Here is a 50,131-nt window from a genome sequence, read left to right on the forward strand (position 1 = left end):
GCTGATTGACTGACAAAAGTTTAATGAGCCCAAACTACAGTAGTAGCTTGAAACTCAATTCGGTAAGTTCTTTGCTGATGTTGTAGACGAGAAGCCTGGACTGGTTCGGGGTCAATATTAGTAGAAAAAGAGATAACAGAAATTAAATTCCCGCCCTTGTTCAGAGCTTGTTTGACCCAACTCCAGCCAATTTTCAAGTAGCTAGCACCCCGATACCAATGTGGATCTACACAGCGACGCTGACCTAAAATGACAACTTCAACACCTTGAGCAGTCAAGAACAAAGTAGTCATCGCTAACACCAAGCACAGTCGAGAAAGAGCTGGAGCGGAACGGAGTTTAGAGTCTGCGAGATTGAATCCAGAGGATTTATCATCCAGAAAATTTTCCTCAATGGTAAAGCGGAAGCCATATTCCCGAAAAGTTTGGAGATTAGTAGGCTCACTACTAATAATGTACCAGTGTTCGCCAGAAGTAGATTCCCATGCAATTGCTAGATGGACATCTGTGAGCGAGTTACATTTGTGAATTTGAACGTTGTGGATCAGTTTTGCCTCGCCGATGGCTACCGGAAATTGACTCACTCGCTGCCACCCCTGCCGTGGATGACGCAGCCAAAAATTGCCTTTAATCCGGATTCGACAGTGCCAGCCTAATTTTCTGACATAACGGACTAATTCGGCATTGGCAAACCCCCTGTCAGCCAAGAGAATGACTTTGACATCGACTGGTAGGAGCCTTGAGACACGCTTGAGAAGGTCCTGATAAGTATCGATTTTGACACTACTACTTTTGTGTTTGAGTACTCGCCAGCCCACCGGAATCGCTCGGCCCAAATGTACTACACAGATGCGAATGATGCAATATTTATCCCATAACATACTGGTATCAAAACTCAGATAAATTTCTGAGTCTTTCCAGTTGGCAAATACGGCCTTCACCACTGGACTATACAATTTTGCTGGGTTGATACGGGGATTATTTACCCATCGAGACAATCTTCGTTGTGTGCTTTGGGCTATTTGTGCTTTGGTGCAGACATGGTCGATCCATTTGGTTAGATTTACCTTGCCTTCTACAATCAAACCAACCATCATCCAACACATCACTCCTAGATGTCTTAAATCTGACCACTGACTATATTGACCTGCGAATTTGATTAGTTTATGATGAAGATGAGAGGGGCGATCGATCATTTCGATTCATACTGGTTTTTTGGTTAAAAACAGTTTATCCCTCTTTTTCTCTTTAATCCAGTCTGGGTCAGCTTTTATCCCGATCTTGACTGACTTTTGTCAGTCAACCAGCCGCAGATGAGGGCAGATAAACACAGATTAACGCAGATGAATTATATCAATTCCGGTTGCACGATCCGTGATTGTTGACTGTTGACTGGATTTTACGCCCGACGATGCTACCGGATTTGATATCAGTCTCGATCGCCTATTGCCTAGGCCTAAATAGGTAGGTACACCTCAATATCGCATGGGGAGGGTGGGTGAGTTGCCAAGTTTACTTGCTTAATATCATAGATCCGCTTACAGACCCCTAATGGCGCACAGGGTGTCAGAAACCGGGTTTTTAGGGGTTTGGTGCGTAAGTCACGGACTAGATATGTATGGATATTCCGGATTGGGCAATGGAGACTGCGTAAATTCATAATTCACCGTTCGCGGTAGTCCAGTTAGCTAAATTGGCATAGCCAGCAGCCTGATATGGAGGCAAAAACCTTTTAAAAATCGTGGTTTGCGGGTTTCTCAGTGTCCTGTGCCAGTACCAGACTCGGAAAGTGGACTGCCGATCGCCCCAAAGATATTCGACTCCTGGCAAATTAGTAAATGTAAAGCAAGTGAGTCACAACCCAATCAACAAAATCAACCCAAAAATTCAACCCAAAAATAAAACATCTTCACAGCAGCAGTAATGCGGAATCAGCCAATCTCTAATGTAGCTAACAACATCTACCCTTGAGGTAAATCCCACCAACTGCTCAACCACTAAATCCTTAATTCAATACCTCGGAATTACTGGATTTAGACTCCCCGCAACCGCTTCGCAAATCCCCTCAACATTTCAAAAATTCTTTGCCTTTTATCCTGATAAAACCACGGAAGGCAAGAACAATGAAATATCAAGGCAATCAATCTTAACCGAGGAAATGCAGCCTCTCAAATAGCATAAACAGACAATTACACATCCATATATTTTAACACCACAGGAGTAAATATCATGTTCAACGTAGTAAAAGCTTTCGGATCGATTTTCTCTACCCAAGGATACAGCACAGCTAACAATATGCTTATCAAAAATTACGTCAACACCAATTTTAACTACTTCAACGAAGAAGCTGTTGTCGATGAATCGATTTACCCGAATCAAACAGGTCGCGTCCGCTTCCAAGGTAGCTGGTGGCCCGCACGGTGCGATCGCCAAATTACCCTCACACCGGGAGACACCGTTTATGTCATCGGCGTTGACAACATCACTCTGTTAGTTTCCCTCGCTCCCGCAGACTAAATCAGAGCATGAACGACCTGGTAATCAATTTCAACCAGGAAATGCTACTTTTCAAATAGCTTGAAATAGGCGATTAAACTTCGATATATATTAACACAAAAGGAGTCAGGAAAATGTTTAACGTAGTAAAAGCTTTCGGTTCAATTTTTTCTCCTCACACCTACAGCACAGGAAACAATCTATTAATGGATAACTACATCAACACCAATTTTAACTACTTCAACGAAGAAGCAGTCGTTGATGAATCGATTTACCCGAATCAAACAGGTCGCGTCCGCTTCCAAGGTAGCTGGTGGCCCGCACGGTGCGATCGCCAAATCACTCTCACACCGGGAGACACGGTTTATGTCATCGGGGTTGACAACATCACTCTGTTAGTTTCCCTGGCTCCTGCAGACTAAACTAGAAAGTAATCTCAACTTTTTCACTGTCAGAACCCCGACTTATTCAAGAAGTCGGGGTTCTGACTATTCTGTTTTTTAGTGGCATTTTGGCGATCGCTTCCACTCAACACCTGACGCAAGACAGCAATATCTGCCTCAGTTTATTTGCCAGTAGAAATATGGCAGATCGCGCTACAATAAAATGGCATTTTTGAGAGCTTGTTTGTTGAGGCGATCGCGGAGTTGAGATTCGCTACTTTCTCGGGTGACTGCTGCTTTTTCTGATGCCTTAGCGATCGGCGGTAGTGGTTCGAGCAGTTTGGCTTGAGCTTGCTGAATTGAAGGGTAATTTTCAGCCCAGGATGAAATCGCTTCTGAAAGGACATCGATCTCATCGGATAAGGGTTCAATTAGCTGGGCTAGTTCGGTTAATTGTTCCGCCCCGAAGAGCGATCGCTGCTGAGTTAATAGTTCGATAAACGAGTCGATATTTTGTTCCGGGAGTGACATCGATTCCCGTTGGAGTTTGTTAATTGTTTGGCGAACAAATTCGAGAGACAAATCTAATAATTGCGCGATCGTCTCTAAATTCATTCCAAACGCTATCATCCGACGAATGGCTTCTAACTTCGCCTGCCGCTCACCTTCCTGCTTACCTTGTTCGAGTCCTTCTTCTAAGCCTTCTTGCTTGACTTCCTGGTAAAATCGAGTTTGTCTGAGTTCGCTTAAATTCAACATGGCGGCAATTTCCTCGCGGCTTTTCTGGGGGAGTTTGTAGACGATAATTGTTTCGATCAGGTTAATTAAATCGCGTAGAACGGTTGGATCGGACAACTGTTGTCGGGCCATTGCGATCGACTGCCGTGCTTGTTCTGCTGCTGTCTCTGCTGGCTCGATTACCAGTTTAACAACTTTCACTCCCAGCGATCGATCTGCGGCTTCTGGCAATTCATCGAGGTAAATCCGTTGGACGCGCTGACTGGTTAAGAGTTCCTGAAATTGCAGCATCTGTTCGTGTTCGATGCGACGATTGGGATAGATGACAACCACGCGCCAAGGATTGAGTGGTTTGTATTGTCGCAGATAGAGAAAGAGTTCGCCAAAGATGCGGTAGTACAAGTCGGCATCGGGTTGAAACTGAACTTCAGCTAAGTAAAATGGTTTTTCTGGTTCTTCGGTTTTGGGGAGAAATAACCCGTCGATGCGGAATGCCAGTTGTTTGATTTCGCGGGAGGTGAATTCATAGGCGGTGGCTTCGTCTGGGGAACGATCGATCAGTTCAAAGAAGAAGCTGGGAAATTCCTGAAACAGGCTGTAGAAAATGGTGTCTGTTTTCATGAGTTGTCGGTGCGAATCGAAGATGGGTACTATACCATGCCAAGAGAGGAACAACCATGACACAAGAACCGATTTTTGAAGAAAGCAGTGGCAACGTATTCGCTGACCTCGGTCTGAAGGATGCAGATGAACTTTTTATGCGAGGCAAAATAGGGATTCAAGTAATCCGTATCCTGAAACAACGCAATTTGAAACAGCGCGAAATTAGTCAACTTCTTGGCATTCCACAGCCTGAAGTATCTCATTTAATGGACGGAGATTTTCAACGGTTCAGCGAGGGCAAACTACTGCTTTTCCTCAAGCGACTCGATACGGAAATTAGTTTACATCTTCGCCCTCGTCATGGGGGAAATCAATCTGCTGAAATTGCGATATCGCTATAGGGGTTGATGAAAGCGGATGGTAATGTCGTTCGTGATTGTATCCGCACCTTCGTAAATGCGATCGCGCAAGCGTGCGCGGCTAGGGCGATCGCGTTCATCAATCGCAGACTTCAACCGCAACAACGCCCGAATCTTCGCCAGCAGATATTTCCGTTTAATCGGCTTGCAAATAAAATCATCTGCGCCACAATCTAGCCTATAAACTAAGCTGGGACTATCGCAATCTGTCATCAGCACAATAGGCATAAAAGATAACTTCTGATTCTGACGCACTTGTGCCGTCACCTCATATCCATCTAGATATGGCATGATTGCATCCAGGAACACTAAATCGAAGCGTTTTTTCTTAATTTGTGCTATGCTGCATTTGAATTGTTAGGCTGTGTGGTATTCAAGCAGACAATCTGCTGAATCAACCTCATAATTTAAACAGGATTATTTACTCTCTAGAGGCCCCAGTATGGAACTTAAGAAGCAGTTTACTTTCTCAGGGTTATTTAAGAAGTTTCACGAAGAAGATACTCAGCCGATAGAAATTAATGACGCTGATATATATTGCTATGTAAATGGGAATATTTTGATTGAAATTAACTCCCAAGTAAATCAACACATTGCTCAGAAAAAAATGATTGAATTTGCTGGCATTTTTCAGTTAAAAGGTGAGACAATAAAGCAAGCAGATATTATGCAATTCAGGAAACTCGATCGACTTGAAACAGAGATAGAGATGGTTCAACAACCATATGATGGTGATTACGAGATTGAAGGCAAAACAGTTGAGGGATGGAAAATAAAGGCGATTATTGCTGATGCCAACTTTCAAGTCACGCTTGGGGTTGACAACTCGGAAAATATTGAGCAAGAGGGTAAATCTCAAGTTAGACTTAGGGACTTGGAGATTGATTACAATTTAGATTCCTTAGAAGAGGGAGGAACCCAAGAAATTGTGTATGGTCTTGCAAATATAGAAGTAATAGACAATTTCTCAGCTCAAATTGGAAACCTTGAAGCTGAAATGTGTATTGAGTCAGTTTCAACTAGAGACAGCAGAAATAAAAGTGGTATCTTAAGCGCAGAGATGACACTCAGAAATATTCCTGAAAATGAACAAGATTCCTATGAGAATTATTGTGCTTGGCTCATATCTCTTCTTTCACTTGCATCGGGGCATTGGGTTGATAAAATATATACAATCAAGGGTGTGAGGTATGAGCATTTTCAGAGAAAAAGTGAATACTGGTCAGGGGGAAAAATACCTAGTGAAGCCAGTGGAATAGCTGTTATAGAATCACCTAACTTAAAGCTATTCATTCAGCAGTGTGCTAAAAATTTGACAGGGGAAACCTTCAGCGATAAAGGTGTAGGTTTAGCCTTAACCTGGTACATTGATACATTTGTTTGCCCTATGGCTGAAGTTAATTTCTTACTTTTATGTACGGTTTTAGAATCATTAAAGGAAGCATATTTTAGCAAGGATAGTAAGAAGAAGCTTCTTTCTAAGAGTCTTTCCGAAAAAATCCGAGAAAAGATTTTCGATGTTTTATCTGACTTCCAGAAAGAAATTGATAACCCAAAGGTTATTGAAAACTATAATATTTATTCGACTCAAGTTAAAGAGTCTTTTGAGAACGGTTCATACAATAAGATAAAAAAAGATTTACGAAGCATCCAGGAAATGTTTAAGACTTATAGTGTGCCATATGAAGACTTATTTCCAGGATTAGAGTTCATAAAAATAAGAAACGACATTGTTCACAAAGGATTTAAGAAAGTGGATGTACCTCTTGAACTTTACAAGTTGTCAAACCTAGTTGTGCGGGTATTTCTTGCAATTCTGGGGTATCAGGGTAATTATAAGGAGTATATAAAAATTGAGATAGATGATCCATTGGGACGAAGTAAACACGGATTGATTGGCAGGTCTTTTCCTTTTATTGCCTCTGAGGATAACACAGAGTCGAACTCGATCGATACTTGCTCCTAGAACATTGGGTGCGGTTAGCCAAAGCTCATGCTTACAAACACTTACAGACAGCAGCATGAGTTATGTATCAGCCTCTCTGCGTCGCGTCGTGACTCAACGCGCCGGAGAACCATATTAAGGAGTGAAATGATTCTCTAAATTTTTGTTCCTCATCAAGCTGTGGCAAATTGTATCAAATTATGCTAAAATATAACTATGAATCAAGCTTTCAGAACTAATGTCTAGACGCGATAATTTACATTTATCCCTGCGCCATACTCTCGAAAAAGATGGGTGGACAATTACGGATGACCCGTTAATCTTAGTGTTAGAACAAACGATATTGAAACCTGATTTAGGAGCAGAAAAGTTTTTCGCAGCAGAAAAAGAAGAACGGAAAATAGCTGTGGAAATCAAAGACTTCGACTCTCCTTCAGTAATTAATGAACTGGAAAAAACGATGGGACAGCTTCAGCTTTACCAATGGGCCTTGGAGGAGCAAGATCCCAAACGGGAGTTATTTCTAGCGATCGGCCAAACCATCTATATTCGACATTTTCAAAAACCCATTTTTCAGCTAGCCGTTCAACGGAATAGAATTAACTTATTAGTTTACGAACCAGAGCAGGAGGCTATTGTTCAATGGATCGCTCACTAAATTATGCAGATATCCTGAAACAAACGCTACAAGAAGCAACCCGATCGCAACCTCGTTTACAAGCGATTCAGCTTTATCCTGTCTGCGACACGGATTCAGGTCATTTCCTGATTATCGCTACAGGCTGGGATAAGCAACGCTGGATCGACACGATTCTGTTTCACGCTCGCTTGGTCGATCGCCATGTCATCATTGAAGAAGATAACTTTGAGGAAGGGTTAACCGCTGCACTGATTGTCGCAGGTATCCAACCAGAGCATATTATGACTGGCCTTGATTATCAAAGTAGTGCTAGCCCAGTCGTGTTTCAGGCGGTGTAGCGATCGCCATTACAGAGAGAGCGATCGCAATAACTCGATCGATACAAGATACCTGAAAAAAAAACTTAAATATCTACCGATACTTTCGGCATCTCTTGTCTAATTTCGGCAGGGTTTATTTCAATCAACCCTGCCTTGAGTATGCTTAAATAAGTTTAGACACTCGCTAAGCATATTTAAACCAGTGAACTTTCAATCAGTCATTGCCACCTTAAACAAATTCTGGAGCGATCGAGGATGCCTGATCGCCCAATCCTACGACACAGAAAAAGGTGCAGGAACCATGAATCCCCACACCTTTCTCAGAGCAATCGGCCCCGAACCTTGGTCAGTCGCCTACATCGAACCCTGTCGCCGCCCCACCGACGGACGCTACGGCGAAAATCCCAACCGCTTCCAACATTACTATCAATATCAAGTTTTAATTAAACCCTCTCCTCCCAACATCCAAGACATCTATTTAGACTCCCTCAGAGCATTAGGAATTCGCCCAGAAGACCACGACATTCGTTTCGTAGAAGACAACTGGGAATCGCCCACCCTCGGAGCTTGGGGCGTCGGCTGGGAAGTCTGGCTCGATGGCATGGAAATCACCCAATTTACCTACTTTCAACAGTGCGGTAGCATTGACTGTCGTCCGGTATCTATTGAAATTACCTACGGACTAGAACGCCTAGCAATGTATCTCCAAGAAGTCGATGCCATGACGAAAATTCAGTGGAAAGATGGCATCACTTACGGCGACGTTCACCTGCAAGGAGAAATAGAACAGTGTACTTATAACTTTGAAGCTTCCAATCCCGAATTGCTGTTTACTCTATTTGGTTTGTACGAGCAAGAAGCCGAACAATTGACAAAAAAAGGATTGGTTTTACCTAGTCTCGATTACGTGTTAAAATGTTCTCACACTTTCAATTTACTCGACGCAAGAGGCGTGATTTCGGTAACGGAAAGAACCCGCTACATCACCAAAATTCGCAATTTGGCGCGGCGAGTTGCTCAGCTTTATTTGGAACAGCGCGAAAAGCTGGGTTTTCCTTTAGAAAAAGCTGTAAAAGTTTGAGTTTGAGTTGGATTGTGGGGCGGGCATCTTGCCTGCCTTAATAACGGGCAAGATGCCCGTTCCACAAAGAGTGAGTTGGATTGTGGGGCGGGCATCTTGCCTGCCTCAAGAACAGGCAAGATGCCCGTTCCACGAAAGCCATATTTTTAATTAATTAAATGCCTAATTATTCGGAAAATAATACAGAAACAAATCCTCAACTGCGAATTGACGGTGTAAGCTTGAAAACACCGATCGCCTCAAGTTATTTGTTGGAAAATATCTCGTTTAAGGTAGACAAGGGATCTCGCGTGGCAATTGTTGGCCCTTCAGGTGCCGGCAAAACAACGCTGTTGCGACTCCTAAACCGGCTCAGCAGTCCCACCAGCGGCTCGATTTATCTGGAAAATACAGAATATCGCCAAATACCTGCGATCGAACTCCGCAAACAAATCACTCTCATCCTGCAAGAATCCAAGCTTTTGGGAATGTCGGTGCGAGAAGCATTGGCTTATCCTTTGAAGCTGCGGGGCGTGACTGCATCAAACATTGCTGAGAGAATTAGCGGCGCGATCGAACAACTGCACATACCCCAAGAATGGCTCGATCGCAGCGAATTCCAGCTTTCCACAGGCCAAAAACAGCTCGTGGCGATCGCCCGCGGCATCATCCTGCAACCAAAAATCTTGCTTTTAGACGAGCCAACATCCGCCCTAGACGCAGGAAAAGCCGCCCACCTTTTGCAAGTAATGACACAGCTAACAAACGGCCAAACCACAATTGTAATGGTCAACCACCAATTAGAATTAGCCGAGCAATTTAGCACGCGAATTCTGCATTTACAGCGCGGAAAGCTCATCGAAGATTTGCCCTCCCATCAAATAAATTGGGTGCAACTGCGGCAAAATTTAATCCAAGCAGAAGCAGAAGCCCAACAAGAATGGTGAATAAGCTAAAAAACATTTAGTTTGCATTTTTAAAACTCTTAAAATTCTTGTGGGGTGGGCATCCTGCCCGCCCCAAAGATGCAGCGCACTCCGCGCCCTACAGAATCAATGAGCTCCCCCAGCACCCGCACCCGCTTTCGCCTTTTTAAAACCCAAAATAGCAATCCCGCTTAACAGCAAAGCAATTCCCACAAAATAAAAACAATCATTAAAAGCCATTACATAAGCTTCGCGGCGGACAATATTATCAATTGCCTTAATTGCCTGGTCTTTGGCCACGCTTAAATCTGCACCGCGACTCACAAAATACTGAGTCATTTGATTAATTCGCTCCTGCGTTGCGGGATTGTACAAAGAAACAGATTCCCCCAATCGATTCGAGTGAAATTGCTCGCGTTGCGTCACCAAAGTTCCTAACGCCGCAATCCCCATCGAACCTCCCATATTTCGCATCATATTAAACAAACCCGAAGCCGAACCAGCCTCGTGTTTCTCCATACCAGCAGTCGCAATAGTTGACAGCGGCACCATAATTAAAGGCTGCCCCATTGCCCTAACTAATTGCGACCAACGCAACTGATCGATACCCGTATCGTGAGTCATGCTGGCATTCATAAAACAACTCACCGCAAACAAACTCACACCGATACCAATCATCAGTCGCATATCGATTCGCTGCATCAATTTCGGCACCATCGGCACGATGAATAACTGCGGCACCCCACCCCACATAATCACCTCGCCAATTTGCATGGCATTGTACTGCTGAATCTGACCTAAATACAGCGGCAAAATGTACACCGAACCGTACAATCCCACCCCCAAGGAAATATTCACAATACTTGCTAAGCCGAAATTGCGACGAGTCAGCAATCGCAAGTTAATAAACGGTTGTTTTCGAGTTAATTCAATCCAGAAAAAAACGCTGAGAAATATTGCTGCAATTATGCTTAAACGCACAATAAAATCCGAACTCAACCAGTCTTTGCGGCTGCCTTCTTCTAACACAACTTGCAGGGAACCCAAGCCGATCGCCATCGAGACAATTCCCCACCAGTCGCCCCCTTTTAGCAGTGACAATTGCATCGGCTTAGGGTCAACTGCGTACCACACAGCAGCTAGCAGCAGCAGCCCTGGAACCAAATTGAGATAAAACACATATTGCCAGCCGTAATTCTCAGTCAGCCACCCTCCCAATGTCGGCCCGATTGAAGGTGCAAAAGTAGCTGTCAGTGCAAACAGTGCCATGCCGACAGGCAGTTTTTTGGGCGGTAAATTTGTCATCAAAAATGTAAAAGACATCGGAATTAAAATGCCGCCCGTCAATCCCTGCAAAGCCCGAAACACAATCATTGAATTCAAATCCCACGCCCAAGCGCAGGACATGGAAAAGAAGACAAAGAAAGCGGCATTTACCAATATGTAGCGACGGACTGAAAACACCTGCGACAGCCAACCAGTCAGCGGAATTACTACAATTTCTGCGACTAGATAAGCGGTGGAAATCCAAGAACCTTCTTCTAAAGTTGCGCCTAAAGCCGCTTGAATATCTTTGAGAGAAGCATTGGTGATTTGGATGTCCAAAACTGCCATGAAAGCGCCGAGAATTGTTCCCATGACGCCGATCCAGGTTTTTAAGGGAACTCGATCGCTCTGCTGTGGTATTGCACTGGTATTTGCCATGGGTTTAACCTCTGGTTGCGTAATTAATTTGGATTTTTTAACCGCAGAGGGCGCAGAGGGCGCAGAGAAAGAGATAAAGAGAGAAGTTTACAAGTTGTTGAGGATTGCTAGAGATACAGTCAGATATTAGCTTGGGGAATCTTGTTTAATTTTGGCATTTGTGATTTGACGCTAAATCCCTAGTGCGAAATTAAACCCATTTTTTGATACAGTGGTCGGACTAAGTTTTTTAAAGCTGGCAACTGTTTGGTAAAAACTACCGAGCCTAAAACACAAATTATACCTCCAATGATGACTGTATTGGGAGCGCCGATATAATTTGCCAATCCCCCGGCAACTAAATTCCCAAACGGTGTGACTCCAAAAAATGCCATCGTGTATATGCTCATCACTCTTCCGCGTTTGTCGTCTTCAACGATTGTTTGCAAAAATGTGTTTCCTCCTGCAAATTGCAAAATGAAACCAAACCCAACGAACAACATCATGATTAATGACAGCCACAAAAAGTGGGACAAACCAAAACCTATCAGTCCAAATCCCATAATTGCCGGTGAAATCGCAATCCATTTCCCGAGGCCAACTACAGTTGTGCGCGAAATCAAATAAATCGCTCCCGTAAAGGCTCCGACTCCCGAAGCAGCCATCAAAAAGCCCAGAGTTTGTGCGTCGCCGCGCAGGATTTTGGTGGCAAAAATCGGGACTAAAACTGTGTACGACACTCCGGCAAAACTGACTAATGATAATAGCAGTAAAATTGCTCTAATCGGGGGAAACCCGAAGGCATAAACGAATCCTTCTTTTAATCTTTGTAAGGGTTTGGTATTAGTTGCTGCAATTGTACGGGGTTTGATCTGCATCGCTAATAAGCCTGCAATTACAGCGATGTAGCTGAGTCCGTCAATGAGAAAACAATAACTTGGGCCGACTGTCGCTATCAGCAAACCTGCCATTGCTGGGCCGATTAGTCTGGCTGCGTTGAACATCGAAGCATTAATGGCGATCGCATTTGCTAAATCTTCTTTCTTTTCCACGAGTTCGGGTACAAAAGCTTGCCGTGCGGGCGCGTCAAACGCATTAATTGCGCCTTGAAAGAAACTCAGTACCACGATCTGCCAAATGTTAACGACTCCTGTTAGCGCTAAAAATGCTAGCGCTAAGGATTGAACCATTGCTAATATTTGAGTGGCAATTATGACTCGGTGGCGGTTCCAGCGATCGATTAAAACTCCTGCAAAAGGCAGTAAAAATAATGTGGGGATTTGACTTGTAAATCCCACCACGCCGAGCATCCAAGGTGAATCGCTCAAATTGTAGACAAGCCAAACAGTAGCGACTTGTGTCATCCAATTGCCAATCAGTGAGATGCCTTGTCCTGCAAAAAACAGGCGATAATTTCTCGAGCGCAGCGCTGGAGGAATTTGTATTGTTTTGATTTTTTCTAGTAGATTCATGCGAGAGTACGGCGAGAGCAATCCTATTGGATTTGTCAAGATTTTTCAGGGGGTAGTTTCCCCGCGCCCTTGGTGTCAAATTAAGACTAAAACCCTCTGTTTCTCTTGTTTGTATCTAACTGCGAGATACCTCTAGCCCCTCTTAACAAGGGGGAATAAGATTGCGATATTTCGTCCTCCTTCTTAAGGGGGATTTAGGGGGATATAGACTCGACTACAAGCGACATTTATTATGGGTTTTTATCGGAATTTGACACAAATGGCACGGCGGGATTCTCCCTAAACTCATTTTACCGATCGTTTAAGATTGCTATATGAGCCGGAGGTTCTATTTTTCGGTTCTCCAAAACCAGGAAACGAGCATTTTATTCTCGCAACCTGATGGCGCTGCTTCTAATCAATGCTCAACAGCCAAGTACCGAGGTAACGCAGCAAGGGAACGTCTCCGGGGGTGCGGATGCGGACGTTGAAATGGTACATTCCGCCCGGAGATGGGTTTTTGACGTTGGAGAGTACAACCTCAACATTGTTGCCGGCAGGAATTGGATCTTTGGGATAAATTTCTATGAATCGATTTTCTTTGTCCCAGATTACTTCTTGCAATTCTATTGTTTTGTCTTTGACGCGCACTTTAATATCTTTTTGGTCGAATTCGCCTTTGTAGTAGTCTGGATAGGATATGTTTAGTTGGGCGATCGCCAAACTTACTTTTTTGGAAGGAATTCGCAGCCGATATCTATCGCCGCTCATACCCGCTTTGCCGTAATCTAAGCGATAGTTTAATTGGTTGGCGCGCTCGGGGCCGCCGAAAATCGTGAATCCGGGCATGGACTGGGCTAAACTGATGGCGGGCAACCCAGTCAGCAAGCAACCTGTAACCGCTAGTGCTGAAAATAATCGTCGCATAACAACTCCTCTAATTAAACTCTTGGTGAACCTTAAATATCGATCGCCCGAAATTTGCGATCGTGCCTACAATATATCGAATGTCTCAGCAATTTGATGAGGGCGAGCCGATTTTAGATTTTAGATTTTAGATTTTAGATTTTAGATTTACTTCCGTCTGCTTTGAGAATGAATCTGGGGGGTGGTTAGAACCCGAGGCTTTTCTGTGCCTCCATCCTAAGTCTGCGAAACGCTGAATCTGGGAACCTCGGAACAAATTGCTCGATCGTCAATTATTTTTTGCGTAATACTGATAACTGACATTCAAACTACAGAACTAGCCGACAGAATATTATATCATAATCGGTTGCAAACTTAACAATTTAGCGAATTTGAATGTATAAGATAAGTTAAAGATACGGCTCGAATTTGGGCGATCGGCTTTACTATCAACGAGAGAAGTTTAGGGCAACGGCGGCTCAAATGTAAAGCAAGGCATCTGGCGGTGAAAAATCGCAATTCAAGAAACCTGCGGAGGCAGGTTTTGTCTGTGTAGGAGCGGTTTCAACCGCCCTGGGAAGGCTTAAATAAGGAGAGTTCATGAAATTAGCGATCGCAAAAGAAATAGAAGCAGGCGAACGCCGGGTGGCTTTAGTACCCGACGCTGTGGCCCGATTGGTAAAACAAGGCGTCGAAGTTTGGCTGGAAGCCGGCGCGGGGGCAAAATCCTTTTTCTCGGATCTTGCTTACGAAGAAGCGGGAGCTCAGGTTGTCGCCGATACCGCTAAGCTGTGGGGCGAAGCCGATGTCGTCGTGAAAATCGGGGCGCTGCAAGAATCAGAAGTTCATCAACTCCGGGAAGGAGGCGTTTTCATCGGATTTTTGAATCCTCTGGGAGATCCAGCTTTAGTGCAGCGTTTAGCCGATCGCAAAGTAACGGCATTCAGCATGGAAATGATCCCGCGCACCAGCCGAGCTCAAAGCATGGATGCGCTGTCATCTCAGGCTAACGTCGCCGGTTACAAAGCGGTACTGATCGCAGCCGCAGCTTTGCCGAAATATTTTCCGATGCTGACAACGGCGGCGGGTACGATTCGCCCCGCGAAAGTCTTGGTAATGGGTGTGGGCGTTGCGGGCTTGCAGGCGATCGCCACGGCGCGCCGTTTAGGCGCTGTAGTCGAAGCCTTCGACATCCGCCCGGAAACAAAAGAACAAGTGCAAAGTTTGGGCGCTAAATTCCTTGATGTCGAACTCAAGGAAGAAACCGTCGCCGCCGGAGGTTATGCTAAAGAGCTATCAGAAGCAGCCAAAGAATACACCCGCCAAGTGCTCACCCAACACGTCAGCGCTTCCGATGCAGTGATTACAACCGCTCAAGTTCCCGGCAGAAAAGCACCTATTTTAGTTACTAGAGAAATGGTTTCTCAAATGAAGCCCGGATCGGTAATTGTTGACCTCGCGGCAGAACAAGGCGGCAATTGCGAATGTTCTGAAGCGGGGAAAGATGTTGAATGGAACGGCGTTAATGTCATCGGCCCGATTAATGTACCCTCGTCGATGCCGGTACACGCTAGCGAAACTTACTCGAAAAATATCTCCTCTTTACTTCAGTTGATGGTGAAAGATAAAGAACTCAATTTGAATTTTGAAGACGATATCATTGCTGGTGCTTGCGTTGCCCGCGACGGTGAGATTAGCAACGATCGGGTTCGCGATGCTTTGACGGCTGAGGCTTCAGCAGTCAATAGTTAGGAGTCATTATAGGGAACCTAAATCATAATGTCTATCGTTACAATGCTCTGCATTGTAATGTACTCCAGGAGGCTCTGCCTCGAGTCTATACCGGAGGCAGAGCCTCCCATGAATGCTTTCCCAGCCAGGAGGCTGGGAACGAGTCAATGACAAATTACCAATTACCAATTACCAATTACCAATTGTTATGGCAGAAGGATTGATTGCAGGTTTAGTGGTGTTTACTCTAGCGTCGTTTGTGGGATTTGAAGTAATCAATAAAGTCCCGCCGACGCTGCACACACCTTTGATGTCGGGATCGAATGCGATTTCGGGAATTGCGGTTTTAGGTGCAATTCTGATTTCTGGCCAAGGCAATGTGACTGTTACTTCGATTTTGGGGACGATCGCGATCGCCCTGGCCACAATTAACGTTGTCGGCGGTTTCTTAGTAACCGATCGAATGCTGCAAATGTTCAAGAAAAAAGAGGTTAAAGCGTGAGCGATTTTCTGCCCAGCGGCATTCAACTAGGTTATTTAGTTGCCGCATCTTTGTTTATTGTCGGTTTGAAACAGTTGGGATCGCCCGCAACGGCGCGTCAAGGGAATCTGTTAGCTGCGATCGGGATGTTAATTGCGATCGTCGGTACGTTGCTGGAAAAGCAAGTAGTCAGCTACGAATTGATTGCTGTCGGAATTATCGTCGGTTCCATTTTGGGAACGATTATGGCGAATACCGTGGCGATGACGGATATGCCGCAGATGGTGGGTTTGCTTAACGGTTTCGGGGGCGCGGCTTCTGCACTCGTTGCTGTGGGCGAATTCTGGCGCTATCTCAGCATCCCGGAATCGCCAACTCCAGACGCGACAATCACGATCCTTTTGGGTGTGCTGATCGGCGGAATTACTTTCACTGGTAGCCTTGTGGCGTTTGCGAAACTGCAAGAATTGCTGCCTGGTGCGCCCATGACGTTTCCGCTGCAACAGCCGTTTAATGCCATGCTGGCGATCGCGCTTTTAGCCGGCAGCGGTTATATGCTGACGAATCCCGAAAATGTGCCGGTATTCCTGGCTTTGGTGGCGATTTCCAATATTCTGGGAATCATGTTTGTGCTGCCGATTGGCGGTGGCGATATGCCCGTGGTGGTGTCGCTGCTTAACTCTTATTCGGGGATTGCGGCGAGTGTGGCTGGGTTCATTTTGATGAACAATATGCTGATTATCGCTGGTGCATTGGTGGGCGCGTCGGGGATTATTTTGACGCAAATCATGTGCAAGGCGATGAATCGATCCTTGGGTAGTGTGCTGTTTAGCGCCTTTGGTAGCGGTGGTGCTAGTGCTGGGGCTGCTGGGGCTACTGGTGTTACTGACAAAACTGTTCACAGCATCGATATCGAAGAAAGTGCGATGATGTTGGGTTATGCGCGATCGGTTGTAATTATTCCCGGTTACGGGATGGCTGTAGCGCAAGCACAGCACGCTGTGCGCGAGTTAGCCGACGGTTTGGAAAAAATGGGCGTAGACGTGAAATACGCGATTCACCCGGTGGCTGGGCGGATGCCGGGGCACATGAATGTGCTGTTGGCGGAAGCAAACGTGCCTTATCCGCAGTTGTACGATATGGACGATATCAATCCGCAGTTTGACGAAACTGATGTGGCGTTGGTAATCGGGGCTAACGATGTGGTGAATCCGGCGGCGCGCCACGATACGGCGAGCCCGATTTACGGGATGCCGATTTTGGAGGTTGATAAGGCTAAGCATACGATCGTGATCAAGCGCGGGATGAGTGCTGGTTTTTCCGGTGTAGATAACGAGTTGTTCTACAAGGATAAGACGATGATGTTGTTTGGTAGCGCTAAGGATGTGGTTGCCAAATTGGTTTCTGAGGTGAAGCAGTTGTAGGATTTTTTAACCCCAGATGAAGGCGGATTAACGTGGATGATTAAACCCGGTTTCTTGGAGAAACCGGGTTTTTGTTTTGGGTTTGTAGAGATGCTAATCTCGGCTACTCGTTCACTTCAAAAAGATATCGAGGTAATCCTGACTGCCGAATAATAGACTGCAAAGTGCCAATTTTAATTTCTGAATAATTTGGGACAGGGACTGTTATAGTTGTATTGGGTAGTCGCTGCTGCATGATAATATGACTGCCGCGCTGTCGCACTTGAACAAAGTCATATTGTTCTAAAATTTGACAAACTTGCGCTGCTGATAGAACTCGAAGTTTACCCAACGCTCACCTCTACACGAGTCACAAAAAATTCACTATGCAGCCGATTTTTGACTTCAGAAGGATCTGCTGTTTCAAAAAATAGTTCCAGCGCCTCGATGAGATTCTGTCGCGCTTCTTCTATATTGTCACCTTGGCTGGCAATATCGAGTTCCGGGCAAAGGGATACATATCCGTCGCCTTCTCGTTCAATAATTGCTGTAAACTGTTGTGTTGACTTCATAATTTGAAGTGGCGGACTGCCAAGCTCAAACAATTATAGTTTTACTTGAGATTATATCACATCTTTCGCTGTTCGGTGGAGAGTGGCGATGGCGTCCCGCCCCGCAAGCTACGGGTTTGGTTCAAATAGTCAGTGGAGAGTGGGGTATGTAAAAATCCCTGTTCTCTGGCTTTTTGAAACCATTTTTCTGCTTCAGTGCGATCGGCTGCTATACCATCAGCACCGCAAAGATAAATTCCTGCTAAGTTGTTTGAGGCAACACCATAGCCTTGCTCAGCGGATTTGATGTACCATTTAATTGCTTCTAATATCATCTTTTCTCCACCTAATCCTAAATGGTACATACTGGCAATTATGCACTGGGATGCAGCATTTCCTTGTTCTGCTAGTGGTTTTAACAAGGTAAATGCTTGGGTATAATCTTGGTTATTAAAAGCGGCTAGACCTTTTTCTAATTCAGACATTAACGATGAGGAATAAATTATAAGTAAGTGAACATAAATAAACGCCATCATGTCATTTCGAGGAACGAAGCAATTGCCTAGTCTCTGCGATTGCTTCACTCCGCTCGCAATGACAGGCAATATATATGTTTACCTACTTATATACTATAATCGTATTAAACCAATTCAGGAAACATTTCCATGAACAGGCCAAAAATACTCCTAGATCCGGTTTTACCGACAGAAGAAGAAACAATAGCTATCAAATTGTTGGATAAATTGCTAGGTCTCAAGACAGAAAATGGTGATACGGAGACATTAAAAGTAAAAATTTTGGAAGTTGATGGGGAAGAAATCGCACTTCCTGAATCGCTCTATCAATTGTTGTGTCAATCTGCACATTTAATGGCGGCTGGTAAAGCAGTGTCTTTAGTGCCAATTGAGCAAGATATGACTGTTGAAGAAGCTGCGACTTTGCTCAATGTGTCGCCACAATTTGTAGTCAAATTGCTCGATGATGGGGAAATTGCCTATGGAAAAGTAGGAAACCAGCGGCGGATAAGTTTGGCAAGTGCGATCGCCTATAAACAGCAGCGTACTGTTAAGCGCCACGAAATTCTCAAGGAATGAGCTCAGTTTAGCAAAGAAGAGGAATTGCATGAGACCAAAGTATACAGCTACCAGACTGATTCCCGATCCTGTTGTTTTGGATTCCTGCGTGATATTTCCTATTGTTATAACCCTCAAATCGCGGGCAACATTCTTGCTGGCTTGTCGAAGTGCCAGATATCAAAAACCCATACACAGCATGACTTCGTGGATTTTTATTTTTTCATAATTTTAAATCCAAATTTGAATGCTTTATGGATTAGACTTTACAAGTCTCTGCACTAGAGAATAATATATCTAGTCTCACCATCTCGAGCTGCCTCTCACCGCACCTCCTCGCTTCCGATTCCGTCTTCGCCACACAATACGGTGCACTATAACCCGCTGGCAGGTGGCCTGAAGGTGCATTGCTATTGAAAGTTAGTTGAGAGTATAGCAACAATTCTCCTTTCTCTCCTTTCTCTCCTTTCTGTTTCCAGCCGATCGCTTCATAATAAGCTAAGAACACTTGTCCGTGCCACTCTTTAGTGCCACCCAGATTTTGATAGATGCGCTTCTGCACGGAAAAGCCAAACCGTCCCTTACTGTATTTTACCCAAAGTCGATCCATCGCCCGCCAATCTGGACAGGAAAATTTTCTGATATCTTTCATCACTATTATCTCACCCCTAATGTGACCTTGTTGTTGTTTCCCCCCCACCTCTAACATTTTGTTATAAGTTTCCTCATCTGCTTCTTTCCACTTCCCAGCAGCCAATAACTGTTCCAGTTTAATATAGTTGGCTTTAACAATTGGTTGACTTGCTAAATTCGACTGATTTGCCACATAAGTTTTAATAGGAATTCCCGACTGAAAAGTATTAATTTGTACTCCAGCAACTTTTGTCGCTGCTTGTGGCAGCGCCGCTTGAATTTCTTGAGATGACTTCTGCTGTCCGCAGCTTGTTAATGAGAGTCCGAAGACGGTAAAAATTAGCCAGCAAGAGCGAGATTTCATAGATTTTGGTGATTGTTTTAGGGAATAAGGGAGTAAATGAATAATTTATACACCAGTGATGTGTTGTTTTTTAGGTAGGAGACTAATGATGAAAGTATACCATTTTTGGGCGATCGTAGTTACCCGTTTATCACTTTTGAAGTGCTATCCCCATTTGAGTGCAGCAGATTTGGCGAATGCTTGGGCTTATGCTGAGGCACACTCAGAGGAAATTGAAGCTGCAATCCGAGAAAATGAGGAAGCCTAAAACATGGCGGGAATTTGCTATAATCTAGATAATATATTCCGGCGATCGCACTTATGACTATACAAGAATTAGAAACTCAAGTCTTAACCTTAAATGCGGTTGATAAAGCTAAACTAATCAGCATCCTAACTCAAAATTTAACCAACGGTTCTTTAGGCATTAAAAAGACTCCCGGTGTCTGTGGAGGGGATGCTTGTGTCGGTAATACTCGCATACAAGTTTGGGTACTGGTAGGTTATCGCCGTCTCGGATGCAGCGATGCGGAACTTTTTAAGTGCTATCCCCATTTGACTGCGGCTGATTTAGTCAATGCTTGGGCTTATGCTGATGCTTACCCAGAAGAAATTGAACAAGCAATCAAAGAAAATGAGGAAGCCTAAAACATGGCGCGACTTTATGCAGACGAACAGTATCCGTTGCCAGTAGTTGAGTTGCTTCGACCTTTCGGTCACGATGTATTAACAGTTCAAGAAGCCGGAAACGCAGGATTAGGGATTCCTGATGAGGATGTATTGGCTTTTGCAGTGAGTAATGAGCGAGCAGTTTTGACTCTCAATCGAGGGGATTTCATTCGACTGCATCGCTCACAACCCAACCATGCTGGTATTATCATTTGTACTCAAGATAGCAACTGGGAAAGACAGGCGACCCGAATTAATGAGGCTATTTCTGCGATCGATACTTTGAATGGTAAATTAATTCGAGTTAACCGTCCTTCGACATGAAAAAAAGCCGTAGCTTGCGGGGCGGGACGCCATCGCCCTTCCCGACCCAACAACCTTATAATTAAATTCCCCATTGCTCCCAAGATTAGGTAAAATTATTGGCGTGTCTGAGGATAAACTATATGCGCTGGGTTCGATATATTGCGATCGCGATCGTCAATGGTTTCGGTGTCGTCATCGGTATTATTTGGGTTGCAGTCCCCACAACAGTGGCTCAACCTTCCCTAAACTACCAACTCGCACTCTCTGGGCGACAGCCAGAGGGCGAAACTCCGCAATCCCTTTCCGAACTCTACAAATTGCGCGATCGCCTAAAAGTACAATTAGATAACCTTGCCAAAAATCCCGACAGCGCCCCGTTTCCTGGTGAACTTTGGAAATCAGCAATCAACCGCCAGCAATCCCAAACTCTGACGCAGCAACTCCAAAACGTTCAAAGTCAGATTCAAATAGAAGAAAGAGCCAAATATAATTGGGACGATGCTGCTAAATTAGCCGCCCAAGCAGTCTTAATTGGACGCACTTCTAATCCTTCTTCTGCTACTTGGGAACAGTCCCAGCGGCTGTGGCAGTTGGCTATCAATACGCTGCGACTCATTCCTCACGATTCTTTTTTGGCCGATCGGGCGATCGACAAAACTATCGAATACCAAGGAAACCTCACTGTCGCTACCTACGAATTGCAAGTTGCACGTTCTGTTGAGAAAGTTAGAGCCGAGGAAGAAGAGATAAGAGAGCGAGCCCGCAAAGAGCAAGAGAAAAAAGAATTTGCTCGTCGAGAAATAGAGAGAAAAGAGCAAGAGAAAAAAGACCGTGCTAGAAAAGAACTAGAAAGACAAGAATTTCAAAGGCAAGAATTAGCCAGAAAAGAACTTGAAAGGCAAGAATTAGCCCGTAAAGAACTTGAAAGGCAAGAGTTTGAAAAGCAAGAATTAGCTAAAAAAGAACTTGAAAGGCAAGAATTTGAAAGGCAAGAATTAGCCCGTAAAGAACTTGAAAGGCAAGAATTAGCCAGAAAAGAACTTGAAAGGCAAGAATTTGAGAGGCAAGAATTAGCCAGAAAAGAGCTTGAAAGACAAGAACTTGAAAGGCAAGAATTAGCCAGAAAAGAACTTGAAAGGCAAGAGTTAGAGAGAAATCAGCAAGCAACTTCTCAACCAACTCCTGAATCAACTGCAACACCAACTCTCACCCCAGTTACACCCGCCGCGTCGCCGCCGAACTTTTTCTTTGCGGGAGATACCAACAGAGATGGCCAAATTAACGAGCAAGACGACGCCGGAAAAGAACAATGGTCTTTGTCGAAGGGCGCGCTAATTTTATTTAACGATCGCAATAACGATCGCGGCAAGATACCGACTTGGAAACAAACCAAAGTTAGCGCTCCCCGCCGTGCAGCAATGCTTTCTCAAGTTAACTTAAACCTGTCTGAAAACTTCAAAACCTCTCAGTTATTTATCACGGCTGACAGCATTGCTAGCCCTCACATCAGCGTTTTTCAGAAGACGGGCGACGGCTGGCAACCTGTAGATATATCCGGTGCTAAACCTCTAGTTTTCAGCACGAATATTGTTTTAGGTGTCGAAGCAAAACAATTTGCCGATCGCAATTGGAACGGCACTGTTAATCTCAAAGCAACTGCCCAAAACAACGGTCAAGAAATCGCCTCCACAACAATCCAAATGGGCGTTAGTCCTTGGATGATAGCGCCCAACACAGCGCCAGTAACCGAAGTTCAAGTCAGCGACAGAGGCTCGGTAAACAGCGAATTTATCTCCCAACTAAAACAAGCAGTAGAACCCACGGGCGCTCAAGTAAAAATTCTCCAGGGCGATCGCACTTGGATGCAAGATACCCAGAAAAACGGATACGTTCAACTTCCCGAAAAATCCGAAATACGCCAGTTTAATGTAGCACTAAAAAGCAATAGCGAGCCAGACAAAAAACCGCCTGTTAAATTAACTAAAGACCGGGATTTGAAAGTATTTAACATTGGCAATCCTCGTTCTTTAGACCCTGTAAGTCAGTGGGCTGACGGATACGGCAATTTGCAGGTGACACCGCCGATTCCCGGACACCCAATGGGTCGAGTTTATTACGGGAATTCGGGAAATGCTAGTTTTAATCCAGAGGTACTTGATTTTATTCAAGCTCAGAGAATTCAAGGGCCGCCAGTGGATATTGATACTTCTTGGCTTCTGACTCGCCAAGTCGATGAAATTATCAATTTTATTCCCACTCAAACTCCCGGACAATATGTAATGGCGATCGCCAGTCCAGAAGCCGGAGTTAAGCTGTTGGAAGAATTGGAGGGAAGAGGTTACGGCGATGTGACCATAAATCGCGGTTTGAGCACTCAAACAACTGTCAGCGCCGCCTTGAAAAACCGTGCTTTAATTCAACACAATCTCTCTTTGCAAAATCAGAAACTTAATCCGATTATAGAGAAGTTGAAAAGAGAGTTTTTACTCGGAGACGACCAAATTATTCAAGTTCCGGTGATGTTTGGCTACAGCGGTTATGCTTGGTGGCCGAATATGGTAAATTCGGTGCCAGTTAACGGCAAGTTGTTAGTTTCAAATCCGCGCGGGCCAATGATTGAGGGTGTAGATTACACTCAGGAAAGATTGCGCCAACTCCTGCTTCCTGCTGGCGTCAGCGTTAGTTTTTTGGATGACAGGTATTATCAAGAATTGAAAGGAAACGTGCAGTCGGCGACGAATACTGTGAGGAAGCCAGAAGAGCGGCCTTTTTGGCAGTCTTTGCCTAATTACTAAGGGGTGAATCGCAATCAGGAATGGGGAATTGGGAATGGGAAATTGGGAATTTGTCGGGGCGGATTCCACCAACAATACGCGCCTGTAACTAACAATCTCATAAACCCGCCCCCAACCAACGGTAAATCGCAAGATACCTCTTTAAAGATACAATGGGTGGGTTTTACCAACAATCTATATTTAAAAGTAACTATCTCCTAAACCCGCCTTCCTATGCTAATATTTAGGATAACTATGCTAGGAGTTTAACAGATGGCTACCCTGCAAATAGAAAATATACCAGAGGAATTGTACGCGAGACTGCAAGAGTTAGCCGCGGCTCAAAACCGCTCGATTAGCGCGTTTGCGATCGCCATTTTAGAAGCAGAGTTGTCAACAGAGACAAAACCCCTCTCAGGAAAAGGTAAAAAGTCTGTAACAGAACTATTGGCAGAAATCAGCCGTCGTCGCGAGTCTCGTCCGGCGAATATGGGGATGATACTAGATAGTACCGTTTTAATTAGAGAGGATCGCGACAGATGACCAATCCTGTGAGGTGCGTAGTCGATGCTAGCGTGGGGATTAAGCAATTTATCCCCGATCCGCTGTCATCTAAAGTCGTTCAATTGTTTACCCATCTTGAAATTCCACAGACTGAAATATTTGTACCCGATCTGTTTTATATTGAGTGTGCAAATATTATCTGGAAGTATGTCCGTGCTGGACTTTACGCTGCTGCCGATGTTCCAACAGATTTAGCTAATCTTAGAGCTTTATCCTTGCGTGCAGTATCTAATGCTGAACTGATTTTAGATGCAACAAATATCGCCTTAAATTATGGAATTTCTGCTTATGATGGTAGTTACGTTGCTCTTTCACAACAAGTTGACGCGCCTTTGCTAACTCTCGACCAAAAGCTAGTCAGAGCTTTAGCAGGCACATCTTATAATGTTCTATCGTTAAACGATTTCGATGTACCAACACCGCATTAGCCTTAGCTTTATAGGAAATTAATTCACTTGTTTATTCTTATTAGTAAAAAAATTGAGCGCTATAATATAGATACGACATTCCCAGCAGCCAAACCGCTGATTAACTATGACACTAAAAAAATTAGAACCGCAACTGCTTTCCCTGACTCCGCCCGAGAAAGCTCAAGCAATACAGATATTAGCTCAAAGTTTAGCCAACACTTGGCAGGGAATTCAAAAAACTCCCGGTGTAGTCGGCGGTAATGCCAGGATTGCCGGGACTAGAATTTCTGTTTGGGGATTGGTAGAGTCTCGTCGATTAGGTGCAACTGATGCTCAACTTTTAGAAGATTATCCGCATCTTAGTGCTAGCGAATTGAAAAATGCCTGGGCTTATGCTGAAGCATTTCCTGACGAGATTGAAGCAGTAATTAAGTTGAACGATATAGACTAATATCATGGCAGGTTTGTATGCAGATGAACAATCTTCCTTCTAACTTTTGCCTAACCCTCGATAATTAATCCGTGTATCCTTGTCAAAATCCGTGTCGTGCCTTCTTCATTCTGCTAGATAATTTCAGTGCAGGCGATCGCACCAGTAACGTAAAATGTCTAAAAGCGGTCTTTGTAAAATAATTTTAGTCCCATGAGCGACGAACAGGAAAAAAAACAAATTTTGACTCAGCAACCGGAAACAATTTCCACTGCTAGCGATGAGTTCGATAGCAGTGAAATTGCCAGTGCCGATGCACCTTCAGCATCAGTAGAAACTCCCGCTGAAATGGCCGCGCCCGAAGATATTTCAGCGCCAATCGACGCAGCCGAAACAATTCCAGTTGCCGCCGATAGTACGCCGGAAACAACTCAAATTACAAGTTATCCGCCTCCAACAATTCAAACGGCAAGTCCCGATCCGAAACCAGCTCGAAAGTGGCAAATTTTGGCAGTTTTTCTTAGCGGAATGTTAGTCGGTTCCGTACTCAGTCTCGGCAGTTTGGTAGCGTGGAGAATGTATCAGGAAAGAGCGAACCTTCAAATCAGACTGCCCGCTGACGTACCCCTCCCCCAAAGCCCTCCGCCTGTCGCAGCAGCGCCCGCCAACCGCCTGCCCGGAGTTCCCCCAGCACCAGGCACGGCACGGCCATCAGCAACCGCCCCGTCGCCCAATCCCACTCAAATACCCTCCCTGTCTGGGGTTCCGCAACTTGCTTCGCCGTCGTCTTCTCCTTCTCCTTCTCCTTCTCCCGCTGCGGTTGAAACCCCTGTAACTGAGCGAGTTAACTTTCAAGCCGGTGCTACGGGAACTATTCTGAGCAGTAGTTTGCGAGCCAACATATCCAAGCGCTACTTGCTGGAGTGCAATAGCGGCCAAAGCATGACAATAAATGTTCAAGAAGGTCAAGTTAGCGCCGCAATTATTGCTCCTAACGGTGAAAAAGTAGGCACTGCAAATAGCACAAGTCAGTGGGAAGCTCAACTAGCCAGTAGTGGCGATTATACTATTGAAATTTCCGGCGATCGCCAAGCAAACTACCAAGTTAAAATTGAAGTGAAATAGCAACTATAATTGTATCAGGGGGTAGTTACAAAATACATAAGCCCCCCCTGTTGCTAATTACAAATTACCAATTACTTATTACCAATGATCGCACAAGTATCTGAAAACATCTACGAAGCAAAAACCCAGGAAATTGCCAAAGAAATCCTGCGGCTAACTCAAGAGAAAAAGCGCTCTTTTTTCGGTCAAATCCAAGACCAAATGCGCTGGGACGACAAACTGATGGATTGGGCGATGGCCAGCCCTGGACTGCGGGTGCAGTTGTTTCGATTTATTGACTGTTTGCCGGCCCTCCGCAGCAGGCCGGAAATTGCCCGTCACTTGCAAGAATACCTGACCGCTGAAGAGGTAGAATTGCCCGAAGCATTGAAAAAATTACTCAACTTTGCTAGCCCTGATTCGGTTCCTGGTCAATTGGCGGCGACGACGGTGGCGCCTGCTGTGGAAACTTTGGCGCACAAGTATATTTCTGGGGAAAATATCAAGCAGGTAATTAAAACCTTAGAGCGACTTCGCAAAGATAAAATGGGTTTTACAGTTGACCTTTTGGGGGAAGCTGTCATTACTGAAGCGGAGGCGCAAATTTATCTTAACCGCTATTTGGAATTGATGGAGGAACTGGCGAATGCAGCGAAGAATTGGTCGCAGGTAGATGCAATTGACAAAGCTGACGGCGAAACTCTGCCGCGAGTGCAAGTATCGGTAAAGTTAACGGCTTTTTATTCTCAGTTTGACCCGTTGGATGCTAAAGGTAGCGAGGAGAAAGTAAGCGAGAGAATTCGCCTGTTACTGCGCCGCGCGAAGGAGTTGGGAGCAGCCGTTCATTTCGATATGGAACAGTATGCTTACAAGAGTTTGACTCTGAGCATTCTCAAAGACTTATTGTTAGAAGAAGAGTTTCGCAGTCGCACCGATATTGGAATTACATTGCAAGCATATTTGCGCGACAGCGCCCAAGATTTGCGAAACCTGATTTCCTGGGCAAAAAAACGCGGAAATCCGGTAACAGTGCGGCTGGTAAAAGGCGCTTACTGGGATCAGGAAACTATCAAAGCGATGCAGAAAGATTGGCCGCAGCCGGTCTACAATGACAAAGTTGCTACCGATGCCAATTTCGAGCAGATGACGCAGTTGCTGCTCGAAAATCACGAATATTTGTATGCAGCTATTGGCAGTCATAATGTACGATCGCAAGCGAGGGCGATCGCCATTGCTGAAACTCTCAACATCCCGCGCCGCCGCTTTGAAATGCAGGTACTGTACGGGATGGGCGACAAATTGGCTAAGCTTTTGGTCGATCGGGGTTATCGCGTCCGAGTCTACTGCCCCTACGGCGATTTGCTGCCGGGAATGGCTTATTTAATCCGCCGTTTGCTGGAAAATACTGCCAACAGTTCTTTCATCCGGCAAAGTTCCGAAGAAATGCCGATCGAACAATTGTTAGCCGCGCCAGTTGCTAACGGAAATGACCAGCTAGTTTACAGCAAAGTATTTCCCAACGTTGCCGATACCGACTACGCCAATACCAAATTGCGACAACAAGCAGAAACAGCCATCAAATCAGTGCGCGCCAACTTAGGCAAAACCTATTTACCGCTAATCAATGGCGAGTACCAAAATACTGAAGCAACAGTTAATTCCCTCAACCCTTCCAATCCCACAGAAGTCGTTGGCAAAATCGGATTGCTTTCCGAAGCACAAGCCAAACAAGCCCTTGAAGCAGCAAAATCAGCCTCAACCAGTTGGCGGAAAACCCCCGTCCGACAGCGGGCAGGCGTCCTCCGCAAAGCCGCAGAATTGATGGAACAGCGGCGGCACGAACTATCAGCTTGGATGGTGTTTGAAGTCGGCAAACCTGTCAGAGAATGCGATGCCGAAGTTTCCGAAGCTATTGATTTTTGCCGGTACTACGCCGACGAAATGGAACGGTTAGAACAAGGAAAAAATTACGACGTAGCCGGAGAAACCAACCGCTACACCTATCAGCCGCGCGGCATTTCTTTAATCATTTCACCTTGGAATTTCCCCCTCGCAATTCCTGTGGGCATGACAGTTGCATCGCTGGTGGCAGGGAATTGTACTTTGCTCAAACCTGCGGAAGTTTCCTCAGTAATTGCAGCAAAAATCACAGAAATTTTGCTAGAAGCCGGAATCCCCAAAGGCGTATTTCAATACGTGCCTTGCAAAGGTTCAACCGTCGGCGCTTACATGGTGAAACATCCTGACGTTCACATGATTACTTTCACCGGTTCTCAGGAAGTTGGCTGTCAGATTTATGCCGATGCTGCGATTTTGCAGCCTGGACAAAAACACCTGAAACGAGTAATTGCGGAAATGGGCGGCAAGAATGCAATTATTGTCGATGAAAGTGCGGATTTAGACCAAGCAGTTGCAGGCGTAGTTTATTCGGCATTTGGCTACAGCGGCCAAAAATGTTCCGCTTGTTCGCGAGTAATTGTAGTCGAATCCGTGTACGATAATTTTGTGGCAAGATTGGTAGAAGCGACGCGATCGCTCAATGTCGGCGCAGCAGAAAATCCCGGCACTCAAGTCGGCCCTGTGATCGATGCAAATGCCCATTCGCGCATCCGCGAATATATCGAAAAAGGTCGCGCCGAAGCTAAAATAGCTTTAGAAATGCCTGCACCGGAAACCGGTTATTTTGTCGGCCCAGTCATTGTTACGGAAGTATCGCCGACAGCAACTATCGCCCAAGAAGAAATTTTCGGCCCGGTTTTGTCGGTGATTCGGGCAAAGAATTTCAGCGAAGCGATTGTTATTGCTAACGGCACGAATTTTGCTTTAACCGGCGGATTGTATTCTCGCACGCCTTCGCATATCGATCGAGCCGCATCCGATTTTGAAGTCGGAAACCTGTACATCAATCGCGGAATCACCGGCGCTGTGGTATCGCGGCAACCTTTCGGAGGATTCAAACTTTCGGGAGTTGGTTCTAAAGCGGGTGGCCCGGATTATTTGCTGCAATTCCTCGAACCCCGCACCATAACCGAAAATATTCAGCGGCAGGGTTTTGCACCGATTGAAGGAGTGGATGATTAATCATTCCTTTGTTGGCAGTGAGGACTTCAGTCCTCACTTTGGCTGTTAAGTTGGTAGGGTGCGCAATGCGCACCTTACTGTGGGGTAACAGAAAAAAATTCTGCGATATGAGCTAGTTATAAAATGGAATCTACGAAAGATCGCGATCGACTAAATTTTCAAAACCCTTCACTTGACAAGTGGCTGCGATTTTTAATTATAGCCGTATTAGTCATCGGTATTTTATTTCGCTTCGCCAATCTCGATCGCAAATTTTACTGGCTCGACGAAACATATACTTCTTTGAGAGTTTCTGGCTACACCGAAGCCGAAATCATCAAACAAATTTCCTACCAGAAAATAACCTCGCCTGCGGATTTACAAAAATATCAGCAGATAAATTCCGAAAAAACTTTAAGCGATACCCTGAATTCTTTAGCAACAGAAGACCCCCAACACCCGCCGCTGTATTACGTACTAGCGCGATATTGGGCGCAGTGGTTCGGCAGTTCCGTTGCAGCAATGAGAAGTTTGGCCGCCGTGATTAGCTTGTTAGTATTTCCCGCAATTTATTGGCTGGCTTGGGAGTTATTTGAATCTTCAACAGTGGCGTGGATGGCGATCGCCATTTTCGCAATTTCTCCCTACCACATCTTGTTTGCCCAAGAAGCAAGACAGTACAGTTTGTGGACAGTAACTACTATTTTATCGAGTGCAGCCTTGCTGCGAGCAATGCGCCCTGACGAAAATCAAAATCCTCTCGCCCTCGTTCTTTCCTGGGCGCTTTATGCAGGCACAGCAACACTGGGATTGTACACCCACTTGTTATTTGTCTGCGTCGCCGCAGCCCACGCAATCTACGTCGCAGTCATTGCCAACTGGCGCGATGTTAAAACATTCATTGCCTATTATGTAGCAGCTTTAATCGCCTTTATCGGCTTCATGCCTTCCCTCATAAATACTGTAGAAAACTTCAATCAAATTAGAAGCACAACAGCATGGGCAGAACAGACGAATTTCTTAAGATTAGTCAGCAGGTGGGTTGGTTCCGTCACCATAGCATTTTTTGATATTGGCATTGATGGAACTGCCAACGCCACACAACTAGCCTTGCTAATTCCCGTTGGTATCATGATTTTAGCTTTAGTCGGCTATGCCCTTTATTTTCTGTGCCGACATACACCAAAGCGAGTGTGGTTGATAGTATTGTTATTAATTGCAACAACAGCTTTGTTTTTAGCAGTACCTGATATAATGAAAGGTGGGAGGCGCTCGGCAAATCCGCGATATTTAGTTCCTTGTTATGTGGGAATTCAGCTAGCAGTGGCTTACCTACTGTCTGCGAAAATTAGTAACAATTTGGATAACTTCAAACAGCAAAAACTGTGGAGAATAGTTATAGTTGCACTGTTTGCCGCAGGTCTTATATCCGGTGGAGTTAGTTCTCAAAGAGAGACTTGGTGGAATAAAGGCAGCGGCTGGCTTCGAGCCGAATTACAAGTAGCTGAGACTGTAAATCAAGCCAGCAATCCCCTAATTATCAGCGATGCCCCGATCGCATATATGATGCCTTTAAGTTATCACCTCAAACCAAAAGTCAAACTGCTAATAGAACCCCGCTGTTACACTTCTTGCTACAAAAATCGAAAATTGGCACTTAAAAAACCGCAACCCTCAAAAATTCCCGATGGTTTCAGCGAGTTGTTTGTATACAGACCGTCCTCAACTTTGCGATCGGCAATTCAGCAACAAAATTATCAAATAGATCCGGCTGACGCTAATGTTGAGCTCAATCTCTGGAAAATTACCAAAAAATAATCTGAAAGAATTAAGGCAAAAAATGTCTTATTTACCGAGACATACTGCCCAGAAAATGGTTTTTGGGAAGTATGTCGCAAGTATAGTTCAATAGGGCTGCTTTTCGCGGTAAGCTAGAAGTTAAGAATCAAAAAATAACATAAAAAATCTACAATGACAGTCACTGAAACCTCGAATATTCGCAAACTGCTGTGCGATCCAGACTTAGGGCTGATCCCTCACCTAGAAAAGTGCCTGAAAGACTTGCACTCGTCTGCGATCGCCAGCGGAGAGAAATTCAAGGTAGAACCTTATGATATAGAACTCAAAAGCTGCCACACCCAGAAACATCCCAACGACCAAAAACCCATCGTCACTCAGTCAGTGTTAATAAAAATCCCCCTGACAGGGAAAGTTGAAGACAAGATGCAACTATATCTGATCGCAACTGAGTTGCAGAACCAAATCGACATCAAAATTATCGACTGGAGTGCCTTAGAACGCCGCCAATATGACATTCAGGGCATCCCCTTAAAGCAGCCCATCACCAAAATAGACGGCGAGATGAATTACGAGTTAGTATTCGATCGACCAAACTACTGCTGCATCAGTCTGTGCCGCCAATTTGACTTAAGTTACGCCGCCAATTTTTAATACCAATTCCCAAAAGTAGCTATACAGATAGATTGTACGCAAGCATCTGTAGGGACACGGCAATGCCGTGTCCGGCGCGGGGGGATTAGGACACGGCATTGCCGTGTCCCTACTGTTAATAATTGGTATAAGATTGAGGATTGTAGATCGATCGCACAAAATCAAATTCAAACAGCTCGATTGGCAGTTTCCGCAAGAATCCTCTTAATTTCAGCAGGAGTCAGATTCGGATTAGCTTGCAACATCAAAGCTATCACCCCAGCTACCTGCGGCACTGCCATTGAAGTACCCGCAAAATATTGATAGGGAATCCCCGGTTCAGAAAGCGGTACAGTTGAATAAACGTCACCCGAATCTGCCCTGCCACCGTCGCCGCCCGGAGCAACAAAATAATTAATTGCCTCCGCACCCGCCCGGTTAGAATAATCTGCAAACAAGCCATTTCGGTTAACACCACCGACAGCAATTCCTACCTCATTGGCAAACCGAGCCGGATAATCAGCTTGTGGGCGAGCATCATTTCCCGCCGCCGAAATCACGATCGCCCCTTGAGCTTCAGCGACTCGAATAGCATCCAATTCTTCTTCATTCAACTGGAGACCGCCCAAACTCACATTAATTATCTTAGCTCCATTTGCCACCGCATAATTAATCGCATTAATTTCATCCCTAATTTTGCCGACTCCCGCCTCATCGAGTATTTTCAAAGGCATAATCTTCGCAGTTGGAGCCGTTCCAGTAATCCCAACCCCATCTTTTTTCGCAGCAACTAAACCCGATATATGAGTGCCGTGACTGTTATCATCCATCGGGTCATTATCGCTGTTGACAAAATCCCATCCTCGGAAATCATCAACAAAGCCATTGTTGTCATCATCAACCCCGTTGCTAGCTTTATTGCGACCGGCCACGTCAACACCGCTTTCTCCCGCATTGCTCCAAATATTCCCCGTCAAATCCGGGTGATTGTAGTCAACTCCGCTGTCGATAACTGCCACCACAATTCCGTCTCCAGTCAAGCCCTTCGCCCAAACTTCTGGAGCTTTAATTAAATCTCTGCCCCACTCGTCGCCGCCCAAGTCGGGAACATCAGGAAAAGTTGCAGTACCTTGAGCTTTAGCAACTGCCGCCGCTGCATTCACCAAACCGAACCCAAAACGAGAGTCAAAACCCTGCAAGTTGCTCGGATTGTTAGGAGAAACAGTTGCAGGAGTTGCAGACAGATTTAGGTTAAAGTTTGTACTGCCTTGGTATTGATAAACTCGGACAAAGTAAGTTCCTGCGGCCAAAGCGTTGAGGTCGATCGACTCCGGCGATAAATCCGATTCTTGAGAAGAAGCAATAATATCGGTGAAGTCAATAGAATTGTCGCCGTTAATATCTTTAATTAGAGCAACGTCAACATCCGCCGTCAAACCGCTGACAGTTAATTTAAAGTCGCTAGTTGCAGGCAAAGTAAAGCGGTAAAGGCCATCTGGCCGGGCGTTGCTAACCGAGTCTGCGATCGTTTGAGTGCCGCCCAAAACGCCTAAATCGCGAGCTCGATCCAGTTGGTTGCCCAATACGGTAGTTGCAGAGATGAATGTATCGGCGAGGTCTTGTGGAGATGCGTTAGCTACCAAGCCTAAAATAGCATTGGATTGGCGAATTTTAATTAATGTATTGGAAATACCGGGAGCGATCGAGATTTCTTCGAGAATCAAGTCAGCTTCGGTAAGATTGTCAGTCAGTCCGATCGAATCCACAAAACTGTTAAAGTCAGTAATAACGTCTGCTGCCGCCGGATCGGAGACTGCGGAGTTGCTGCGAAGGACAAAGGTATCTGGGCCCAAACCCCCTGTCAGCGTATCTTTGCCCCCATCGCCCACTAAAACGTCGCTGCCGTCGCCGCCGTTGAGGCCGTCCCCTCCCTTACCTCCCTGCAAGGTATCGCTGCCGGCATCGCCAAACAGGATGTCGCTGCTGACACCGCCGTTTAGCAAATCGTTGTCCGCACCCCCGAACAGGGTATCGGAATTGCCACCGCCGAGAATGCGATCGTTACCATTATCACCGCTGATGCGATCGGCATCCGAGGCACCGACAATAAAATCGTTGCCTCCGAGGGCAAAAAGTCCGTTAGGATAAGGAGTCAAAAAGCCTGGTGTTAAAGTTAAACTATTGGGGCTATCGTCTAAAAGATACGAAAGACCATCAGAAGTCGGGCCGGCCATAAAAATATACTCCTTAAATACGAGCTCTCTAAATTTTAAAGTTTAAATATCAATAGTCCGGACAAAATTTCGATATGAGGTGCTGGTAAACGAGAAAATGCGGGTTCCAGGGTTCAAGCGGGAACGAAATATCAATGCTTCCAACGTTCAAAAAAAACAGTCCGGAGTATTGAAATATGAAATTGTGGTTAAGAAAGCAGTCATCCCAAATTCAAAATCGGGATCGGAAAATGGGAAAACAACACTTGCATCGAATTCAGAATTTTTTAAATCTCGCGAAATCGCATTTAAAGCCTTATTTGCGCTATGTGATTTTGGGCGGGACGTTTTTATTTATTGCCAAAGCTTTTTTAACTCACTGGCGAGAAGTCGCGAATATCCAAATTCGAGCCGAAAGTTTTCCGTTGCTGGCGATCGCCCTTGGCGTCACTTTATTTTCTCTAATTTTCGTCGGCTGGGTGTGGATGTTGATTTTGCGGGAATTCCGTCAACCTGTAACTGCCGCGTGGGCAATTCAAGTTTTTCTCAAAACTAATATTGCCAAGTATTTACCGGGGAATATTTGGCATTTTTGGGGTCGAATATTGGACGCAAAAAAGGCTGGTATTTTTCCGAAAGCTGCTACTCTCAGCGTGTTGCTGGAACCGCTGCTGATGGCTTCTGCTGGCGTGCTGATTGGGTTGATTTGTTTTGACAAATTCAATTGGTTGTTGCGGCTTGTCGGTTGTGCTGCTATTTTGACGGCGATTCATCCCCGAATTTTAAATCCGATCGTTCTGTTTGTAGAGCGGTTGAAGTTATCAAAGAATAATGGGGAAAATTCAAAGACTGGGGAGGCTGCGGGCGAGGGACTAAATTTTTTTACAGAGTCTACTTCAAATATAGCTAAAAAAACCTCGAATGTCAAGTCCCGCCGTAAAATTAATTTGCCAATAAAACGCTATCCTTTAGTGCCGTTAATCGGACAAATGTGTTTTATCGGATTGCGGGGCTGCGGTTTTTTGCTAACGGTAATGGCTGTAACTCCGGTGAACTTTAGCAATATTCCCAACTTGTTCGGTGCTTTTTGTTTTGCGTTTGTTGTCGGTTTAGTCGTACCGGGTGCACCGGGGGGAATGGGAGTATTTGAAGCAACGGCGATCGCCCTGCTGTCCGATCGCTTTTCTACGGGTATAATTCTGAGTGCGGTGGCTTTGTATCGGATAATTAGCATTCTGGCGGATGTTTCCGGTGCATTTTTAGCTAAACTCGATCGGCAGCGCGATCGACGCAGTTAAAAAAACAGTTAAAAAAGGTGAATTTAATTGTTTCGCCGTCAGTCCCCGGCTGAGAATGTTAGATTATGTGCGATCGAACAACAAACCTGTTTGATTGGGGATGCGATATCAGATTAAAGCATTTTTTCCAGAAATTGCTTGGCGCGATCGCACTTCGGGTTGCTAAAAAACTCCTGCGGCGGCACATCTTCCGCCACCTTTCCGCCATCCAGAAACAAAATCCGGTGGGCGACTTCCCGCGCAAAACCCATCTCGTGAGTTACAATTGCCATTGTAATTCCCGTTTTCGTCAAAGCTTTCATCACATCTAACACTTCTTTAACCATTTCAGGATCGAGTGCAGAAGTCGGTTCGTCCATCAACAAAATTTCCGGTTCCATAGCCAAACAGCGGGCGATCGCCACCCGCTGTTTTTGTCCCCCCGAAAGCTTAGAAGGATAAACCTCTGCCTTATCTGACAAACCCACTTTTTCCAGCAATTCTAACCCCTTCAGACGCGCTTCATCCTTAGCAATTTGCTTCACCTTTACAGGCGCATAGATGACATTTTGCAGCACAGTCATGTGCGGGAACAAGTGGAAATGCTGAAAAACCATCCCTACTTTCTGGCGGATTTTCATAATATCTGCCTTCGGCAAAGTAATATCCACTCCGTCAATATATATGTGTCCCGAAGTCGGAATTTCCAGTAAATTCAAACACCGCAAAAAAGTAGACTTGCCGCACCCCGAAGGGCCGATAATGGCAATCACTTCTCCTTGATGAATCTCAGTAGTTATCTCGCGCAAAACCTTCAGATTGCCAAAAGATTTATACAGGCGATCGACATTAACTGCTACTTTGGAGTCTGCGTTCGAGTACATTGGCCCCCCAAGTTAAACTAAGCACCATCAAATAATAAATTGCGCCGACAAATATCAAAGGTTCAAAGTAAATATACTTTTCTGCTCCCACAATTGTAGCGCGGCGCAGCAAGTCTTCTACGCCAATTACTGAAACTAAAGCTGAATCCTTCAGCAAAGCAATACTTTCATTCACCAATGCAGGCAAGATATTTTTCAACGCTTGCGGCAAGATAATATCGCCCATCATCAGTTTGTAGGGAACGCCAAGGGATTCTGCGGCTTCTTTTTGACCTTTATCTACGGCTTGAATTCCCGCGCGGATTGTTTCGGAAATATAAGCCCCAGAATTCAGGAAAAAAGTAATCACGCCAGCTTGCAGCGCCGATATATTATAGCCGGTAAGCTGCGGCGTTGCAAAATAAACTAAAGTCAACTGCAATATTAGCGGCGTTCCTCGAAAAATAGAGGTGTAAGCAGTGGCAAACCAGAACAGCGGTTTAATGCTAGAAATCTTAAACAGAGACAGCACGATTCCCCAGATAAATCCCAGAAATGCCGACAGCAAGGTAAAAGTTAGCGTTACCCAAATACCGGACAAAATATAAGGCAAACTCGGCAAGATTTTGGCAAAATCTAACCCGAACTTGGAGGCTACAGCAGGCTGATTTGCTTGAGCAGGTTCTTGCGGAATCGGTCGAGAAAACCACTTAGTAGCTAGTTCCTTAATTTGACCGCTGGCTTTCATTTGTTGGAGGACTCGGTTGAATTCTGGAACTAATCTCGAACCTTTGCCAAAGGCGATCGCCGAACCGCTTTCTTCAGTATTCGGGATTGTGTTAAATTCCAAGTCCGGGTTCGCTGCTGCATAACCCGTAGCGACAGTATCCTCGATCACTCCCGCCGCGAGACGGTTCGATTTAATTTCTTGAATGATGTCAGGAATCCTATTCAGAGGAACGAGTTGCACCCCGGCCATTTTTTTCACAGCTTCCTGCTGAATGCTTCCGAGTTGAACGCCTACTTTTTTGCCGGCTAAATCATCAGCTTTGGTCAAATTGCTGCCTTTATTCGCAACAATTGTATTTTGAGCTTCGTAGTAAAGGTCAGAAAAATTAACATTTTTTTTCCTTTCTGCTGTGGGAGTCATTCCAGCCATCACAAAATCTGCTCTTCCCGCCTGCAAAGCGGGAATTAAGCCGTTAAAATCCATGCCAATTACTTTCAGCTCGTAGCCTAATTTTTTAGTAATATATTTGGCAATATCAATGTCAAAACCGATGATTTCGTTGCCGCTAACAGCCGTATCTTTAAATTCATAGGGCGGGTAGTCTGGGGAAGTCGCCAGTGTTAAAGTCTTGTTGGCTTGGGCGTAGCTGGCGATCGCAATTAAACAAAAGGCGATCGCGATCGCCGCCAGCATGGATTTTAATTTTAAACGTTTCATATCTAATATTGTCCTAAAAAATCCCTTCGCCAACAAAACATACCACAAATCGGAATCAAGTCACCCTTGTAAAGGAAGATATTATCCTGGACGCACGGCTTGCCAAAAACCGGGTTTAATTGACAAAAAAACTGCTTGATTAGCCTTTGATAAAGGTAAAAATCCCGGTTATAAAGGTATTGATATGTTCCGAAATAAAAATAGATAATTTTGCCACAAACTTATCTTTAAAAAAGGTCATTTATGCACAATTTTTAACATCTTAGAAAGTAAAGCTCGTCCGCACAACTCCCACCCATGTTGTACCGTTGTCCTAGTTGCGATCCGTATTTGTAATCATATAAACTTCCGCCGTAACGCTGATAAAATCGCTGACTTAGATGCGGTCGAGAGCTTCTACGTGCAGAGAAGTAGCATTGTCTTTGTTTTCTTTAATATCCTTGCGAGTCACCTTTGCCGGGACGCCAATAATCAGGCCGCCGACATTGCCTTCGGAGAACAAATCTGGAAAAGCAAAAGTCACTCCACCGTTCCAAATTTCCGCTTTTGCATCGCCCCCGGACAACTGCTGAGCATCTACGTATCCCACCCTGAAAGTGCAAATCGAGACGAGGGGCGCCTGCTTGCTTGAACGCGACGAAATGGTTGCCTCTTGTGGCACTTTGATTGAATGGTTGATTGGGGTTATTGCTGCCGGTGCCGAGAGAAAGGTCAACATCATTTTTGCGAGAGTAGCTTCGCACGTAACTTAACGCTAAATCGATCTCGGAACTTGGCGAGTAAGTAAGTTGAGCCAGTGCCCCGTAGCTACCGTTAAAAAGTCCGTTACCTTGTGTAGAGTCAGCGGCGGTATTTGTCAGATAGACAAAGTTAGATTTAGTTGGTCGCTCAATTGTTGATTAATGGCAATTCCCGTTTCTCCGGGAGTGTTGTAAATAGCGGGGTTGAACGCTCCAAACCGAGAAAGTGCGCCTTGGGCTGCACTATCAAAATAAGGGTTGATTAAAGGAGCTACATCATCATAACTAAGTTTTTTTGCCCCAACTTCAACATTAGTGCGGCTCCCGATGAGGAACTGATAGCTAATGGGAGCATCTCATATTTGTAAAAATACTTCTTGTGGCTCCTTCCTTCTTCCTCTTTCCTTCTGCCTCCTGCCTCCTGCCTCCTGCCTCCTGCCTCAAAACTCCAATTTCTAGCTTGGTTGCAAAAGTGAGATGCTCCCTAGCTGATTTTATCGAGGGTGATTTGAGGGCCGCTATCCCCGTCAAAGTTGGTGCGAGTCATGGGAGTGGCGGTAGGGCGATCGTACCGAGCGTTGTTTCTTGCTTGCAGCCGCGTTCTCAAACGATCAGTTCCAGTAAAGCTAGTATCGAAATTCAACCGCACCCGATCGCCCAAGTTGCCAGGAGTTTTGTCATCACCCACAGCTTATTTAACAAGCCTGTTCTACTTTTGGGCGATCGGCCAACACCACAAACTCAATGCCCATATTAAAAGTCATGAATACCAACTAAAGTTGGTGAAGGTATTGTTCAATAAACCGAGTTTCTGAAAATATTGTTGAAAAATCCGCCCTAAAAAAAGAAACTATTACCTATTGACTTTTTGGGAATTATTGTGGTACAATTAGATAATGGGAGTGGTAGCTTAAATTTAAATTTTGCTACCATTCCCATTATTTAATTGTACTTTACTGAATGCTTAGAGTCAAGCTTTTAACCCTAAAAAAAAAAGGATTTTTTTTAGATTCATTCAACTAAAATTAATCGAAGCCCATTATTAATTCTCCGTTCCCCTCAATTACTTCGCCGATCGCCCAAGCACCAATTCCCTGAGATTCAAACCATTTAACAGCCTGTTCTACTTCCCTGGGAGCGACCAACAGCACAAACCCAATCCCCATATTAAAAGTATTGAACATATCTGCTGTTGCAACTTGTCCTGCTTCAGCAATCCACTGGAAAATCGGCAATTTTGGCCAGCTATTGCTGTCAATTTTCACAGCTTGATTTGCTCCCAAACAGCGGGGCAAATTTTCCGGCAAACCGCCGCCCGTAATGTGAGCCATGCCGTGAATTTCTAAACCGCTCTTAATTGCTTCGAGGACTGGTTTAACATAAATTGTAGTCGGAGTTAACAGCACTTCTCCTAAACTTTTGCCGCCTAAATGTTCGGGTTGGGAATGCCAATCAAAACCCCAATCGCCCGCAATTTTTCTCACCAAACTAAAACCGTTGCTGTGCACGCCCGAACTCGCCAGCCCCACAGCGACATCTCCTACCCGCACCTGCGAACCGTCCAACAATTTGCTCTTTTCGACAATTCCCACGCAAAACCCCGCCAAATCGTACTCTCCCGCTTGGTAAAAACCGGGCATTTCTGCCGTTTCCCCTCCGAGCAAAGCACAGCCCGCTTGCTTGCAACCGTCAGCAATCCCGGCCACCACCGCAGCTAATTGTTCGGGATTTAACTTTCCCGTCGCTAAATAATCGAGAAAAAAGAGGGGTTCGGCCCCGGATGTCAGCACGTCGTTGACGCACATCGCCACCAAGTCGATACCTACCGTGTCGTGCCGATCGAGATTGTGGGCTAATTTCAACTTAGTCCCAACGCCATCAGTACCCGAAACCATCACCGGCTCTTTTAAACCCTCCGGGACGCTGAAAAAACCGCTAAACCCGCCGAATCCGCCCAAAACACCCGATCGGTGCGTGCTCTTGACCATACTCCCGATGCGCGAGACAAAAGCTCTGCCCGCCTCAACATCCACACCTGCTTCTCGATAATCCATAAGTCCGCCAAATCGATTTCTAATTTTTAGTTTATTCCGATAACAGTTGACAAACAGCTTTTTTCACACTAGCCATTTGGCAGCCCACAAAAAACAATAAATTTGTGTAAAATTTTGTAAATTTTTCAGGAATGGCTGAAACGGCTGTAAGCACTAGAACTAAAGGATTTTATGATAGAGAGTTCTGAGAAAATTTAATGAAGATTTGGTGAAAATCGCGATCGCAGCGATCCCCAACCGCAAAAGTTTGTGGTAGTCTGTTGCAGTTCGTGAACAAAACACAAATTGCGAATCGAGTATGAGTTGTCAAGTGTCAGGGAAATTTCAGCCAAATTTATTTGGGGCTGAAGCATTAAAGCAAAAACGCACCCCGATACTTTGCTTTGACTCACGGGGGAATGGCGGAGGGCAAGAGAGAAATCCTTGACGCCCGCCGCCAAACGGCCAATCCTCCAATCTCGGTTGGCAATGGCTCTTCACAAAAATGGACGTATGAAGGAAAAATTTGTTGGTGCTCTACTCGCTGTCCTGTTAGTTCCTGTGGTAGGAACGGCATCCTCTTGTCACGCACAAGCAACAGGTGCCGGCAAGCAAAACTCTCAGGCTTCTAAGCAAGTAATTTCCACCGAACCGTCCCCGCAGTTAAACGCGACTCGGGTCGAAGCACAAAAAGTCGGACAGTATCAGTACCAAGCAAGAGCTGACATTGACCGAGACTCGATCGCCAAAATTCAGCCCCACGACTTGGGCGGGCGACAAGCAGCGACAGTCTACGTGCGAAACATTCCAGTCATCACCTTTGTGAACGCCAGTCCGGAAAAAAACACGCTTTTGGGAGAAACTGGCGACAGCAAAGCCGGTGCTAGCAGTCAGATGCAAGTAGCGGGCGCCAAAGAAAATCCCAAAGTTGGAAACATTGCCAGCAACGACCGCATCCAAGAATCCGATCCGGTGTGGCGGGCATCGAGCTTAGCAGCAAGACTCAACCAGCTAGCCCGCAACAACATCGATCCGAACAGCATTACCGTTAAGTGGGAAAAAGGCGATCGCTACATTATCCAGGCAAACGGTGAGGACTTGGTAAACATCAACGCCGAAACCATGCTCCCGGACACCACCAGCAACTTTAGCCGAGACGCCCTGCAAGCAACCAATCGCCTCCGCCGCCTTCTGGGTAACGCCCCACCCCTGCAAGAAGTCGCAGGCAGACCCCAGCCAGAACCCCCCGTGCTGTCTCTGGGCCCAGTTCAATTGCGCCTCAGCGGCTGGGCTTCCTGGTACGGCCCGGGATTTGACGGCAACCTCAGCGCCAGCGGCGAGCGTTTCAATCAAAATGATTTGACCGCAGCCCACCGCCACTTGCCCTTCGGAACTAGAGTCATGGTGAGAAACCTCGACAACGGCCGCACCGTAGTCGTCCGCATTAATGACCGCGGCCCCTATGTGGGCGATCGGCTCATTGACTTGTCCGCCGGCGCCGCCAGCGTGCTGGGAATGATGAGCAGCGGCGTTGCGAGAGTGGAAATCGAAGTGATCGAACCGCAGCAGCAAACAACAGTTGGACGCTGAACGGTACTCTAAGGCAGAATACAAAATTTATCCGAAGTGTAGAAGGCAGAAACTACAATAAAACTCACATCTTGCACTCGTCGCCATAGTCCCGCTCTCTTGTACGCGAGCTTGTTGCTAACATCGGTGCAAGAGGTCAGATCGAACAAATTCTGACAAATAAATTCTGTATTCTGCCGAATGCCTTCAGGAGATTCTACCGGTGCGCCTCTTTACTACCATTGCAGCACTTCGCTGCTACTTAAATTCACAAAAGTCTGCTGCACCTCATGTGACAGTCGGTTTGGTGCCGACGATGGGAGCTTTGCACGCAGGACATCTAAGCTTGATCCAGCGGGCAAGGCAAGAAAATGCGATCGCCCTGGTCAGCATTTTTGTCAACCCGCTGCAATTTGGGCCAACAGAAGATTTTCAAGATTATCCTCGGAATTTCGAGCAAGACCGGCTGTTGTGCGAACAAGCTGGGGTTGATGTCATTTTTGCTCCCTCAGCAACGGAAATGTTCGGCAACCAAGCGGTCGATTCCCTACGGGATAGCTTCGCTTCACGCACAGAAACAGAGAAAACCGCCCAAAAACATATAGAGATTCACCTTTCATCATTAACTCAAGTAGTACCGCCGCCGGCGATGACATCGGTTTTGTGCGGCAAGTCGAGGCCCGGTCATTTTCAGGGCGTCGCGGCAATTGTGACTAAACTTTTGAGTTTGGTGCAGCCGACAAAAGCTTATTTCGGTCAGAAAGATGCCCAGCAGCTAGCAATAATTAGGAAGCTGGTCTTTGATTTGAACTTGCCTGTAGAGATTGTCGCTGGTTCGATCGTCCGCGAAGAGTCGGGACTGGCAATGAGTTCTCGCAATCAGTATTTAACAGTAGAGCAAAAACAGCAAGCCTCCGTACTCTACCGCGCGCTGCAACAAGCCTCGGAAACTTTTGCTTCAGGGGATCGCACCGCAGCGGCCGCACTCGCTGCCGCGCACGCAGCAGTCGCAGGAGAGCCCGCAGTCAAGCTCGAATACGCCGAACTCGTCGATCCCGACACTTTGACGCCCTTGCAGGTTGTGGAAACAGCAGGACTTTTAGCCGTGGCAGCCAGAGTCGGCTCTACTCGCTTGATTGACAATATAATTCTTAGGAACCGCCGGCCAATTGTGGCGATCGACGGCCCGGCGGGAGCTGGCAAATCTACTGTAACTCGCCTTGCAGCAACAGCTCTGAACTTGTTTTATCTGGATACCGGCGCGATGTATCGGGCGCTGACTTGGCTGGCATTGAAAACAGATACGCCGATTTCCGACGAATGCGCGATCGCCGAATTAGTCAGTTCCAGCTATTTGGAATACAACCTCGATCCCGCATCAAAGATGTTGAAGATTAACGGCAAAGACGTAACCGAAGCAATTCGCAGTTTGGAAGTGACATCCCGCGTGTCGGAAATGGCGGCAATTCCCGCCGTGCGACAGTTTCTGGTGGAGGAACAGCGGCGCTGCGGCACAAAAGGCGGAATTATAGCAGAAGGCCGCGATATCGGCACTAACGTGTTTCCCGACGCGGAACTGAAGATTTTTTTGACGGCTTCGGTACAAGAGCGATCGCGCAGGCGGCTGTTAGAACTTAAAGACACCGATCGGGCTAATATTAGCTTGGCACAGTTGGAACAAGACATCGCCCTACGGGACGAAAAGGACAGCACCCGCGAGGTTGCACCTTTGCGCAAAGCGGCCGATGCTGTGGAAATTCAAACCGACAATCTGACTGTTGCTGAAGTTATCGATCGGATTGTCGGCTTGTACAAACAGAGAATCGGCCCTAAAAGTTAATTTTACGACGCTGGGGGCGCCCGATCGATCGCCTCATATCAAATCCGGTTAAACCAACTTGCAGTGTCAGGTAGGGGCGCGGGCCGATGCGGTCTGAGTCCCTAAGAATATCGTGCCATTAACCCGATTGGAGCGCCGTCCCCCTAGCTGGGGAAAAAGTTCAAGCATCCCGCGTTTTCATGGGTTAGGAGATTTCTGGCGCACAAGTCTTAAATTTTTTTATCCGGACGGACTTCCCCGCGATCGGTCATTTGCAGTAGCATCTTTAGGTGCCATCTAATTTAAGAGTATCTTCTAACAATACTTCCGACAGTTTCATTGCCCGCGCATAGGTAGCTAGAAACCGGGTTTCTACGAGTTTTGCGACCAGTCACGATAAATCTACGAAGAAACCAAAGCTGGTTTAGCAAGGCCGCGAGTCCGCACAATTGAAATTAGGTTTTGAGATTGTAGTCAGCGTTGTCCTGTGCAAGCATATTGCCCTGGAACCCTACTTCTACTGTTGGCAATCAAAAACTTTCCGAAGTATTGTTCTAAAGTGGATTAACTTGATATCAGCATAAAATCTAGAATTAACTGTGCAAGGTGTGAAGGAGAGAATGACGTGACAAAAATGAAACGGTTGTTGAGGCGGCGAAAAACGTTAATCGTTGCTTTTCTGGCCGCTACAGCAAGTTTTTTGCTGGGTGTGACGTTGCCGATTAAGTTGCGGGCAAATCAGCCATTGGAACCGATTCAGGCGCAAGTCTTGGCCGTATCCCAGTCGCAAGAACAACAGCCGATGTTCAATATTAATAAGTTCTCCGAGGCGATCGCCCATCGAGTTGAATTGTCCCAACAGGCTCTAGCCCAATTGCAGGAAATGCGCTTTCAATCAACCGTACTGTCGCAGTTTCAAGGTACAACTATTCGTGAGGCGAAACTCGACTCCCAGCACAAGGCGATCGCCCTGACATTTGACGACGGCCCCTGGCCGACAACAACTAAACAAATCCTAGATATTCTCAAGGAAAATAATATTAAGGCTACATTCTTCTGGGTAGGAAGATACCTGCAAACTTCTCCCGAAATTGGCAAACAGGTCGCAGCAGCAGGTCACGCGATCGGCAACCACACTTGGAACCACGAATACCTTAAGTATAACGAAGACGGTGCAGCTCGCGAGATCGATCGCACTTCATCCTTAATTGAGAAGTTGACGGGCGTCCAAACATCTATGTTCCGCCCGCCAGGAGGCATTTTAAACAATGGATTGGTAGCTTACGCTCAAAAGAAAAATTATGCAGTTGTGATGTGGTCTGCTGATTCTTTTGATTGGCGCACTCTTACGGAATCTTTGATGGACAACGTGATGAGGCAGGCAAATTCCGGCGGCATTGTGTTGATGCACGACGGCGGCGGCAATCGATCTAGAACTGTAAAAGCTTTGCCTGATATTATTGCTCGATTGAGAAAGGAAGGCTACATTTTCGTAACAGTTCCCGAGTTATTGCAGATGCAAGAACAAGAGTTACAAAACCAGAAAACAGCACAAAAATAACAATTTGGAAAAGTGGGAGATTACACCATTTTTCCATTTTTTTGTATGAAGATTGCTCGATTTTTCAGAACGATGGCTATCTTGGGTCACAGAAATGGATCGACAGTCGCTATGGTATAACAGAGCATCAGTTCGATCGCGAGTCGATAGCGTATCAGCCATGACCCAAAGTGTCAGTGCGACAGGGTTGCCCCCCGCCTTCTCGGATCGCACTCAACTCCCCGAATCTGACGGCACGTTCCTGAAGAACTTCCAAGAACATCCGCAGACTATTCTGCTCACAGACTCCCTAGAAAGCACACTGCAAACGCTTCACCCGACGGACAATATGCGATCGGGCAGGATAGCGGCATCTACTGTCGCAAAACCGACCCACCCGAACGCGGAGCCGAAGCCCCTGACTGGTTCTACGTCCCGAACGTTCCGCCTTTGTTAGACGGAGAAATTCGCCGCTCTTACGTGCTGTGGCGCGAGTATATGGTGCCAATAATTGCGATCGAGTTAGCCAGTGGGGATGGTTCCGAAGAACGCCACAACACGCCTTTATCTCGTGTGCTAGAAGGAAACCGTTAGTGCAATTGAATTGATCGAATCTCAGGAGTTCAGAGTATGCTCACACCCCGATATAACTCCTCAATGGCCATCTCCAGCCCAATACTGCGCAACCTCACCGGATCGCCTGCTTCATAAACCACCGTTTCCCACCGCAGGGAACTCGCATCCTGCACCCGACGGCGACACTCCACCCGCATCTGGTTCTGCGCGATTAAAACATACTCTTCCAACGATTCAAGCTGTTGATAATCCTCAAACTTCTCACCCCGATCGAAGTTTTCAGTCGAAGAGGATAGAACCTCAGCAATCAACTTGGGATAACGCTTCACATAACGATCTTCGCGATCGCGCGGATCGCAAGTGACAAACGCATCTGGATAGTAGAAGAACGCATCCCCATAATTCACCTTGACATCAGCCGAAAAAAACTGACAGTCACCATCGCGCAGGTGAAGGTTAATCGCAGTTATAAAATTAATACAGAGACGGCTGTGGTCATCGCTACCTCCCGCCATCGCGTACACCAAACCGCGCCGATATTCATGCCGGACGGTATTATCACGTTCGAGGGCAAGGTAATCTTCGGGGCTAAACCCAGACGGGATGGCAATCATAACGTTAGAGGCAAAATCGATACCTTAATTGTAGCCATGTTACCAATTTAGGCTGGAATCTAAGGGCAAATTTTGCAACTGAGAATTCACCCAATTAGCCGCCGCCCAACCCGAGCGCAAAGCACCTTCTATTTGACCTTCCCCGCACAAATCCCCGGCACAAACCAGCGGCAAATTCCCCCCAGCAGGCAAACAAGAAACAGGCAAAGGATTTCGACAAAAAGCATAGCGCCAGCGGTGAACCTGCAACCATTCCGGCTGCTTCAGCCAAGGGATTAAATATTCAGAAGTGCGATCGAGCAATTCTTGACCGACTGTTGGCAAATCAACAGATTCTAGATAGCGATCGGCAAAATTTGCGCTGCTGTGAACCACAAACACCGGCTGCTGCGACTCAAGCCGCTTGCTGCTGTCCCAGCCAACCCAAGCTAAATCAGAATTATCAGGAAAAGAAACAGATTTCCACTGCGGATTTAGATTACTTAAATCTTGCTGTTTTGTCGCAGAATAGCCAGCCATAACCGTAATGCAAGGGTCGTACTCCACAGAATGCAATTTGTCAAGAAAATCAGATTTAAAACCAATTTCCGAATTCAAAAACATTAAAGCTTGAGGAGCAGGAATTGCCACAACCACAGCCTTAGCAATCAATTCTTGAGGCGTCTGTAAATAGTCATCAGTAACTTCTAGGGAAAGATGCCACATTTGGTTATCTGTAGTAGAAATAGCTTCTACGCGGCGGCCAAACCAAATTTCTAAACCCTCCGCCAGATACTTACCCACAGCATTCATTCCAGCAGGTGCGACATAACAAGAATTAGGAATAGCAGAAAGTTCCCCCTGTCTGAATTCCCAGACAGTATCAGTCCAGAGTTTGAGGATGTGCCGATCGACCAAAGCCTCAATTAACCCCTGCACCGCATCCCCCTGGGGTTCGAGATACCGCGCCCCGTGATCTGCCCTAGTGCCCTGTACGCGGCGGGTAGCAACACGTCCCCCCGCGCCGCGAGATTTCTCAACAACCGCCACAGAATAACCAGCTTGACGCAACCGTTGAGCGCAACTCAGCCCCGCCATACCCGCACCAATCACCGCAACATCGAACATAATCAATCAGTCAGCCTTGTGAATCTAAACATCAGCTTAAAGGCTGCGAGCTGAATTTGTACCTTACCGATGACTCAAAAGAGCCGTAGCACGGGCGAGGGCCCGACGCCATCGCCCTGCACCAAGTAGTAGAATAAAGGACAGCACGAATCCATGATTGAGACCGGATAAAAAAATGCCACTGTGGGTAAATCCTAAATCCCAATGGTTGTCTACCAGCAGCAATCTAAAATCTAAAATCTAAAATCTAAAATCGAATAGGGGAGGGCAACAGTCTTGGACGAACTCAGAGCCGCACTAGAATTGACAACAGAAGAAGAATTGCAGCAACTAACAGAACTTCTGTTCAGCCGCAAGTTTAACCCTTTAGATTACGTGCAAACCCCCGCACCCATAGACATACAAAGTCGCGATCGCGAAGCATGGCTCGACGCCGTAGAACAGCGGTTTCGCTATCTTGCAGCCGACGGGTTGACGGTACTCAGAGGGCGAACCCAACAAGTTACTTACAGACAAGCACTAATTCAAGTTTGTCGCTATCTCAAAATCCCTTATCCCAAACAGTTGTCAACCACCGACTTAGAGGCAGAAGTATTTCTGCACTTAATGGGCCGCGCGTGGAAGCGTTTACCTGCAGAGGAACAGCAAGCGCTGACAGTGCGCGTACAGCGAGCGATCGTTGATTCTAAACTCTCAGAACCCCTGCCCATTTCAGCAGAAAAAGACCCGCTCGGTTTGCTGTTCAAAGGCGGCAGCGCTTTAGCTGTTAGTTCCATCTTAAAACCAATGTTGCTCAAACTAATGGCAAATCAATTTGCGCTGCATTTTGCCACCTATCAAATGGCAAAACAAGGAGTGCTTGCAGGCACTGCAACCGCAGCAACCCAGTTTCAAAATTATGTGGCAATTCAGACGGCGCGGCGCGGTATGGCGGTGAGTGCTGCTCGTTACGGTGCGACGCGGAGCGTATTTTCGTTGCTCGGCCCGGTGATGTGGACTTGGTTTTTTGCGGATTTGGGTTGGCGATCGATTTCCACGAACTACGGCCGAATTATCCCGACCATTTTTGCCTTAGCTCAAATTCGCCTGACGCGATCGGAATGCGTTTGGGAACTAGCTTAACGATGGTAAATTGTAGATTTTAGATTTGAGATTGGGAGTGTGGGTGAATATCAAAAATCGGTTGAAATTAGCTGCCAAACTGACAGCCGAAAATCTCAAGTCTCGCCTCCAAAAACATCCCGATCGCCGCCTGCAAATCCCTTGGAATTTCGCTCAAGTGGGGATGCTGATTTTTCCCTTAATTCCGATTTTGGGAGCTTTAAGTTTATTCCTGGGATTGGCCGGCACTTGCAAGCAAAACTTCCGTCAAATTAGTCGTCGCCCGCTGAATCGCGGCTTCGCAATTCTGAGCGCGCTGCTAGTAATCACAGCGGTTTTTGCTAACAACCGCATCGAGGCTTTTTTAGGGTTGTGCAATTTCTTGCCGTTCTTTATATTGTTTGCCGCTTTCAGCAACTTAATTCAAACTCCGGCTCAATTGCGGCAATTGTCTTGGATGATTGTAATTAGTTCAATTCCCGTCATCATTTTAGGTCTGGGACAGCAATTTTTAGGTTGGAGCGACATCGACGATCGATTGCAGCCTATTTTTGGCTGGGTACTCGAACCTAAAGGCAATCCCCCCGGTCGCATGGCTTCTGTATTTATGTACGCTAATATTTTAGCTTGCTATCTGACAATTGCTTTTATTTTAGCACTGGGACTGTGGATGGAAGAAGGCAGAAGGCAGAAGGCAGAAGGCAGAAGGCAGAAGGCAGAGGGAAGAAGGCAGAAGGAAATAATTAATGAATTGCAAATTCCCAATTTCCAATTACCCATTCCCAATTCCCAATTCCCAATTACCGCTTTCCAATTACCGCTTTCCAATTACCGATTCCTATTTTTAAGTTTTGCAGCGATCGGAAATGCTGTTGCTTTGATTTTTACTAATTCTCGCAATGCTTGGGGACTGGCAGTTGTGGCAGTTTTGGCTTTTGCACTTTATGCGGGTTATAAAAAATTATTAGCGGCGGTTTTTGGTGTGGCTACCACAGTTTTTTTGTCTGCCTTTGGCCCCGAACCTTTACGGCAGTACTTGCGAAGAATTATCCCGGCTTTTTTCTGGGCTAGACTCACCGACGAGATGTTTCCAAATCGGCCAACTGCTACTTTGAGAACTACTCAGTGGGAATTTGCTTGGTCGATGACTCAGCAGCGTCCTTGGACTGGTTGGGGATTGCGAAATTTTACGCCTCTCTATCAAGCTCAGATGCAAGAATGGCTCGGTCATCCTCACAGTTTGATACTGATGTTGACTGCGGAAACGGGAATACCCGCAACGCTTTTGTTGTTTGGTTTAGTTGGTTGGGTTTTGGCTAGGGGTGTTTTGCTGCTGGCGAATTGGCCGCTTTTTTCTGTGGATATTAAACCGGAGCAAATAGCAACACAGGAAGTAGCGGCAAATGCTTTAGTGTTCCATCAAAACTCAATATCTAGTATCACAAATCCGGTGGTTGGTCAAGAGGTAAGAGCGGCCGATCGCCTAATTTTTTTCAGTTATTTATTAGCCTTCGCTGCCTGTACGCTTTTTAACACTGTAGATGTGACGCTGTTTGATTTTCGACTCAATACTACAAGCTGGTTGCTGTTAGCCGCAATTTGCGGAGTCAGCCAGAGGGAATAGGGCATCGGGCATCGGGCATCGGGCATCGGGCATCGGGCATCGGGCATCGGGCATCGGGCATCGGGCATCGGGCATT

General features: G+C 45.9%; 47 protein-coding genes and 1 pseudogene. 30 read left to right on the top strand and 18 right to left on the bottom strand.

What is annotated here, in order from left to right; translation table 11 throughout:
* Positions 1-20: 20 nt before the first annotated feature.
* Positions 21-1,097, bottom strand: a complete 1,077-nt coding sequence (locus QUA78_RS18560) for a transposase (protein ID WP_333398960.1) — start codon at positions 1,095-1,097, stop codon at positions 21-23.
* A gap of 1,132 nt (positions 1,098-2,229) precedes the next feature.
* Between QUA78_RS18560 and QUA78_RS18565 the strand changes: the two genes are divergently transcribed.
* Together QUA78_RS18565 and QUA78_RS18570 are read left to right on the top strand one after the other, a co-directional pair.
* On the top strand, positions 2,230-2,517 hold the full coding sequence (locus QUA78_RS18565; protein ID WP_333101688.1) for an NfeD family protein: 288 nt from the start codon (positions 2,230-2,232) through the stop codon (positions 2,515-2,517).
* 113 nt (positions 2,518-2,630) lie between these two features.
* Positions 2,631-2,918: an NfeD family protein gene (locus QUA78_RS18570; RefSeq protein ID WP_333190795.1), complete on the top strand. Its 288-nt coding sequence runs from the start codon at positions 2,631-2,633 to the stop codon at positions 2,916-2,918.
* Positions 2,919-3,092: 174 nt separating this feature from the next.
* Here the strand turns inward: QUA78_RS18570 and QUA78_RS18575 are convergent, their stop codons facing one another.
* Positions 3,093-4,238, bottom strand: a complete 1,146-nt coding sequence (locus QUA78_RS18575) for an Rpn family recombination-promoting nuclease/putative transposase (protein WP_333303788.1) — start codon at positions 4,236-4,238, stop codon at positions 3,093-3,095.
* 56 nt (positions 4,239-4,294) lie between these two features.
* Between QUA78_RS18575 and QUA78_RS18580 the strand changes: the two genes are divergently transcribed.
* Positions 4,295-4,621, top strand: a complete 327-nt coding sequence (locus QUA78_RS18580; RefSeq protein WP_333303787.1) for an XRE family transcriptional regulator — start codon at positions 4,295-4,297, stop codon at positions 4,619-4,621.
* On the opposite strand, the gene QUA78_RS18585 is transcribed toward QUA78_RS18580, so the two are convergent.
* Positions 4,616-4,981 (bottom strand): response regulator, encoded by a 366-nt coding sequence (locus QUA78_RS18585; RefSeq protein WP_333398964.1) that lies wholly within the window; start codon positions 4,979-4,981, stop codon positions 4,616-4,618. The genes QUA78_RS18580 and QUA78_RS18585 overlap by 6 nt on opposite strands.
* A 100-nt stretch (positions 4,982-5,081) precedes the next feature.
* Between QUA78_RS18585 and QUA78_RS18590 the strand changes: the two genes are divergently transcribed.
* From QUA78_RS18590 to QUA78_RS18610, 5 genes are all read left to right on the top strand, one after another.
* On the top strand, positions 5,082-6,605 hold the full coding sequence (locus tag QUA78_RS18590) for a hypothetical protein (protein ID WP_333303786.1): 1,524 nt from the start codon (positions 5,082-5,084) through the stop codon (positions 6,603-6,605).
* A gap of 217 nt (positions 6,606-6,822) precedes the next feature.
* Positions 6,823-7,242 (top strand): XisH family protein, encoded by a 420-nt coding sequence (locus QUA78_RS18595; protein ID WP_333303785.1) that lies wholly within the window; start codon positions 6,823-6,825, stop codon positions 7,240-7,242.
* Positions 7,227-7,562, top strand: a complete 336-nt coding sequence (locus tag QUA78_RS18600) for an element excision factor XisI family protein (RefSeq protein WP_333303784.1) — start codon at positions 7,227-7,229, stop codon at positions 7,560-7,562. The genes QUA78_RS18595 and QUA78_RS18600 overlap by 16 nt, the downstream gene beginning before the upstream one ends.
* Positions 7,563-7,746: 184 nt before the next feature.
* Complete coding sequence (gene glyQ / locus QUA78_RS18605) at positions 7,747-8,625, top strand: glycine--tRNA ligase subunit alpha (RefSeq protein ID WP_242720870.1); 879 nt, start codon at positions 7,747-7,749, stop codon at positions 8,623-8,625.
* 158 nt (positions 8,626-8,783) lie between these two features.
* Positions 8,784-9,551, top strand: coding sequence for an ATP-binding cassette domain-containing protein (locus QUA78_RS18610; protein WP_333303783.1), 768 nt, complete (start codon positions 8,784-8,786; stop codon positions 9,549-9,551).
* Between the two features lie 105 nt (positions 9,552-9,656).
* On the opposite strand, the gene QUA78_RS18615 is transcribed toward QUA78_RS18610, so the two are convergent.
* From QUA78_RS18615 to QUA78_RS18625, 3 genes are all read right to left on the bottom strand, one after another.
* A complete protein-coding gene (locus QUA78_RS18615) occupies positions 9,657-11,234 on the bottom strand; it encodes an MDR family MFS transporter (protein ID WP_333303782.1) in 1,578 nt (525 codons plus the stop codon).
* 179 nt (positions 11,235-11,413) lie between these two features.
* Positions 11,414-12,724, bottom strand: coding sequence for an MFS transporter (locus QUA78_RS18620; protein WP_333303781.1), 1,311 nt, complete (start codon positions 12,722-12,724; stop codon positions 11,414-11,416).
* A gap of 354 nt (positions 12,725-13,078) precedes the next feature.
* On the bottom strand, positions 13,079-13,591 hold the full coding sequence (locus QUA78_RS18625; RefSeq protein ID WP_333303780.1) for a DUF2808 domain-containing protein: 513 nt from the start codon (positions 13,589-13,591) through the stop codon (positions 13,079-13,081).
* Positions 13,592-14,170: 579 nt separating this feature from the next.
* On the opposite strand from QUA78_RS18625, the gene QUA78_RS18630 reads away from it, so the two are divergent.
* From QUA78_RS18630 to QUA78_RS18640, 3 genes are all read left to right on the top strand, one after another.
* The gene (locus QUA78_RS18630) at positions 14,171-15,322 is read left to right on the top strand and encodes a Re/Si-specific NAD(P)(+) transhydrogenase subunit alpha (protein WP_333303779.1); all 1,152 of its coding nucleotides are present in this window, start codon (positions 14,171-14,173) and stop codon (positions 15,320-15,322) included.
* Between the two features lie 187 nt (positions 15,323-15,509).
* On the top strand, positions 15,510-15,803 hold the full coding sequence (locus tag QUA78_RS18635; protein ID WP_006633295.1) for an NAD(P) transhydrogenase subunit alpha: 294 nt from the start codon (positions 15,510-15,512) through the stop codon (positions 15,801-15,803).
* Positions 15,800-17,206, top strand: a complete 1,407-nt coding sequence (locus QUA78_RS18640; RefSeq protein WP_333303778.1) for an NAD(P)(+) transhydrogenase (Re/Si-specific) subunit beta — start codon at positions 15,800-15,802, stop codon at positions 17,204-17,206. Before QUA78_RS18635 ends, QUA78_RS18640 begins: the two co-directional genes overlap by 4 nt.
* 103 nt (positions 17,207-17,309) lie before the next feature.
* On the opposite strand, the gene QUA78_RS18645 is transcribed toward QUA78_RS18640, so the two are convergent.
* From QUA78_RS18645 to QUA78_RS18655, 3 genes are read right to left on the bottom strand one after another with little or no spacing between them, the layout of a single operon-like run.
* Complete coding sequence (locus QUA78_RS18645; protein WP_333303777.1) at positions 17,310-17,537, bottom strand: type II toxin-antitoxin system HicA family toxin; 228 nt, start codon at positions 17,535-17,537, stop codon at positions 17,310-17,312.
* Positions 17,530-17,757 carry a type II toxin-antitoxin system HicB family antitoxin gene (locus QUA78_RS18650; RefSeq protein WP_333303776.1) on the bottom strand — a complete coding sequence of 76 codons (228 nt, stop codon included), beginning with the start codon at positions 17,755-17,757 and terminating at the stop codon, positions 17,530-17,532. Before QUA78_RS18650 ends, QUA78_RS18645 begins: the two co-directional genes overlap by 8 nt.
* Before the next feature lie 56 nt (positions 17,758-17,813).
* Positions 17,814-18,221 carry a tetratricopeptide repeat protein gene (locus QUA78_RS18655; RefSeq protein ID WP_333303775.1) on the bottom strand — a complete coding sequence of 136 codons (408 nt, stop codon included), beginning with the start codon at positions 18,219-18,221 and terminating at the stop codon, positions 17,814-17,816.
* A 180-nt stretch (positions 18,222-18,401) separates the two neighbouring features.
* Here QUA78_RS18655 and QUA78_RS18660 point away from each other — a divergent pair, with 180 nt between their 5' ends.
* Entirely contained in the window at positions 18,402-18,830 is a 429-nt protein-coding gene (locus QUA78_RS18660) for a helix-turn-helix domain-containing protein (RefSeq protein WP_333303774.1), read from the top strand.
* A gap of 238 nt (positions 18,831-19,068) precedes the next feature.
* Here the strand turns inward: QUA78_RS18660 and QUA78_RS18665 are convergent, their stop codons facing one another.
* The gene (locus QUA78_RS18665; protein ID WP_333303773.1) at positions 19,069-19,806 is read right to left on the bottom strand and encodes a GUN4 domain-containing protein; all 738 of its coding nucleotides are present in this window, start codon (positions 19,804-19,806) and stop codon (positions 19,069-19,071) included.
* Between the two features lie 85 nt (positions 19,807-19,891).
* Between QUA78_RS18665 and QUA78_RS18670 the strand changes: the two genes are divergently transcribed.
* The 11 genes from QUA78_RS18670 to QUA78_RS18720 all read left to right on the top strand — a co-directional run bounded on the left by QUA78_RS18670 (position 19,892) and on the right by QUA78_RS18720 (position 31,553).
* A complete protein-coding gene (locus QUA78_RS18670; protein WP_333303790.1) occupies positions 19,892-20,053 on the top strand; it encodes a hypothetical protein in 162 nt (53 codons plus the stop codon).
* A 53-nt stretch (positions 20,054-20,106) separates the two neighbouring features.
* Positions 20,107-20,433, top strand: coding sequence for a DUF433 domain-containing protein (locus QUA78_RS18675; protein WP_333253032.1), 327 nt, complete (start codon positions 20,107-20,109; stop codon positions 20,431-20,433).
* 3 nt (positions 20,434-20,436) lie between these two features.
* Positions 20,437-20,778 (top strand): DUF5615 family PIN-like protein, encoded by a 342-nt coding sequence (locus tag QUA78_RS18680; protein WP_333303772.1) that lies wholly within the window; start codon positions 20,437-20,439, stop codon positions 20,776-20,778.
* Positions 20,779-20,900: 122 nt separating this feature from the next.
* The gene (locus QUA78_RS18685) at positions 20,901-23,555 is read left to right on the top strand and encodes a protein-arginine deiminase family protein (RefSeq protein ID WP_333398961.1); all 2,655 of its coding nucleotides are present in this window, start codon (positions 20,901-20,903) and stop codon (positions 23,553-23,555) included.
* Positions 23,556-23,807: 252 nt separating this feature from the next.
* Positions 23,808-24,077 carry a FitA-like ribbon-helix-helix domain-containing protein gene (locus QUA78_RS18690; protein ID WP_333304624.1) on the top strand — a complete coding sequence of 90 codons (270 nt, stop codon included), beginning with the start codon at positions 23,808-23,810 and terminating at the stop codon, positions 24,075-24,077.
* The gene (locus tag QUA78_RS18695) at positions 24,074-24,526 is read left to right on the top strand and encodes a type II toxin-antitoxin system VapC family toxin (protein WP_333304623.1); all 453 of its coding nucleotides are present in this window, start codon (positions 24,074-24,076) and stop codon (positions 24,524-24,526) included. The genes QUA78_RS18690 and QUA78_RS18695 overlap by 4 nt, the downstream gene beginning before the upstream one ends.
* Before the next feature lie 106 nt (positions 24,527-24,632).
* Positions 24,633-24,959, top strand: coding sequence for a DUF433 domain-containing protein (locus tag QUA78_RS18700; RefSeq protein ID WP_333304622.1), 327 nt, complete (start codon positions 24,633-24,635; stop codon positions 24,957-24,959).
* Between the two features lie 192 nt (positions 24,960-25,151).
* Positions 25,152-26,063, top strand: coding sequence for a hypothetical protein (locus QUA78_RS18705; RefSeq protein ID WP_333304621.1), 912 nt, complete (start codon positions 25,152-25,154; stop codon positions 26,061-26,063).
* Positions 26,064-26,147: 84 nt separating this feature from the next.
* Positions 26,148-29,123 carry an L-glutamate gamma-semialdehyde dehydrogenase gene (gene pruA / locus QUA78_RS18710; RefSeq protein ID WP_333304620.1) on the top strand — a complete coding sequence of 992 codons (2,976 nt, stop codon included), beginning with the start codon at positions 26,148-26,150 and terminating at the stop codon, positions 29,121-29,123.
* A gap of 123 nt (positions 29,124-29,246) precedes the next feature.
* Positions 29,247-30,920 (top strand): glycosyltransferase family 39 protein, encoded by a 1,674-nt coding sequence (locus tag QUA78_RS18715; protein WP_333304619.1) that lies wholly within the window; start codon positions 29,247-29,249, stop codon positions 30,918-30,920.
* Between the two features lie 153 nt (positions 30,921-31,073).
* Positions 31,074-31,553, top strand: a complete 480-nt coding sequence (locus tag QUA78_RS18720) for a hypothetical protein (RefSeq protein WP_333304618.1) — start codon at positions 31,074-31,076, stop codon at positions 31,551-31,553.
* Positions 31,554-31,720: 167 nt separating this feature from the next.
* On the opposite strand, the gene QUA78_RS18725 is transcribed toward QUA78_RS18720, so the two are convergent.
* Positions 31,721-33,766: a S8 family serine peptidase gene (locus QUA78_RS18725; protein WP_333304617.1), complete on the bottom strand. Its 2,046-nt coding sequence runs from the start codon at positions 33,764-33,766 to the stop codon at positions 31,721-31,723.
* Between the two features lie 176 nt (positions 33,767-33,942).
* Here QUA78_RS18725 and QUA78_RS18730 point away from each other — a divergent pair, with 176 nt between their 5' ends.
* Positions 33,943-35,043, top strand: a complete 1,101-nt coding sequence (locus QUA78_RS18730) for a UPF0104 family protein (protein WP_333304616.1) — start codon at positions 33,943-33,945, stop codon at positions 35,041-35,043.
* A 113-nt stretch (positions 35,044-35,156) separates the two neighbouring features.
* Here QUA78_RS18730 and QUA78_RS18735 read toward each other — a convergent pair whose 3' ends face one another.
* From QUA78_RS18735 to purM, 5 genes are all read right to left on the bottom strand, one after another.
* The gene (locus tag QUA78_RS18735) at positions 35,157-35,906 is read right to left on the bottom strand and encodes an amino acid ABC transporter ATP-binding protein (protein ID WP_333304615.1); all 750 of its coding nucleotides are present in this window, start codon (positions 35,904-35,906) and stop codon (positions 35,157-35,159) included.
* A complete protein-coding gene (locus QUA78_RS18740; protein WP_333304614.1) occupies positions 35,872-37,332 on the bottom strand; it encodes an ABC transporter substrate-binding protein/permease in 1,461 nt (486 codons plus the stop codon). Before QUA78_RS18740 ends, QUA78_RS18735 begins: the two co-directional genes overlap by 35 nt.
* Before the next feature lie 376 nt (positions 37,333-37,708).
* On the bottom strand, positions 37,709-38,053 hold the full coding sequence (locus QUA78_RS18745; protein WP_333398962.1) for a hypothetical protein: 345 nt from the start codon (positions 38,051-38,053) through the stop codon (positions 37,709-37,711).
* A 503-nt stretch (positions 38,054-38,556) separates the two neighbouring features.
* Entirely contained in the window at positions 38,557-38,760 is a 204-nt protein-coding gene (locus QUA78_RS18750; RefSeq protein WP_333304625.1) for a hypothetical protein, read from the bottom strand.
* A 337-nt stretch (positions 38,761-39,097) separates the two neighbouring features.
* Positions 39,098-40,126 carry a phosphoribosylformylglycinamidine cyclo-ligase gene (gene purM, locus QUA78_RS18755; protein ID WP_333398963.1) on the bottom strand — a complete coding sequence of 343 codons (1,029 nt, stop codon included), beginning with the start codon at positions 40,124-40,126 and terminating at the stop codon, positions 39,098-39,100.
* Between the two features lie 492 nt (positions 40,127-40,618).
* On the opposite strand from purM, the gene QUA78_RS18760 reads away from it, so the two are divergent.
* From QUA78_RS18760 to QUA78_RS18775, 4 genes and pseudogenes are all read left to right on the top strand, one after another.
* Positions 40,619-41,695 carry a septal ring lytic transglycosylase RlpA family protein gene (locus tag QUA78_RS18760; RefSeq protein ID WP_333305706.1) on the top strand — a complete coding sequence of 359 codons (1,077 nt, stop codon included), beginning with the start codon at positions 40,619-40,621 and terminating at the stop codon, positions 41,693-41,695.
* A gap of 202 nt (positions 41,696-41,897) precedes the next feature.
* Entirely contained in the window at positions 41,898-43,514 is a 1,617-nt protein-coding gene (locus QUA78_RS18765) for a bifunctional pantoate--beta-alanine ligase/(d)CMP kinase (protein ID WP_333305708.1), read from the top strand.
* Positions 43,515-44,127: 613 nt separating this feature from the next.
* Positions 44,128-45,054, top strand: a complete 927-nt coding sequence (locus QUA78_RS18770; RefSeq protein WP_333305718.1) for a polysaccharide deacetylase family protein — start codon at positions 44,128-44,130, stop codon at positions 45,052-45,054.
* Positions 45,055-45,214: 160 nt separating this feature from the next.
* Positions 45,215-45,618: pseudogene (locus QUA78_RS18775) on the top strand (Uma2 family endonuclease); the annotation flags it as partial.
* A 38-nt stretch (positions 45,619-45,656) separates the two neighbouring features.
* On the opposite strand, the gene QUA78_RS18780 reads toward QUA78_RS18775, so the two are convergent.
* Both QUA78_RS18780 and QUA78_RS18785 read right to left on the bottom strand, forming a co-directional pair.
* The gene (locus QUA78_RS18780) at positions 45,657-46,223 is read right to left on the bottom strand and encodes a Uma2 family endonuclease (RefSeq protein ID WP_333305709.1); all 567 of its coding nucleotides are present in this window, start codon (positions 46,221-46,223) and stop codon (positions 45,657-45,659) included.
* A gap of 39 nt (positions 46,224-46,262) precedes the next feature.
* The gene (locus tag QUA78_RS18785; protein ID WP_333305711.1) at positions 46,263-47,330 is read right to left on the bottom strand and encodes an FAD-dependent oxidoreductase; all 1,068 of its coding nucleotides are present in this window, start codon (positions 47,328-47,330) and stop codon (positions 46,263-46,265) included.
* Between the two features lie 276 nt (positions 47,331-47,606).
* Here QUA78_RS18785 and QUA78_RS18790 point away from each other — a divergent pair, with 276 nt between their 5' ends.
* Complete coding sequence (locus tag QUA78_RS18790; protein WP_333305713.1) at positions 47,607-48,452, top strand: YaaW family protein; 846 nt, start codon at positions 47,607-47,609, stop codon at positions 48,450-48,452.
* 43 nt (positions 48,453-48,495) lie between these two features.
* Complete coding sequence (locus QUA78_RS18795; RefSeq protein WP_333305714.1) at positions 48,496-50,055, top strand: O-antigen ligase family protein; 1,560 nt, start codon at positions 48,496-48,498, stop codon at positions 50,053-50,055.
* Positions 50,056-50,131: the final 76 nt, after the last annotated feature.

It is taken from the genome of Microcoleus sp. K4-B3, from assembly GCF_036704615.1.
Taxonomy (GTDB): Bacteria; Cyanobacteriota; Cyanobacteriia; order Cyanobacteriales; family Microcoleaceae; genus Microcoleus.

Coding starts and splice junctions, on each gene's coding strand:
- QUA78_RS18680 (WP_333303772.1), top strand. CDS start 20,437: ATGGCGCGACTTTATGCAGACGAACAGTATCCGTTGCCAGTAGTTGAG.
- QUA78_RS18665 (WP_333303773.1), bottom strand. CDS start 19,806: ATGAAATCTCGCTCTTGCTGGCTAATTTTTACCGTCTTCGGACTCTCA.
- QUA78_RS18695 (WP_333304623.1), top strand. CDS start 24,074: ATGACCAATCCTGTGAGGTGCGTAGTCGATGCTAGCGTGGGGATTAAG.
- QUA78_RS18630 (WP_333303779.1), top strand. CDS start 14,171: ATGAAATTAGCGATCGCAAAAGAAATAGAAGCAGGCGAACGCCGGGTG.
- QUA78_RS18595 (WP_333303785.1), top strand. CDS start 6,823: ATGTCTAGACGCGATAATTTACATTTATCCCTGCGCCATACTCTCGAA.
- QUA78_RS18575 (WP_333303788.1), bottom strand. CDS start 4,238: ATGAAAACAGACACCATTTTCTACAGCCTGTTTCAGGAATTTCCCAGC.
- QUA78_RS18570 (WP_333190795.1), top strand. CDS start 2,631: ATGTTTAACGTAGTAAAAGCTTTCGGTTCAATTTTTTCTCCTCACACC.
- QUA78_RS18660 (WP_333303774.1), top strand. CDS start 18,402: ATGAACAGGCCAAAAATACTCCTAGATCCGGTTTTACCGACAGAAGAA.
- pruA (WP_333304620.1), top strand. CDS start 26,148: ATGATCGCACAAGTATCTGAAAACATCTACGAAGCAAAAACCCAGGAA.
- QUA78_RS18770 (WP_333305718.1), top strand. CDS start 44,128: ATGAAACGGTTGTTGAGGCGGCGAAAAACGTTAATCGTTGCTTTTCTG.
- QUA78_RS18715 (WP_333304619.1), top strand. CDS start 29,247: ATGGAATCTACGAAAGATCGCGATCGACTAAATTTTCAAAACCCTTCA.
- QUA78_RS18705 (WP_333304621.1), top strand. CDS start 25,152: ATGAGCGACGAACAGGAAAAAAAACAAATTTTGACTCAGCAACCGGAA.
- QUA78_RS18735 (WP_333304615.1), bottom strand. CDS start 35,906: ATGTACTCGAACGCAGACTCCAAAGTAGCAGTTAATGTCGATCGCCTG.
- QUA78_RS18785 (WP_333305711.1), bottom strand. CDS start 47,330: ATGTTCGATGTTGCGGTGATTGGTGCGGGTATGGCGGGGCTGAGTTGC.
- QUA78_RS18700 (WP_333304622.1), top strand. CDS start 24,633: ATGACACTAAAAAAATTAGAACCGCAACTGCTTTCCCTGACTCCGCCC.
- QUA78_RS18615 (WP_333303782.1), bottom strand. CDS start 11,234: ATGGCAAATACCAGTGCAATACCACAGCAGAGCGATCGAGTTCCCTTA.
- QUA78_RS18675 (WP_333253032.1), top strand. CDS start 20,107: ATGACTATACAAGAATTAGAAACTCAAGTCTTAACCTTAAATGCGGTT.
- QUA78_RS18600 (WP_333303784.1), top strand. CDS start 7,227: ATGGATCGCTCACTAAATTATGCAGATATCCTGAAACAAACGCTACAA.
- QUA78_RS18625 (WP_333303780.1), bottom strand. CDS start 13,591: ATGCGACGATTATTTTCAGCACTAGCGGTTACAGGTTGCTTGCTGACT.
- QUA78_RS18635 (WP_006633295.1), top strand. CDS start 15,510: ATGGCAGAAGGATTGATTGCAGGTTTAGTGGTGTTTACTCTAGCGTCG.
- QUA78_RS18610 (WP_333303783.1), top strand. CDS start 8,784: ATGCCTAATTATTCGGAAAATAATACAGAAACAAATCCTCAACTGCGA.
- QUA78_RS18690 (WP_333304624.1), top strand. CDS start 23,808: ATGGCTACCCTGCAAATAGAAAATATACCAGAGGAATTGTACGCGAGA.
- QUA78_RS18565 (WP_333101688.1), top strand. CDS start 2,230: ATGTTCAACGTAGTAAAAGCTTTCGGATCGATTTTCTCTACCCAAGGA.
- QUA78_RS18670 (WP_333303790.1), top strand. CDS start 19,892: ATGATGAAAGTATACCATTTTTGGGCGATCGTAGTTACCCGTTTATCA.
- QUA78_RS18650 (WP_333303776.1), bottom strand. CDS start 17,757: ATGAAGTCAACACAACAGTTTACAGCAATTATTGAACGAGAAGGCGAC.
- purM (WP_333398963.1), bottom strand. CDS start 40,126: ATGGATTATCGAGAAGCAGGTGTGGATGTTGAGGCGGGCAGAGCTTTT.
- QUA78_RS18580 (WP_333303787.1), top strand. CDS start 4,295: ATGACACAAGAACCGATTTTTGAAGAAAGCAGTGGCAACGTATTCGCT.
- QUA78_RS18685 (WP_333398961.1), top strand. CDS start 20,901: ATGCGCTGGGTTCGATATATTGCGATCGCGATCGTCAATGGTTTCGGT.
- QUA78_RS18780 (WP_333305709.1), bottom strand. CDS start 46,223: ATGATTGCCATCCCGTCTGGGTTTAGCCCCGAAGATTACCTTGCCCTC.
- QUA78_RS18730 (WP_333304616.1), top strand. CDS start 33,943: ATGAAATTGTGGTTAAGAAAGCAGTCATCCCAAATTCAAAATCGGGAT.
- QUA78_RS18655 (WP_333303775.1), bottom strand. CDS start 18,221: ATGTCTGAATTAGAAAAAGGTCTAGCCGCTTTTAATAACCAAGATTAT.
- QUA78_RS18745 (WP_333398962.1), bottom strand. CDS start 38,053: ATGATGTTGACCTTTCTCTCGGCACCGGCAGCAATAACCCCAATCAAC.
- QUA78_RS18725 (WP_333304617.1), bottom strand. CDS start 33,766: ATGGCCGGCCCGACTTCTGATGGTCTTTCGTATCTTTTAGACGATAGC.
- QUA78_RS18590 (WP_333303786.1), top strand. CDS start 5,082: ATGGAACTTAAGAAGCAGTTTACTTTCTCAGGGTTATTTAAGAAGTTT.
- QUA78_RS18720 (WP_333304618.1), top strand. CDS start 31,074: ATGACAGTCACTGAAACCTCGAATATTCGCAAACTGCTGTGCGATCCA.
- QUA78_RS18560 (WP_333398960.1), bottom strand. CDS start 1,097: ATGATGGTTGGTTTGATTGTAGAAGGCAAGGTAAATCTAACCAAATGG.
- QUA78_RS18760 (WP_333305706.1), top strand. CDS start 40,619: ATGAAGGAAAAATTTGTTGGTGCTCTACTCGCTGTCCTGTTAGTTCCT.
- QUA78_RS18740 (WP_333304614.1), bottom strand. CDS start 37,332: ATGAAACGTTTAAAATTAAAATCCATGCTGGCGGCGATCGCGATCGCC.